This window comes from Nonomuraea guangzhouensis (assembly GCF_019396345.1).
Taxonomy (GTDB): Bacteria; Actinomycetota; Actinomycetes; order Streptosporangiales; family Streptosporangiaceae; genus Nonomuraea; species Nonomuraea guangzhouensis.
On sequence record NZ_JAHKRM010000007.1, the window covers coordinates 327,206 to 384,876 of the forward strand.

The window sequence follows — 57,671 nt, forward strand, 5'->3', positions numbered from 1 at the left end:
TGGCGACTCGGTCGCACTCACCCAGGAGCACGCCCGGCACCTCGGGCGCGGGCTCGGCGACGCGGTCACCCTGCGGCTGGGCGACGGCGCCGCGGTGCGGCTCAGGGTCGTCGCGCTGCTCGCGGACAGACCCGGCGGCGAGGTGATCCTGATGCCCGCCACGCTGCTCGCCGCCCACACGACCGCCGGGCTGCCGACCCAGATCCTCGTCCGCGCCGCCCGGGACGTCGACCAGCGCCGGCTGAGATCCGACCTGGCCGAAGCGACGGGCCCCACGGTACGGGTGAGCGACGCCGGCGGGCTGTCCACGACCCCGGCCGAGCAGCAGCGGACCCGGGCCTGGATCAACTACCTGTTCACCGGCGTGGTCATCATCTTCGCCGGCATCTCGGTGATCAGCGCCCAGGCGATGGGGGCCGCCTCGCGGCGCAGGGAGTTCGGGCTGCAGCGGCTGATCGGCTTCACCCGCGGGCAGATCCTGCGGATGGTGGGGATCGAGGCCATGGTGGTCGCTGCGGTCGGCGTCGTGCTCGGCACGGCGGCGGTCGCCCCCATCCTGATTCCGTTCGCCATAGCGGTCAACGGCTCGCCGATGCCCTACGGGCCGGCGTGGGTCTATCTCGCCGTGATCTGCTCCGCGACGCTCTCCGCCCTCGTGGCGACGCTCTCCCCGGTGTGGGCGATGATCCGGCCCCGCACAGGGGAGCGTGAGGGGTCCCCTAGGGGTCGGGCGGTCATGCGCGCATAGGTAGCGTCCCATTGACGCGATAAATCATTGGGAGGAATTGTCATGCGTGTTCTGTTCACTCAGCACGCGGCAAACGCGCACCTTTTTCTCATGGTCCCCATCGCATGGGCGATGAAAGCGGCCGGCCATGAAGTAATCGTCGCCGGCCAGCCGGACATCGTCGACGCGATTACCCAGACCGGCTTGACCGCTTTATCGGTCGGCGGCACGGCCGATATGGCCGAGCGGCTGGCGGAACTGCCCATGGATCGGCAGATCTACGGTTCCGGATTCGACATCGCGGAGGAACGGCCCGAGGTGCTCACGTATGAGTACGTCAGAGACTGCCTGGCCGCCTTCTGCTCGCCGCTCGCCCTGGACTTCATCACCGACGAGGCCATGTACGACGACCTGGTCGCGTTCTGCCGCGCCTGGCAGCCCGACCTGGTGGTCTGGGACGCCATCACCTTCCCGGGCCCCGTGGCCGCCCGGGCCTGCGGCGCGGCGCAGGTCCGGACGACTTTCGGCAGAGACCACTGGGCGCGGATGCGCTCGCTGTTCCTCCGGCTGCGCGGCCAGCAGCCGGGCGAGCCGCGCGAGGACCCGGTGGCCGACTGGATCACCCCGAAGCTGGCGAAGTACGGCTGCGACTTCGACGAGGAGGTGATCCTCGGCCAGGCCACGATCGACTCCATGCCGGCCTGGCTGCGCTTCCCCGTCGAGCACGACTACCTGCCCATCCGGTTCGTCCCCCACAACGGTCCCGCGACCTTCCCGGCCTGGCTCAAGGACGCCCCGGCACGGCGACGGATCTGCTTCACGCTAGGGGTGTCCGGCCGGGAGGTCTGGGGTGGACGCGGCAGCGTCAGGGCGAGCGAGCTGTTCGAGGCCGTGGCCGACCTGGACGTCGAGGTGGTCGCGACCCTGAACGCGAACCAGCTCGACGACACGAAGGTCCCGGACAATGTGCGGATCGTGGACTTCGTCCCGCTGAACTCCCTGCTGCCCGGCTGCTCGGCCGTCGTCCACCACGGCGGCACCGGGACCACGGGCACGGCCCTCGTACACGGCGTGCCGCAGCTCATCATCCCCGCCCAGCTCTACGACGAGGGCGGCATGGCCCAGCAGCTGGCCCGGCAGGGAGTGGGTCTGCTCATCGAGCCCGACGAGCTCTCGGCGGCGACGCTGCGCGCCGGGCTGCTGCGGCTGCTGGACGACCAGACCTTCCGGGAGAGCGCGACCCGGATCCAGCGGGACATGGCGCAGACGCCCACCCCGCACGACGGCGTACGTGATCTCGAAGAGCTGGTCGCCCGCCACCAGGCGGCGCGGGCGGCTTCCCCGACCCGGAGGTAGGCCGTGGACAACGAGACCAGGCTGCTCGAATACCTCAGGCGGGCGACCGCCGACCTGCGCGAGACCCGCCGCCGGTTGCGGCAGGCCGAGGACAGGAACGCCGAGCCCATCGCGATCATCGGGATGAGCTGCCGGTTCCCCGGCGAGGCCGGCACACCTGAGGAGTTGTGGCGGCTGCTGGCCGCCGGGACCGACGCGATCTCGCCGTTCCCCTCGGACCGGGGCTGGGACGCCGACCTCTACGACCCGAACCCGGACAGTCCCGGCAAGAGCTCCACGCAGTCGGGGGGATTCCTGCACGACGCCGCGCAGTTCGACCCGCACTTCTTCGGGATCAGCCCGCGGGAGGCCCTGGCGATGGATCCGCAGCAGCGCCTGCTGCTGGAGACCGCGTGGGAGGCGTTCGAGGGCGCGGGAATCGATCCGGCCGCCGCCCGGGGGAGTGCCACGGGCGTCTTCGCCGGCGTCATCTACCACGACTACGGATCCAGGCTCCGCACCGTGCCGCCGGACCTCGGCGGCTACATCGGCAACGGCAGCGACGGCAGCATCGCCTCCGGCCGGGTCTCCTACCTGCTGGGGCTGGAGGGGCCGGCCATCACGGTGGACACGGCGTGCTCGTCCTCCCTGGTGGCGCTGCACCTCGCGGTCCAGGCGCTGCGCCAGGACGAGTGCGCCATGGCGCTGGCCGGCGGGGTCACGGTGATGTCCACGCCGAGCACGTTCGTGGAGTTCAGCAGACAGCGCGGGCTGTCCCCGGACGGCCGGTGCAAGGCGTTCTCGGCGGACGCCGACGGGACGGGCTGGGGCGAGGGCGCGGGCATGCTGCTGCTGGAGCGGCTCTCCGACGCCGAACGCCACGATCACCCGGTGCTGGCCGTCGTCCGCGGCAGCGCGATCAACCAGGACGGCGCCAGCAGCGGACTGACCGTGCCCAACGGACCTTCCCAGCAGCGGGTGATCGGCCAGGCGCTGGCGGCGGCGGGCCTGACGTCCGCCGACATCGACGTGGTGGAGGCGCACGGCACCGGCACGACACTGGGCGACCCGATCGAGGCGCGAGCCCTGTTCGCCGCCTACGGGCAGGGGCGTCCAGAAGGCAGGCCCCTCTACCTGGGGTCGATCAAGTCGAACATCGGGCACACCCAGGCCGCCGCCGGCGTGGCCGGGGTGATCAAGATGGTGCTCGCGATGCGGCACGGCACGCTGCCGAAGACCCTGTACGCCGACGAGCCCTCCCCGAACGTGGACTGGTCCTCCGGCAGCATCGCCCTGCTGACCGAGAACGTGGCCTGGGACACGGCGGCGGACACGCCGCGGCGGGCGGGCATCTCCTCGTTCGGAGTCAGCGGCACCAACGCGCACGTCATCATCGAGGAACATCCGCGACCCGAGCCCGGCGACGTGGACGCGGCCCGGCTCGTCGTGCCGTGGGTGGTCTCGGCCAAGAGCGAGCAGGCACTGCGGGCCCAGGCCGGGCGACTGGCCGCCCGCGTCGAGCAGGACCCCCGGCTGTCGCCGCTCGACGTCGGCCACTCCCTGATCAGCTCGCGGACCGCCTTCCCCCACCGCGCCGTGGTGATCGGCGACGACCGCGACGCCCTCCTCGGGGGCCTGCGCGCCGTCGCGGACGCGGTCCCCGCGCCGAACCTCGTGTACGGCACCGCGACCGCCGACCCCCGAGTGGCCTTCGTCTTCCCCGGCCAGGCCGTCCTGTCCAAGGACATGACCCTCGGACTGCTCGACACCTCGCCGGCGTTCGCCGCCCGCCTGGCAGAGTGCGCGGACGCGCTGGAGAAGTTCGTGGACTGGAAGCTGATGGACGTGCTGCGCGGCGAGCCGGGCGCCTGGTCACTCGACCGGATGGACGTCAGCCAGCCCGCGGCGTGGGCGGTCATGGTCTCGCTGGCGCGGCTGTGGCGCTCCCACGGCGTGGAGCCCGAGGCCGTCGTGGGGCATTCGCAGGGCGAGATCGCCGCCGCCTGCGTGGCCGGGGCACTGTCGCTCGAAGACGCGGCCAAGGTCGTCGCCCTGCGCAGCCAGGCCATCACCGAGGACCTGTCCGGCCACGGCGGCATGCTGGCCGTCTCCCTCCCGCCCGACCAGGCGCTCGACCGGCTCGCCCCCTGGGCGGACCACCTGTCGATTGCGGCGGTGAACAGCCCGAACGCGGTGGTCGTCGCCGGCGCCTCAGCGGCCCTGAACGAACTGTTCGATCAACTGAAGGCCGAAGGCGTCCGGTCCAAGATGGTCCCGGTCGACTATCCCTCGCACACGGCCTTCGCCGAGCCGCTGCGTGATCGGCTGCTGACCGACCTGGCCGGGATCGACCCGTGGACGGCCGAGGTGGCGTTCTGCTCCACCGTGACCGGCGAGCTGATCGACACCGCGGAGCTCGACGCCGGTTACTGGTACACCAACCTGCGCAGGCCGGTGCGCTTCGACCAGGCGGTCCAGACCTTGATCCAGCAGGGCTACGGCATGTTCGTCGAGGTCAGCCCGCATCCGACGCTGACCGGCGCGGTACAGGAGACAGCCGAGGCCGCGGGCGGCACCGTAGTGGCCGTCGGCTCGCTGCGCCGCGACGAGGAGGAGACAGCCAGATTCGTCACCTCACTCGCGGAGGCCCACGCCCACGGCGCGCCGGTCGACTGGACGCCGATCCTCGCCCCGTCCCAGGCCCGGAGGGTGGACCTGCCCACGTACGCCTTCCAGCGCGAACGCTACTGGCTGGAGGCCACCGACACGGCCGACGTCGCCCACGCGGGCCTGACCGCGGCCGACCACCCCTTCCTCGGCGGCGCGCTGCCGCTGGCGGACTCGGACGAGGTCGCCTTCACCGGCCGGTTGTCGCTGCGCTCGCACCCATGGCTCGCCGGTCACGTCGTGTCCGGCACGGTGCTGTTCCCCGGTGCGGCGTTCGCCGAGCTGGCCGTCGGCGCGGGCCGCCAGGTCGGCTGCGCCCAGTTGGAGGAGCTGATCCTGGAGGCGCCGCTGGCGCTGCCCGAGCAGGGCGGCGTGCTGGTGCAGGTGCGGATCGACGCGCCCGACGAGACCGGGCGGCGGCCGCTCGCGATGCACGCGCGCTCCGAGGGCGAGCTGGACTGGACGCGGCACGCGACCGGCGCGCTGGCCGCCGCGCGTCCCGCCGCGGACTTCGACCTGTCCGCCTGGCCACCGCCCGGCGCCGAGGCCGTCGACGTGGCCGATCTCTACGACCGCCTCGCCGAGCGCGGTCTCGCCTACGACGGGCCATTCCGCGGGCTCAAGGCCGCCTGGCGGCTGGCGGACGAGGTGTTCGCCGAGGTCACCGTGCCGCACCGGGAAGCGGGGGCCTTCGGCCTGCATCCGGCCCTGCTGGACGCCGCGCTGCACGCGGAGTCCCTGCTGGACCCGGCCGCCCAGGAGGTGAGCCTGCCCTTCACCTGGTCCGGCCTCTCCCTGTACGCCGAAGGCGCTTCCACGGTGCGGGTCCGCCTGACCCGGACCGGTCCCGACGAGCTGTCGCTGCGGCTGGCCGACCCCTCCGGAGCTCCGGTGGCCGCGGTGGAGTCGCTCCTGTCCCGGCCGTTCTCGGCGTCGGCGCCGGACCCGCGCCGCGAGTCGATGTTCCGGATCGGCTGGATCCCCTCGCCGTACACCGGCGACTCGCCCGCGCCGAGCCGCCGCGCCGTGGTGGGCGCGGACGAGACGGGGCTCGCCGCCGCCCTGGGCGCCACCGCCTGTCCCGACCTGGCGTCCGTGCCGTCGGGTTCCGAGCTCGTGTTCGTGACCTTCGCGGGCGGCGGAGCCGTGCGGGGCGCGATCCATCGGGCCCTGGACACGGTACGGTCCTGGCTGGCCGACGACCGGTTCGACGATTCCACGTTCGTCCTGGTCACCAGGGGAGCGGTCGCCGTGGCCGGCGAGGACGTGACCGACCTGGCCGCCGCCGCGGTGCTCGGCCTGCTGCGGTCCGCGCAGTCGGAGCATCCCGGCCGGTTCGTGCTCCTGGACCTCGACGACTCCGAGATGCCGGTGCCCGCCGTGCTCGCGGCGCTCACCGAGCCGCAACTGGCCATACGCGCGGGCGCGGTGTTCGTGCCCAGGCTGGCGCGGGCGACGACCGGCGAGGCGCTGCTGCCGCCCTGGGGCCGCGAGACCTGGCGGCTCGACTCCACCGGCGACGGCACGCTGAACGGCCTGGCACTGGTGCCGTGCCCCGAGGCGAGCCGCCCGCTGGGACCGGGCGAGGTGCGGGTGTCGATCCGCGCGGCGGGGGTGAACTTCCGCGACGTCGTGGTGGCGCTGGGGATGGTCCCGGAGCGCGAGGTCCCGATCGGCGGCGAGGCCGCGGGTGTGGTGCTGGAGGTGGGCGCCGGGGTTGCCGATCTGGTGCCCGGTGATCGGGTGCTGGGGTTGCTGGACGGCGCGTTCGGTCCGGTGGGGGTGACGGATCGGCGGTTGCTGGCTCGGATGCCCGCCGGGTGGTCGTTCGCGGAGGCGGCGTCGGTCCCGGGCGTGTTCCTGACCGCCTATTACGGCCTGGTGGACGTGGCCGGGGTACGGCCGGGGGACAGGGTGCTCATCCACGCCGCCGCCGGCGGGGTGGGGATGGCTGCAGTACAGGTGGCCCGATGGCTGGGCGCGGAGGTATTCGGCACGGCGAGCCCGGGCAAGTGGGGAGCGCTCACCCTGGACGAGGACCATGTGGCCTCGTCGCGGACGCTGGACTTCGCGGAGAAGTTCGGCCAGGTGGATGTGGTGCTCAACTCGCTGGCTGGTGAGTTCGTTGACGCCTCGCTGGGGCTGCTGTCCGAGGGCGGCCGGTTCGTGGAGATGGGCAAGACGGACATCCGTTCCGCGGACACGATCGCGCCCGGGGTCCGCTACACCGCCTTCGACCTGATCGACGTGGGCCCGGACCGGCTGGGCGAGCTGCTGGCCGAGGTCCTGGCGCTGTTCGAGGAGGGCGTGTTCGAGGCGCTGCCCGTGCGCACGTGGGACGTGCGGCGGGCGCGGGAAGCGTTCCGGCTCATGTCGCAGGCCCGGCACGTCGGCAAGGTCGTCCTGACGATGCCGGTCGCGTTCGACGGGGACGGCACCGTGCTGGTGACGGGCGGCACGGGGATGCTGGGCGGGTTGGTGGCCCGGCACCTGGTGGCCGCGTACGGCGTCCGGGATCTGGTCCTGGTGGGACGCAGAGGCGCCGAGGCGCCCGGCGTGGAAGAGCTGCGCGCCGAGCTCGCGGGGTCGGGGGCGCGGGTCGAGATCGTGGCGTGTGACGTCGCCGACCGCGCCGCGCTGGCCGGGCTGCTGGACCGCGTACGTACGGATCGCCGGCTGTCCGCGGTGGTGCACGCGGCGGGGGCGCTGGACGACGGCATGGTGGAGTCGCTCACGGCTGAGCAGGTCGACGCGGTGGTGGGGGCGAAGGCCGAGGCGGCCTGGCAGCTGCACGAGCTGACCGAGGGCCTGGATCTGTCGGCGTTCGTGCTGTTCTCCTCGGCGGCGGGCGTCCTGGGAGAGGCGGGACAGGGCAACTACGCGGCGGCGAACGCCTTCCTGGACGCCCTGGCGACCCACCGCCGCGCGCACGGCCTCGCCGCGGTGTCGCTGGCCTGGGGCTTCTGGGAACAACGCAGCAGCATGACCGCGCACCTGGACGACACCGCCCTGGCCGGCATGGCGCGGTCCGGTCTGGCCGCGCTCTCCTCTGCCGACGGGCTGACCCTGTTCGACGCCGCCCAGACCGTGGACGAACCCGTCCTGCTGCCGATGCGGCTGGACCTCGCCGCCCTGCGGTCGAGCGCCACCCCGCTGCCGGCGCTGCTGCGCGGCCTGGTCCGCGCCCAGGCCCGCGCCCACGTACGGCAGGCCGCCCAGCCCGGCGTCAGCACGCTGAAAGACCGGCTCGACGGCCTGCCGGAGGACGAACGGAAGGCCGCGCTCGTCCGGCTCGTCCGCGCCGAGGCGGCAGGCGTGCTCGGGCACCCCGGCCCCGACTCGGTAGCACCGGACCGGGCCTTCAAGGACCTGGGCTTCGACTCGCTGACCGGGGTCGAGCTGCGCAACCGGCTCAGCGCCGCCACCGGCCTGCGCCTGCCCAGCACACTCGTCTTCGACCACCCCACGCCGGACGCCCTCGCCGACCGGGTGCGAGCCGCCTTCCTCCCGGCCGCCCAGGACGCCTCCGCCGCCGTGTACGCGGAGGTCGACCGGCTGGAGGCCGCGCTCGCCACGGTGACCGGTGACCGGGCCGGGATCACCGCCCGGCTGCGGTCACTGGTCCGCAAGTGGAACGACCCGCAGGGCGAGGCGACCGAGGCCGGGCAGTACGAGGCGGCCACGGACGACGAGCTCTTCACGATGCTCGACAACGAGCTCGGCTCCTCGCGACGGAGGTCTGAGACTGATGGCGAACGATGACAAGCTCCGCGAATACCTGAGGCTCGCGACCGCCGAACTGCGGTCGGTCCATCGGCGGATGGACGAGATGGAGGCCAGGCGGCACGAGCCCATCGCGATCGTGGCCATGAGCTGCCGCCTGCCCGGCGGAGTACGCGATCCCGAGCAGCTCTGGCGGCTGGTCGCCGAAGGGCGCGACGCGATGTCGGAGTTCCCCGCCGACCGGAGCTGGGACCTGGAGCGGCTCTACAACCCCGACCCCGAGCACGCCGGGACGTGTTACGTCAGCACGGGCGGATTCGTGCGCGACGTGGGGGACTTCGACGCGGGCTTCTTCGGCATGAGCCCGCGGGAGGCCCTGGCCACGGATCCGCAGCAGCGGCTGCTGCTGGAGACCTCCTGGGAACTGCTCGAACAGGCCGGCCTCGACCCCGCCACCCTGAAAGGCAGCGAAACAGGCGTCTTCGTCGGCGCCGCGTCCTCCGGGTACGGCGTCGGCCCGGCCGGGTTCCCCGACGGAGTCGAGGGCCATCTGCTGACCGGCGGCTCCACGGCCGTGATGTCCGGCCGCATCGCGTACGCACTCGGCCTGGAGGGGCCCGCCGTCACCTTGGACACGGCGTGCTCGTCGTCCCTGGTCGCGCTCCACCTGGCCTGCGAGTCGCTGCGCAGGGGCGAGTGCGCCCTGGCCATCAGCGGCGGCGCCACCATCATCTTCACCCCCGAGATCTTCGTGGAGTTCAGCAGGCAGCGGGGGCTGGCGCGGGACGGTCGGTGCAAGGCGTTCGCGGAGGCGGCGGATGGCACGGCCTTCGCCGAAGGCGTGGGTCTCGTGTTGCTGGAGCGGTTGTCGGACGCGCGGCGCCTTGGTCATCGGGTGCTGGCGGTGGTGCGGGGCAGCGCGGTCAATCAGGACGGTGCGAGCAACGGGCTGACCGCCCCGAACGGCCCCTCCCAGCAGCGGGTGATCCGCCAGGCGCTGATCGACGCCGAGCTGTCCCCCATCGACGTGGACGCCGTGGAAGCCCACGGCACCGGCACGATGCTGGGCGATCCGATCGAGGCGCAGGCGCTGCTGGCCACCTACGGACAGGATCGTCCGCAGGATCGGCCGCTGTGGCTGGGCACGGTCAAATCCAACATCGGCCACACCCAGGCCGCCGCCGGCGTCGCCGGGGTGATCAAGATGGTCATGGCGATGCGGCACGGCGTACTGCCGAAGACGCTGCACGTCGACACCCCGACCTCGCACGTGGACTGGTCCGCCGGGAACGTCCGGCTGCTGACCGAACCGGCCCCCTGGCCCGGCGGCGACCGTCCCCGCCGGGCGGGAGTGTCGTCGTTCGGCATCAGCGGAACCAACGCCCACGTCGTCCTGGAAGGGGTCGAGGAAGAGCCCGCGGAGCCACGGGAGCTCGCTCAGTCCCCCATGCCGATGCTGCTCTCCGGCCGGAGCCCGGCGGCGCTGCGCGCTCAGGCCGAGCGGCTGAAGTCCTACCTGGAAGAGCGGACGGACCTGGCCCTGCCGGATGTGGCCTACTCGCTGGCGACGACCCGGGCGGGCCTGGAACACCGCGCGGTGGTGACCGCGCCGGACCGCGCCGGACTGCTGGCGGGCCTGTCCCAGCCGGCCGACGGCGTGGTGAGCGGCGGAAAGCTGGCGTTCCTGTTCACCGGGCAGGGCAGCCAGCGGGTGGGGATGGGGCTGGAACTGGCCGCGACCTATCCGGTGTTCGCCGAACACCTGGCGGCGTCGTGCGCGCACCTGGATCCGCGGCTGGAGCATCCGCTGATGGAGGTGATGGCGGAGCGGCCCGACCTGCTGGACCAGACGGGATACACCCAGGCCGCCCTGTTCGCGGTGGAGGTGGCGCTGTACCGGCTGGTGGAGTCATGGGGCGTCGTGCCCGACTTCCTGCTCGGGCACTCGATCGGCGAACTGGCGGCGGCGCACGCGGCGGGCGTGCTGTCGCTGGAGGACGCGTGCGCGCTCGTGGCCGCCCGCGGCCGGCTCATGCAGGCGCTGCCGGCCGGTGGGGCGATGGTCGCGGTCCAGGCGGGGGAGGAGGAGGCCGGGCGGATCCTGGCCGAGACCCCGGACGCCGCCGGCGCGGTGGTGATCGCGGCCGTCAACGGGCCGGCGTCGGTGGTCCTGTCCGGTGACGAGCAGGCGGTCACGCGGGTGGCGGGCCGGTTCGCCAAGTCCCGCCGGTTGCCGGTCAGCCACGCCTTCCACTCCCCCCGGATGGAGCCGATGCTGGCTGCCTTCCGCGAGGTGGCCGAGAGCCTGTCGTACGGGAGCGCGTCGGTTCCGGTGGTGTCGAACCTGACCGGCGAGCCGGTACCGGAGTTCTCCGCCGAGTACTGGGTGCGGCACGTCCGCGAAGCGGTGCGATTCGCCGACGGCATCGCCTTCCTCCACGAGCGGGACGTACGGACCTTCGTCGAACTGGGCCCCGACGGGGTGCTGTCGGGCCTGGGACAGGAGTGCGTACCCGAGCCCCAGGACGGGCGCGGCCCGGTCTTCGTACCGTTGCTGCGCCGCGGCCGAGGCGAGGCCGAGCAGGTGGTGACGGCCGTCGGGCAGGCGCACGCCGGTGGCGCGGCCGTGGACTGGGAGAGGTTCTTCGCCGGTACCGGCGCCCGCCGGGTGGACCTGCCCACCTACGCCTTCCAGCACCGCCGCTACTGGCTGAACCCCGGACAGTCCGGCGGCGATCCCGCCTCGATCGGCCTCGACGCCCCGGACCATCCGCTGCTGGGCGCCGCCGTCGAACTACCCGACTCGGGCGGATTCCTGTTCACCGCCCAGCTCTCCCGCTCCGCGCACCCATGGCTCGCCGATCACACGATCGGCGAAGAGGTGATCTTCCCTGGCACCGGCCTGGTGGAACTCGCCATCAGGGCCGCCGACCAGGTCGGCTGCGGGAAGCTCGAGGAGCTGACCTTGGAGCAGCCGCTGCTCCTCCCCGAACGCGGCAGCGTCCGGCTGCAGATCGTGGTGTCCGATCCGGACGACTCCGGCACCCGGACGATCAAGATGTACTCGCAGTCCGGTGACGCGCCATGGGACCGGCACGCCACCGGCGCGCTCGCGCCGGCCGCCGCGCCCGTCGGATTCGAGGCCGCCTCGTGGCCACCGTCCGACGCGCAGCAGGTCGAGGTGGACGGACTGTACGACCGGCTCGCCGACCTGGGACTCCGCTACGGCCCGGCCTTCCGCGGCCTGCGGGCCGCCTGGACCCGTGGCGAGGAGGTCTTCGCCGAGGTAGAGCTGCCCGAGCACGCGGCGGCGGACGCGACCCGTTTCGGCCTGCATCCCGCCCTGCTGGACGCCGCGCTGCACGCCTTCGGCTTCAGCTCCGCCTCGGCCGAGCACACCGCGTTGCCGTTCACCTGGGCCGATGTGGAGCTGCACGCCGCCGGGGCGTCGAGCCTGCGCGTACGGGTGACGCCGACGGGCGAAGACTCCTTGCGCTTGGAGGCGGCCGACTCGCTCGGTCAGCCGGTGGTGTCGATCGGTTCGCTGGTGCTGCGTCAGATCACCCTCGACAAGCTCGCCGGTGCCCGCACCGGTGCTGAACGTTCCTTGTACCACCTGGACTGGACGCCGATCTCGGTCGAGCCGGCGTCCTCGACCCGGTGCTGGGCCATCGGCGGCGAGGTCGCCGGCGCGGAGCCGTACGACGACCTGTCCGTGCTGATCCGGGCCGTCGAGTCGGGGGCGAGCCCGCCCGAGGTCGTCATCGTGCACCCCGCCGTCACGGCCGGGGCCGACACCGTGACCGCCGCGGGCACCGGCGGCTCGGCGTCCGTGACGGCTACGGGCGACTCGGTGTCCGTGACGGAGACGGGCGGCTCGGTGTCCGTGACGGGTATGGGCGACCCGGTGTCCGTGACGGACACGAGTGACTCCGTGGCGGCTGCGGACACGGGCGACTCCGTGGCCGCCACGGTCCACACGGCGGTCCATCGGGCGCTCGACCTGGTGCAGGTCTGGCTGGCCGACCCACGGCTCGCCGAGTCTCGGCTGGTCTTCCTGACCAGGAAGGCGATCGCTCCCGGTGACGGGCGCGACCTCGCGGGGGCCGCGGTGTGGGGCCTGATCCGGTCCGCGCAGGCCGAGAACCCCGGCCAGTTCACCCTGCTCGACCTCGCTGACCACGCCCCCTCCGCCGACCTGGTCGCTGACCACGTGCCGTCCGCCGACCCGGTCGCTGACCGCGTCCCGTCCGCCGACCTGGTCGACGACCACCTCCCCTCCGCCGCCCTCATCGCCGCCGCGGCCCTCAGCGGCGAGCCGCAGCTCGTCCTGAAGGAGGGCGCGGTGCTCGCGGCCCGGCTCGCGCACGCGCCCGACACCGGCCTGACCCCGCCGCCGGACGCCGCCACCTGGCGGATGGACAGCCGCGCCAAAGGCACGCTGGACGGCCTGGCCTTCGTCGACGCGCCAGAGGCCGCCGCGCCCCTGAAGCCGGGAGAGATCAGGATCGCCCTGCGCGCGGCCGGCGTGAACTTCCGCGACGTGCTCAACGCCCTCGGCATGTACCCGGGCGAGAGCGGCGCGATGGGACTGGAGGGCGCGGGCGTGATCGCCGAGATCGGCCCCGGCGTCACCGGGTTCGCGCCAGGCGACCGCGTGCTGGGCCTGTTCGACGGCGGCGCGTTCGGCCCGCTGATCGTCACGGACCACCGGCAGGTGGCTCCCATGCCCGCCGGGTGGTCGTTCGCGGAGGCGGCGTCGGTCCCGGTGGCGTTCCTGACCGCCTACTACGGTCTGGTCGATCTGGCCGGGGTACAGCCGGGGGACAGGGTGCTCATCCACGCCGCCGCCGGCGGGGTGGGGATGGCTGCGGTGCAGCTCGCCCGCCGGCTCGGCGCGGAGGTGTTCGGTACGGCAAGTCCGGGCAAGTGGGCAGCGCTCACCCTGGACGAGGACCATGTGGCCTCCTCACGGACACTGGACTTCGCGGAGAAGTTCGGCCAGGTCGACGTGGTGCTCAACTCGCTGGCCGGCGAGTTCGTCGACGCTTCACTGGGGCTGCTGTCGGACGGCGGCCGGTTCGTGGAGATGGGCAAGACCGACCTCCGCGACACCATCGCTCCCGGGATCCGTTACACGCCCTTCGACCTCGTCGAAGCCGGTCCCGACCGGACCGGGCAGATGCTGCGCGAGATTCTCGACCTGTTCGAGCGAGGCGAGATCCAGCCGCTCCCCGTCACGTCCTGGGACCTCAGGCGGGCCCCGGAGGCGTTCCGGTTCATGTCGCAAGCCCGGCATATCGGGAAGGTCGTGCTGACGGTCCCGTCCCCCATCGACCTCGACGGGACCGTACTGGTGACCGGCGGTACCGGCGGCCTCGGCAAGCTCCTCGCCCGCCATCTCGTCGCCCGCCACGGCGTACGCGATCTGCTGCTGACCAGCCGTCGCGGCACCGCCGTCGAGGGCGCCGAGAAACTCCGCGCCGAGCTCGCGGAGCTCGGCGCGCGGGTCGAGATCGCGGCCTGTGACGTCGCCGACCGCGACGCGCTCGCCGCGCTGATCGCGGGCCGCCCGCTCACGGCCGTGGTGCACGCCGCGGGCGTACTGGACGACGGACCGATCACCTCGCTCACCCCCGAGCGACTGGACGGCGTGCTGCGGCCGAAGGCGGACGCGGCGCTGAACCTGCACGAGCTGACGCGCGGCCTCGACCTGTCGGCCTTCGTCATGTTCTCCTCGGCCGCCGGCACGATGGGCAGCGCGGGGCAGGGCAACTACGCGGCCGCCAACGCCTTCCTGGACGCGCTGGCCCACCGGCGACGGGCGCAGGGGCTCCCGGCGACCTCGCTGGCCTGGGGGCCGTGGACGGGAAGCGGGGGCATGCTCGACACCCTCGCCGACGCCGAGGTCACCCGGATGGCCCGCGACGGCATCATCCCGTTCACGCCGGAGACGGGTTTGTCGGTGTTCGACACCGCCCTGCTCCGGCCCGAGGCGGCCTTGGTGCCGATGCGCCTGGACACCAAGGCCATGAGCGCGCGCGGCGACTCCCTGCCGCCGATGCTCAGAGAGCTGGTACGAACCCGGCCGCGCCGCGCCGCCTCCACCGACCGCGGCACCGGCCCGAGCCTGAAGGACAGGCTGGCCGGGCTTCCCGAGCCGGACCGGCGGAAGATCCTGCTCGACCTCGTGCTCGACCAGGTCACCGCCGTGCTCGGCCACGCCTCCGCCGACGAGGTGGACCCGCACCGGCCGTTCGACGAGCTCGGGTTCGACTCGCTGACCGCGGTCGAGCTGCGCAACCGGCTGAACGCCGCGGTCGATCGGCGACTGCCCACGACGGTGGCTTTCGACCACGCGACGCCGATCGCGCTGGCGGAGTACCTGCTCACGGAGATCGCGCCGGCCGACAGGCCCACCGGCGAGCGGGCGCTGGAGGAACTGGACCGGCTGGGGCGGCTGCTCGGCGCGCTCACGCCCGACGAGGAGACGCGGTCGACGGTCACCGCGCGGCTGCGCGGCCTCCTGACGCAATGGCGCGGCGAACAGGCGGAGCCCGGCCGGGCCGTGGAGTCGGCGAGCGCCGACGAGCTGTTCGCGTTGATCGACAAGGGGCTCTGAGACTTCCGGAAGGTGGCATGACGTGGCGGACGAGCAGAAGCTCCTCGACTACCTCAGGCGGGTGACCGCCGATCTCCAGCAGACCAGGGAACGGCTCCGCGAGGCCGAGGCCCGCGAACACGAGCCGATCGCGGTGGTCGCCATGAGCTGCCGGTTCCCCGGGGACGTAAATGGTCCTGAGGACCTCTGGCGGCTCGTGGCGGACGGGCGCGACGGTGTGTCGTTGTTCCCCGACGACCGGGGTTGGGACCTCTCCGCCCTCTACGACCCGGAACTGACCCGCCCGGGCACCACCTACACCCGCGAGGGCGGGTTCCTGCACGACGCCGCCGCCTTCGACGCCGGATTCTTCGGCATCTCGCCCCGGGAGGCGCTGGCCGCCGACCCCCAGCAGCGCCTGATGCTGGAGGTGGCGCTGGAGGCGTTCGAGCGGGGCGGCATCGACCCGCGGTCGCTGAAGGACAGCCAGGTGGGCGTCTTCGTCGGCGCCTTCGCCGACGGGTACGGCGGCAGCCTGGGCATACCCGCGGAAGGCGCGGAGGGCCACCTGCTGACGGGGAACTCCACCGCGGTGATCTCGGGCCGGATCTCCTACGTGTTCGGGCTCAAGGGCCCCGCGGCCACCATCGACACGGCGTGCTCGTCGTCGCTGGTGGCGCTGCACTGGGCGTGCGAGTCGCTGCGCGGCGGGGAGAGCACGCTCGCGCTCGCCGGCGGGGTGACCGTCATGCCCACCCCCGACATCTTCGTGGAGTTCAGCCGCCAGCGTGGCCTGGCGCGCGACGGGCGGTGCAAGGCCTTCTCCGACGACGCCGACGGCACCGGGTGGGGTGAGGGCGCCGGCCTGCTGCTGCTGGAGCGGTTGTCCGACGCGCGGCGCAACGGTCATCCGGTCCTCGCGGTCGTACGCGGGTCCGCGATCAACCAGGACGGCGCCAGCAACGGCCTGTCCGCCCCGAGCGGGGTGTCCCAGCAGCGGGTCATCCGCCGCGCGCTGGCCGACGCCGGGCTCGCGGCCGCCGACGTGGACTTCGTCGAGGCGCACGGCACCGGCACCACCCTGGGCGATCCCATCGAGGCGCAGGCGCTGCTGGCCACCTACGGCGCCGACCGCCCCGCCGACCGGCCGCTGTGGCTGGGGTCGATCAAGTCCAACATCGGTCACACCCAGTCCGCCGCCGGTGTCGCCGGGGTGATCAAGGCGGTGCTGGCCATGCGGGCGGGCCTGCTGCCCAAGACGCTGCACGTGTCCGCGCCCTCGTCCCACGTGGACTGGTCCGCGGGCAACGTCCGCCTCCTGACGGAGACCGTCGACTGGCCGGACACCGGCGCCCCCCGGCGGGCCGGCGTGTCCGCCTTCGGCGTCAGCGGCACGAACGCACACGTGATCCTGGAACAGGCCACGGCAGCCGACACCGCCCCGACCGGGGCTGCGCCGTCGGCGGACGCTGCCGCCCCGGCCGGGGTCGCATCGCCAGCGGACGGCGCGGCGGTCGCGTGGGTGGTGTCGGCCAAGAGTGCCGCCGCGCTGCGGGCTCAGCTTGAGCGGCTTGGCGCGCATGTGGCGCGGCGCCCCGGTCAGCCCGTTGCCGATGTCGGGTTCTCCCTGGCGACGACGCGGACGGCGTACCGGCATCGCGCCGCGGTCGTCGGGCGGGACCGTGACGAGTTGCTGGCGGCCGTGCGCGGGATGGCCGCGGGTGAGCAGGTACCCGGCGCGGTCGGTGGTGTGGCCGGGGTGCCGGGCAAGACGGTGTTCGTCTTTCCGGGGCAGGGGTCGCAGTGGGCGGGCATGGCCACCCAACTGCTCGACGAGTCGCCGGTCTTCGCCGAGCACTTCGCCGCCTGCGAGCGTGCTCTCACCCCGTTCGTCGACTGGTCCCCGGCACCGGTGCTCCGCGGCGCGCCCGGCACGCCCCCGCTGGAGCGGGTGGACGTGGTCCAGCCGCTGCTGTGGGCGGTCATGGTGGCGCTGGCCGAGCTGTGGCGTTCGTACGGCGTGCGGCCCGACGCGGTGATCGGCCACTCCCAAGGCGAGATCGCCGCCGCCACGGTGGCGGGTGGCCTGTCCCTGGAGGACGGAGCCCGCGTGGTCGCCCTGCGCAGCCAGGCCATCGGCGCCGTGCTCGCCGGCCGGGGCGGCATGGCGTCCGTCGGGCTGCCCGTCGACGAGCTGACCGCGCGCCTTGGCCGGCGACCGGGTGACTACTCCCTGGCCGCGGTCAACGGAGCACGCTCGGCCGTGGTCTCCGGGTCGCCCGGCGCGCTCGGCGAACTGGTCGCGGAGCTCACCGCCGAAGGGATCCGGGCCAAGTTGATCCCGGTCGACTACGCCTCACACTCGGCCCAGGTCGACGAGCTGCGTGAGCGCCTGCTGCAGGATCTCGGGCCGATCAGGCCCGGCGCGGGCGAAGTGCCGATGATCTCGACGGTGACCGGCGACTGGATCGACACCACCGGGCTCGACGCCGCGTACTGGCACGCCAACCTGCGGCAGACCGTACGGTTCGACGCGGCCGTCCACGCGCTCGTCGCCCAGGGCCACGCGGTCTTCGTCGAGGCCAGCCCGCACCCGGTGCTCACCATGGGCGTCCAGGAGACCCTCGACGCCCTCGACCGTGACGCCGTGGTCATCGGCACGCTCCGCCGCGAGGACGGCGGCCGGGCCCGCATGCTCACCTCGCTCGCCGAGCTGCACGTACGCGGCGTCGGCGTGGACTGGTCCGCCGTCTACCCCGGCGCCCGCCGGGTGGACCTGCCGACCTACGCCTTCCAGCGCGAACGCTACTGGCTGGAGCCCGTGAGCGCCGTCATCTCCGGGGAGGCCCCGAGCGCCGACCCCGATGAAGCCGATTTCTGGGCGGCCGTGGACCGGGGGGACGTGCCACGGTTCGCCGAGGTGGATCCGGCCGCCCTGGCCGAGGTGCTGCCGGCCCTGTCGACATGGCGCCGGCAGCGGCGGCAGGCGGCGACGCTGGACTCCTGGCGCTACCGGGTGGCCTGGCGGCCGGTACGAGAGCCGGCCGACGCGACACTGACCGGAACATCCTGGATCGTCGCCCTGCCGGAGACCGACGGCGCCGACACACAAGCGGCTACTGCCACCGACGGTGCCGACATGTGGACGGCTTCGGTCGTCAGCGGGCTGGCCAAGGCGGGTGCCCACGTGGTGCCGATCCGGGTGGGGGACCAGGACCGGGCCGCGCTCGCGCGTACCCTGCGCGACGCCCTCCCCGAGGAGCCGCCGACCGGCGTGCTCTCCCTGCTGGCGCTCGACGACCGCGCCCACCCGGCCCACCCCGTACTCTCCAACGGCTCAGCCATGACCGTCACGCTGGTGCAGGCGCTCGGCGACGCGGAGGTCTCCGCGCCGCTATGGGCGCTCACCTCGGGCGCGGTGGCCGTGGAGCACCCGGCCGAACTCCGGTCCCCCTCCCAGGCGGTGGTGTGGGGCATCGGCACCGTCCTCGCCCTGGACCACCCCGACACCTGGGGCGGCCTGATCGACGTCCCCGCCGAACCGGACGAACGTACCGTCGCCCGCCTGTGCGGCGTCCTGTCCGGGCGGGACGGTGAGGATCAGTCGGCGGTACGGGCGGCGGGCGTCTTCGCCCGGCGGATGGAGCGCGCACCGCTGGACGGCGCGACTCCCGAGACCCTCTGGCGACCGCACGGCACGGTCCTCGTCACCGGCGGCACCGGCGGTGTCGGCGCCCAGGTCGCCCGCTGGCTGGCGGCCCGCGGCGCCGAGCACCTCGCGCTGGTCAGCCGCCGGGGGCGGGCCGTCGAGGGCGTCGCCGAGCTGGAGGCCGAGCTGACGGCGCTCGGCGCCAAGGTCACCGTGACCGCCTGCGACGTCGCCGACCGCGAAGGGCTGCGCCGCGTGCTCGACGCGCTGCCCGAGGGGCAGCCGCTGACCGCGATCGTGCACGCGGCCGGCGTCGTACGCGACGACACGCCGCTCGCCGGCAGCACGATCGCGGAGTTCGCCGAGACGGCCGAGGGCAAGATCGCGGGAGCGCTGCTCCTCGACGAGCTGTCGATCGGTCATCCGGTGGAGCGATTCGTGCTGTTCTCCTCCGGCTCCGCGGTGTGGGGCCAGGCGGGACAGGCCGCCTATGCCGGAGCCAACGCGTTCCTGGACGCGCTGGCCCACGCGCGCCGTGCCCGCGGGCTCCCGGCCACCTCGGTCGCCTGGGGCGCCTGGGGCGGCGGCGGCATGGTGGACGAGTCGGTCGGCGCGCGGCTGCGCCGGCTCGGCGTACGCGTCATGGAGCCCGGCGCGGCAGTCGCCGCGCTGGAGAAGGTCCTCGACCACGACGAGTCCCACCGCGTGGTGGCCGACATCGACTGGCGCCGGTTCGCCTCGGTGTTCACCCTCGCCAGGCCGCGGCCGCTGCTTCGCGCGCTGCCCGACGTACAGGCGGTCCTCGACGGCGAGGCGGCCGGTCAGGACGCCCACGAGCCGTCACTCGCGGCGGAGCTGGCCGGGCTGGCGGCGGACGAGCGCGTCGACCGGCTGCGCGACCTGGTGCGGGCGCACACCGCGAAGGTGCTCGGGCATTCCGGTCCCGACTCGATCGACCCCGACCAGAACTTCCTCGAAGCCGGATTCGACTCGCTGACCTCGGTCGAACTGCGTAACAGCCTCGCCGGCGCCACCGGACTGCGCATGCCGGCCACCGTGGTCTTCGACCACCCCAGCCCCGCCGCCCTGGCCCGGCACCTGTCGGACGAGTTCGGCGGCACGCGCGGCGGCGACCCGCACGCGGGCGACAGCCTCAGCGCGCTGTTCGGGGAGGCGGCCCGCGCGGGCAAGACGCACGAGGGCCTGGCCGTGCTGCGGGCCGTGGCCGAGCTGCGGCCGTCCTTCGACGCGCCGGACGAACTCGCCGCCATCCCACCGGCGCTCAAGCTGGCAACCGGTCCCGGCGAACCTGCCCTGTTCTGCTTCAGCACACCCATGGCGCTGGGGGGAGCCGCCCAGTTCGCCCGGCTCGCGGCGAACTTCCAGGGTCTGCGCGACCTCTTCGCCCTGCCCGTCCTCGGCTTCGCACCCGAAGAGAGCCTGCCCGGTACGGCCGAAGCCGCCGTACGCACGTGGGCGCGGAGCGTCCGCGACGCGGCGGACGGGAGACCGTTCGCGCTCCTCGGCTACTGCGCCGGCGGGATCTTCGCGCACGCCGCGGCCGGTCACCTGGAGGAGATGGGCGTCCCCCCGGCCGGCCTGATCCTGCTCGACACCTTCCTGGCCGAGAGCCAGGTGGTCGACGACCTCGGGCCGCAGATGGTCGAGGGCATGTTCGAGCGAGAAGACTCCTTCGGGCCCTTCACCAACGCGCGGCTGTCGGCGATGGGCCGCTACTACAAGCTGTTCCGCGAATGCGAGCTGGGAGAGGTGACGGCACCCATCCTGTTCGTCCATCCGGACACGCCATTGGCGCCCTCCCTCTCCGGGGAGTGGCGTGCCACCTGGCACACGAAGCACACCGCCCAGGAGGTGAAGGGCGACCACTTCACGATGCTGGAGGGCGAGGCGCCGTCCATGGCCCACACCATCGAGACCTGGCTCGAGTCCCTGTAGTCACGTGATCGGCTGGTACGGAAGCACCCGGTCGTACGCGATGAGAAGGTGACGCGGACCCCTCAAGGTGGAGCTGGGGCGGTAGGGCGGCGGGTCGGTGACCAGGCGGGGGTTCACCAGCCGGTGCGCGAGCTCACGGAGCGCGATCTGGGCCTCCAGGCGGGCCAGCGGAGCGCCGAAGCAGTGATGGACGCCGCCCCCGAAACCGAGGTGCTGGATGTAGGGGCGGTCGGGATCGAAGCGGTCGGGATCCCGCAGGTGCGCGGGGTCGCGGCTGCCCGAGGCGAGGGCGAGGACGATGGGCGAGCCCTTCGGGATGGTGACATCCGCGATCGTGATGTCGTCGAGGGCGACGCGCTGCGACAGGAAGTGCACGGGCGGCTCGTAGCGCAGCAGCTCCTCGACGGTGTGGATGATCAGGTCCGGCTCCTGGCGGAGCCGTTCGATCAGCCACGGGTTGCGCAGCAGGGTGAGCATCCCGTTGGTGATGAGGTTGACCGTGGTCTCGTGCCCGGCGATCAGCAACAGCGCGGCGGTCGAGATCACCTCGAGGTGCGACATCGACCCGTCGGGGCCGTCATCGGTGACCAGCCCGGACAGGAGGTCGTCGCCCGGGTTCTTGCGGTGGTCCTCGGCGAGTTCGCCCAGGTACTGGCCCAGCGTGACCACGGTGGCCTCGCGCCTCTTGAGCCGCTCCTCCCTGTCGTCCTCGCCGGGGCCGAGGGTCTCCACGATCTCGTCGGCCCACTGGTGGAAGCGGGGTTCGTCCTCCACGGGCACGCCGAGCAGGCGGCAGATCACCGTGACCGGGAACGGGTAGGCGACGTCGTCGACGATGTCGGCCTCCGTCCGGTCCGCGATGCCGTCGATCAGCCCCGTGACGATCTCGAGCAGCTCCCCGCGCAGGCTCTCCACCTTGCGCGGCGAATGGGGCGGCCCGAAATGACGCATGGCCAGCCGCCGGAGCCGGTCGTGCTCGGGCGGATCGGTGGTGATGAAGGAGGGCGGCAGCCCCTCGGAAGGGGGCGCGTCGGCGAGATTGCGGCGGTCCGAGCTGACCCGCGGATCGTGCAGCAGCGCGACGATCTCCTCGTACGTGCTGACGACGTAGCTGCCGTCCTCCTGCCGCGCCACGGGTGTTCTGCGCAGCTCGGCGTACAGCGAGTACGGGTCGGCCCGGTTGGCGAACTGCTGGATCTGCGCGAAGATGCTGGCCGGCTCCACGAGGCTGCCTCCGTTTGTCGAGATGGTCTTACCGTTGGGGGCGTACGAGCGCGACGCGGCGTTCGGCCGGATCGTGACCGGTCACCACCACGGTCGCGCCTTCGGCGGGCTTGATCCGCTGCGGGACCTCGGCCGGCACGGGCCGCAGCCCGTCGCGCCGGTCGACCGTGCGGAAGTCCGGCGGGAACGGCGCGGCCTGCTCGATCAGGCGCCGGTAGAAGTCCAGCCACATCGCCTGGTCGAAGGTGACCGCGGCGGTGATCCTGCCCCGGTAGCCGTAGACGGCGACGAACCGGCGCTCGGCCACCGAGCCCTGCGCGATCACCAGCTCGTCGGCGAAGCTCGGCACGCCGACCGACTTGATGTTGACCCCGAACTGGTTGGACCAGAACACCGGCAGCGACAGATGCGGCCAGCGATGAGCCTGGTCGCTGATCATGTTGTGCGCGGCGACCTCGGCCTGGGCGACGGCGTTGCCCCAGTGCTCCAGCGCGAGGAACTGGTACTGGAACACCGGATGCGGGAACCGCGCCACGTCACCGGCGGCGAACACGTTGTCGGTGACCAGGCCGTTGATGTCGAAGGCACGGCAGCCCGCGTCGGTGGCCACCCCCCACACACCGGCGGCCAGCCCCGAGCCCTCCAGCCATTCCACGTTGCGGATCGCGCCGAGCGCGACCACCGCCATGTCGGCCTCGACGGTGCTGCCGTCGGACAGCCGGGCCCCGACCAGCCGCCCGTCCGCGTCTCCGTCGAGCGAGGCGACCGTGACCCCGCAGCGCAGGTCCACACCGGCCGCGCGCTGCATGTCCGCCGCCGCCGCGCCGATCACCTTGCCCAGCGCGCCGTTCAGCGGAACGGGCCCGTGGTCGACGACGGTCACCGGCAGCCCGAGCTCGCGGCAGACCGAGGCCACCTCCGAGCCGGTGAATCCGGCCCCGATGATCAGCACCCGGTTGACCCCGGCGGCCAGCCGCTGCCGCATCCGGTGCGCCTCGTCCAGCGTGCGCAGGACGTACACACCGTCGAGCGCGGCCTCCTGCTCCTTCGGCCACGGCCTGGCACGCGCGCCGGTGGCGATCAGCAACTTGTCGAAGCCGAGCTCCCGGCCGTCGGCCAGCCGCACCTGCTGGGCGGACAGGTCCAGTCCGGTCGCCGTGGTGCCCGGCAGCCATTCGACGTCCGGTTCGCGAAGGTGGGGGAGCAGGGTGCGTTCGGCGGGCACCTTGCCGGACAGCACCTGCTTGGACAGCGGTGGCCGGTCGTACGGCTGGTGCGACTCGTCCCCGACCAGGGTCAGCGACCCCGTGAAGCCGTCTCTCCGCAGCACCCCCGCGGCCCGGCCGCCGGCCAGGGAGGCGCCGACGATGACGATGCGGCCGTTGCGCTTGAACTCCCCGTCACCACCCGTCGGGGCGGGGGCCATCTCGGGCCGCATGGTTCGGTGCTGGGTGGCCATCCGGCCGACGTGAATGGCCTGGACCGGGCAGGCCGCGGCCGCTCGCAGGACGTGCTCGCGCTGGTCGTCGTCCGGGCCGGTGTCGTACAGGAGCGCTTCCTGGCCGGGCATCGTGAACACGTCCGGCGCCAGGAAGACGCACTGCCCGTACCCCTGACAGCGCGTGAGATCAACGACAACTCTCACAGCAACACTCCCCGTCGAGCCGACCTGAAAGGCCCTTACCCAGCTCCTCGTGGCCGAGGGTCATGAGGTGGGCATCTTGCCGGAGATCATCCGGAACCGGCCGTGGGCGACGATCAGGTAGCAGCCGACGATCAGGACCCAGACCGGGAACACCAGCTCCGACCAGGCGACCCTGCTGACGACCAGGAGGAGCACCAGCCCGACGAGATAGCCGAGCCAGGACAGCCAGCGGGGCAGGAGGCCGAGCCGGGTGCCGATGGTCGTGGTCGTCAGGGTGAACACGGCGGCCATCCGCGGCGCGTACTCGGTGAGCAGGGACAGCGTGAGATGACGCCCGAAACGCCAGAACTCCGTGGGCTGGGGCGGGGTCCGCATCGCGTCGATCGTGGCCAGGAAGGCGGCCGCCGTCGCGCCGAAGACGAAGAGCATCGCCACGAAGAGCAGCCCGGCGCCGAAGAAGACCGTGGCGAAGAACCGGTCCTCCCGCACGCCGATGGAGTCCCGGATGGCGCCCATGAACCACAGGAAGAAGATCCCGCCGAACGGCAGCAGGATCAGCGCCACCCGCAGGGCGTTGTGGGCGGCGGTGTCGGCGAGATAGGCGGCCGCGTCGAGCGGACGGGCGGGCACCGCCTCGCGGACCAGGATCATGGCGGCGCCCAGCGGGAGGGCCGCGAGGATCCCCGCCGCGCCCGCGGCGCGCGGCGTCCGCAACGCCTTCGCCGGCGGTTCGGCAACGCCTGGCATGTGCCCCCTGCTTCCGGTCTTGTATGACGCTACGTGTCCACTGGATACGTTCGGTAATCATCGGGCGCTGTGTGGCGGAGGGGGGTGTTTCCGATGGTTAGGTATGTCCTGTGACCGTTGATCGTGGCTCCGAGATCGCCGATGTGCTCCGTACCATGGCCGGGAAGATCGCGGCCGGGGCGCCCGTGGCGTGGCGGCGGGCCGAGCTGCGGGGGTTCGCGACAGGCTCGGACGGGTCCGGCCACCGCGGCCTGAGATTCGAGCCGGACGGAGCCGACGCGGACGAGATCGACCTGCATCCGGAGCTGTGCGCCCTCTACACCCTGACCGGGGCGACGGGCGACCACCTCACCATCGAGTTGACGGTCGAGGCCCGGGGGCGGTTCGAGGCGGTGATCAGCGAGTCGCTGGACCGCATGGATCACGAAGAGCGCGGCTTCCTCTACGTCCTCGATCCGAAGATGCTGCCGGTCGAGCCCGCGGAGTTCCAGCAGGGCCGGTCGGATCGCCGGCCGGCGGGAGACCCGAAGGAGGCCGTCGCGCTGCTCGGGGCGTACTTACGCGAGCGCGAGCGGGTCCTGGGCGGTCCGAGCGGGGACAAGTACGCGCCGCCGCCCGCGCTCCCCGAAGCGCGCCGCGCCTGGCTCGAGGCCCAGCTCCGGGTCCGGTACGGCGTGACGCTCCCCGACGACCTGCGCGCCCTTTACGAGCTGGTCGACGGCGACGGCGGCGAGGGCCTCCTGGACCGGCACCCCTGGCTCGGCCTGGAACAGCTGGAGAGTCAGAGCCGTCCGGAGAACCGCTGGTGGGCCGGCGGGCGGAGCTGGCGCCATCATCTGGTCCAGCCGCTCATCACCGAGGTCGGTCCCCCGCTGGCGATGCGGCGGGCGTCCGACCACCCGTGCTGGATCCCGTTCGCCACCACCACCGGAGGCGACTTCCTGGCGGTGGACATGGCGCCCGGCCCGGCGGGCCGGCCGGGTCAGGTCATCCGCATGGGCCTGCACCACGACGGCGGCCCGGTCTACGTCTCCGACTCGGTGACCAGCCTGCTGCGGCGGCACGTCGCCGCTCTGGAGGCCGGCGCCTACTCGACCGAGCACGGCGAGCTGTGGATCGAGCTCGGCGACATGGCGAAGCCGAACCGGTACGCCTACGAGGAATCCCTCTCACTGACGGTCGCCGGTCCCGACGCGGCCTCCATCCGGGGCTGGCACCCGCGGATCCAGCGCCTGTCGGTGGTCAACGCCCCCTGGGTCGACTTCGGGGCCGTGCGCGGCGCGCCGGTGCTGTGGGAGGTGTCGGTGGACAACTGCCCGGGCGCCGACCTGACGCCGCTCCGCGACACCCCGGTTGAGCTGCTCGATCTGGCCATGGACGGGATCGACCTCGCGCCGCTGGAGGGCCACGCCGCGCTGCGGTCGCTGACGCTGCGCACCGAGCGGCCCGTGGACCTGGCGCCGCTGCTGTCCTGCCCTCGGCTGTACGCGCTGGACCTGTCCCGCGCAGCCGTACGCGACCTCGGCGTGCTCGGCGAGCTGAAGGGCCTGCTCTACCTGAACCTGCGCCGCGGGCAGTGGCAGGAGCTCTGGAAACGGGCCGGTCACCCGGCGGGGCTGGCGGCGGCCGGGCTGGCCGCCGAGCCGCGCCGGGAGAAGGCCTGGTGGTGGTCGGCCGACCGGGCCTACCACGCCCCCGAACCGTCACTGAAGACGGCGGTCCGATGGGCGGCCGATCTGCCCGGCGGGGCGGAGAACGTACGGGTCTTCACGGGCAGGTTCCCGCGACGCCGGCGCTTTCCGGGACACCGGCGCTGAGGCTCAGCCCCGGGTGGAGATCAACTGCAGGGCACGCTCGTGCTGCTGCTGCGACGGGGGCCGCGTCCAGGTGATGCCGGGCCGCTGCTCGGCGAGCATCCGCGCCAGGGCGGCGGACATGACGTCCACGGGCTGGGCGTGCGGCATGTGCGGGCGAGCCAGCTGATACTCGGCGAGCACCCGGCCGTAGTCGTACATCAGCGTGTTGGTGAACCGGCTCTGCTCGGCGTCGGCGCGATCGAGCCCCGCGACGAACTCGGGCTCCGGCTCCTCGATCACCGCCTTGTAGACGTCGAGGCGGTTGCGGATCTCACCGGGCGCGGCGTGGCTGTGCGCCTCGTCGTACATGCGCCGCACATGCTCAGGTACCTCGGTCAGCACGGTGAGCATGCCGTAGCCGGAGTCCTCGTTCCCATAGCCGCCGACGCCCCCGTCGACGCCCTGCGCGTGCGTGGCCATCCCCATCTCGCGGGTGAAGTCGTACTTGTCCATGCCGTCGACCGGCTCCTCGATCCAGTCGTCGTCGAGGTGCAGCACACCGGCGACCTCCGCCTGCGCGGCGCGTTCGAGCAGGTGCCGCACCGCACCCGCCGGATCCGCGAGCGCCCCCGGGCCCATCGCGGCGAACTGCTCGGTCAGCAGGAACAGCGAGACCATCATCGACGGGTGGTAGACGTGCAGCGCCCCCGCCTCCCGATGCGGGAAGACGGTGCTCTCGTCGTCGTACGCCTCGAGCCCGGTCATGAAGGCCCGCTCCTGCTCCTCGGTGAGCACGAGCTCCCAGGCCCACTTGCGCTCCACGTGGAACTTGTAGAAGTCCTCACCCCTGAGCGGGTCGCGGAACTTCCACCACAGCACGACCCCGACGATCAGCACGACGACCACGCCGAGTGCGATCAACATCCGGATTCCCCCAATCTCCTGACTAATCCCGTTTCATGGCGTCAAGCACAGAGCGGGAAGCCTAGCGGTGAGAGTCCGCGGGGGTGCGGGAAACGATCAGATCTCGGCGTGGGGCGCGTCCGTCTCAGACCCGGATGACCTCAGACCCGGATGACCCGGAGGCCGGCGTCCGCGAACTGGGCGGTCAGCTCGGCCGGGGCGGCGGAGTCCGTCACCAGGATGTTGATCTGGCTCAGCGGGCAGACCAGGGCGAACGCCCGGCGGCCCAGCTTCGAGCTGTCGGCCACCACGATCACCTGGCGGGCCTTCGCGGCCATCAGCCGGTTGACCGCCGCCTCGCCCTCCCCGTGGGCGCTGGCGCCGTGCTTCACGTCGAGCGCGTCGACACCGAGCACCGCCACGTCGAGCGCGACGTCCGCCAGCATGCCCGTCGCCACCGGGCCCACCAGCTCGTACGACTCGGCGCTGGCCGAGCCGCCCGTGGTGACCACGTGCAGATGCGGCCGCACGGCCAGCTCGTGGGCGATGTTCAGGGCGTTGGTGACCAAGGTGAAGGCCGGACCGCGGCGGCCCGAGGGCGGGTCGGGGCGGTTGGCCAGAACCCTGGCCACCTCCGTCGTCGTGGTGCCGCCGTTGAGCCCGATCGTGGCCCCCACCGGCACCAGGGCCGCCGCCGCCGAGGCGATGCGCTGGTTGTCCGGCGCGTGCTGGGCGACCTTGTAGCGCTGCGGCAGGTCGTACGAGACGCTGTGCGCGATGACGCCGCCCCTGGTCCTGCTCAGCAACTGCTGATCGGAGAGCTCGTCGAAGTCGCGTCTGATCGTGGCCGCGGACACGCCGAGCTTCCGCGCCGTCTCCGACACGTCGAGCCGGCCGGCCTCGGCGACGAGCTCTAACAACAGGTTCCAGCGTTCGTACCGGTTCACTGTTCAATCATGCCCGAAACCCGACGGAAGCTCTTATAGGACGGTTTTATGGGAAAATACTCGCCAAATGCTACGGACATCCTCGGTCGTGCTCCCCGTGTCCCCGCTGGGCCCGGAGAACCCGCTGCCGCCGCTGCGCACGCTGCCCGATCCACGCGGTGGGCTGAGGACGGCCGCGGCCGACGCCGAGATGGCGGCCCAGCTGGCTTACGGGCACGCCGACTCGCTCCTGCCGTACACCTTCCAGGACGGCTACGGCCGCGAGCGCGAGGAGCGGGAGCTGAAGACGGCGGTGCTGGAGAACTCGCTGCTGCGCGCGGAGTTCCTGCTGGAGTACGGTGGGCGGCTGCGCTCGCTGGTGCACCTGCCGACCGGCCGCGAACTCCTGCACAAGCCACCCCACCTGCAACTGGCCAACCTCGGGCTGCGTAACGCCTGGTTCGCCGGGGGAGTGGAGTGGAATCTCGGCACGTTCGGGCACACCGCCCTGGCCTGCGCGCCGGTCCACGCCGTCCGGGTGGACCGGCCCGACGGGGTGCCGGTGCTGCGGATGTACGAGTGGGAACGGATGCGGCGGCTGGTCTACCAGCTCGACGTCAGCCTGCCGCCCGAGTCACCGGTGCTCCTGGTACACGTCCGGATTTATAACCCTTCGGCGGTGGATGCCCCGGTCTACTGGTGGTCGAACGCGGCGGTGCCGCAGACGCCGGGCAGCCGGGTGCTGGCGCCCGCCTGTCAGGCGTACCACTTCTCCTACGACGGGATGCTGCGGCGCGTGCCGGTGCCGCGCTGGCGCGAGTCCGACCAGTCCTACCCGGCCCGCAACGAGCAGGCCGCCGACTTCTTCTACGAGCTGCCCCGCGCCGAACGCCGCTGGATCGCCGCCCTCGACCAGGACGGCGGCGGGCTCGCGCAGGTCTCCACCGACCTGCTGCGCGGTCGCAAGCACTTCCGCTGGGGCACCGGCGCGGCGGGCCGCAACTGGCAGGACTGGCTGTCCGGCCCCGACCGGCCGTACCTGGAGATCCAGGCCGGACTCACCCGCACCCAGCTGGAGCACGTACGGCTGCCCGCCCGTTCCGCCCTTGCCTGGACCGAGGCGTACGGCCTGCTCCAGGGCGACCCCGCCCAGGTCCACGGCCCCTGGCGTGACGCGCTCGGCCACGTGGGCCGGGCCGTGAACCGGCTGATCTCCCGCGACCGGCTCCAGGCGGCGCACGAGCAGGCCGTACAGCTGGCATCGGCCGTGCCGGTGGAGGTCCTGCACGTGGGCAGCGGCTGGGGCGCGCTGGAGCGCCGGGCCCTGGCCAAGCGGCGCAGCCGGGTGCTCAACCTGCCGGGCACGCCCTTCGCCGACTGGACGATCGGCCGCGACCAGCAGTCGTGGCTCGCCCTGGTACGCAAGGGCTCGATCCCCACCCCCGCGCCCGCCCTGCCCCCCTCCTCCTACACCGTCGGCCCCGAATGGCGCGCGCTGTTGGAGAAGTCGGTCGAGGAGTCGGGCGGCACCTGGTTCACCCTGCTCCACCTGGGCGTGAACCTCTTCCACGACGGCGACCACGCCGGGGCGCGGGCCGCCTGGGAACGTTCCCTTGCCTGCGCCGAGAACGCGTGGGCGCTGCGCAACCTGGCCGTGCTCGACCCCTCGCGGGCCGCGGACCTGTACGAGCGGGCCCACGCGCTGTCGCCCCGCTTGCGTCCTCTCACCATCGAGACCCTCGCCGCCCTCCTGGCCTCCGGCCGCCCGGACGCCGCCCTCGTCCTGATCGACAAGCTGGGCCCGAAGGACCGCTGGCACGGCCGGATTCGTCTGCTGGAATGCCGTGCGGCCCTGGACGCGGGGGATGTCGGACGGGCCGGGCGGGTGCTGGAGACGGGCCTGGTGGTGGACGACCTGCGGGAGGGGGAGGACACGTTGGACGAGCTCTGGTGGGATTACCACGAGCGGCTGAATCCGACGGGGCGGGCGCGGGTCAGGGCGGAGCATCCGTTGCCTTGCCGGTATGACTACAGCGTCAAGCAGTATTAGGGGCGAAGACGTCGTCGAGCGTCGTCGCGGTGGCTGCTCGGACGATCCACTCTTCCATTTGGTCGGGGTCTTTGCATTCGGTGATGCGGTCGTGGGCGTCCTGGGGGACGTTGATGCCGCGCGCTTTGAGGATCCTGATCACAGCGACGGCCTCGCCTTCGACCTTGCCTTTGTCGAAGAGCTGTTTGGTGAAGGGGCTGTATGCCGGCCATTCTCTAGATGACATGTGGTCCCTGAAATAGCGCCGGACCTCGGTTGAGGTCCGGCGGAAGCGTATGCGGTGTTAAGCGGTATGAAGCAGAGCTCATCTGAAGACGTCGTCCAGCGTCGTCGCGGTGGCGGCTCGGACGATCCACTCTTCCATTTGGTCGGGGTCTTTGCATTCGGTGATGCGGTCGTGGGCGTCCTGGGGGACGTTGATGCCGCGCGCTTTGAGGATCCTGAACAGAACGACGGCTTCGCCTTCGGCCATGCCTTTGCTGACGAGCCCTCGGAGGAAGGGGCTCTCTAGGGGCCAAGGGGCAAGCGACATGATCTCCTCCATAATGCGCCGGGTGGCGAGCGAAGCCAGTCTGTATGCGTATTCATAGTACTGCAGAGAGTCACCATCGGGGAGCTTGTCCAGGGCCGTCATGTAGGCCTCTGTCACGGTTCGCTGCTGGCCGTGCATCATCACGGACATGGCGGCGAGCTCGAGACAGTCTGCGGCTTGGACATGATCGGTGATAGCGGGGACTTGGTCCGGCCCGAAGGCTTGGGGCTGGAGGACGAAGCCGGGCAGGCTGGTGACGATCGGCTCCGCTGCCCACGCCGCGACGCGGGCGTCGGGACAGAGGGCCAGCACCACCACCGGACACTTCAGCTGCAGCCAAAGCGCCGCCGCATAGCGTGCCCAGGCCGTGCGTTTGTGGTCCTTGTCGTCCTGCTGGATCTCGACGATTACCCCGAAGATTGGATCCTGGCGCGGCCCCACGGTGATCACCGTGTCGGCCGCGAAGTCCAGGGAGAGGCGGTCGTTGAAGTCGTTTCCGGCGACCTCTATGAGAATGTCCGTGGGCAGGTCGACGTCGAAGGTATCCCGGAGGATCTCGACGGCGAGTGCCGGACGGTTGCGGAAGAGCGCATTGAGTGTGTCATGCGCAAGGGATGGCATGTCACGGAACGATATCAGTCATGTACTGTGCGTGATCAATTTTTGGTCAACTCGCGGAAAAGACCGCCTCGCCGCGCTTGCCGTACCAGGCGCTCCAGACCGCGATGAGCGCGAGGGTGCCGAGCAATAGGACCGTCGACAGGCCGGCCATCACGTCCACTGGCAGCAGATAAATGAGCGGGATCCGGACCACCGACTCGGCGAGGAAGGCCGCCGCCCAGGTCAGGGTCATGACGTAATACACGCGGCGGAACGCGGGCTCGGCGAGATAGAGGGCGTCCCAGCGGGCGGCGGTGGCGGCGTCTTCGGCGCCGAAGCGTTTGGCCAGGGGGAAGGCGGCGGGGCGGCCCGTCACGCAGGTGGTGGCGAGGACGGCGGCGATGACCGCCGTGGTGATCGACTTGACCGCCAGCATGAGGCGTTCGTCCCCGGTGACGAAGGACAGGACCAGGCCGAGGCCGAAGATCAGGCACATGAACGCCGCGTACCCGTCCAGGCGGCGTTCCCTGACGCCGACATAGGCGGTGCGCAGGAGGCCCACGGCTGTGGCCGAGAGCAAGGCGGCGTACTCGCTTACGTGGAGCGCGCGCAGCAGGTAGTAGGCGGCGACGCAGGGGAGTACGTCCCAGAGCGCCACCTTGAGTACGGAGCGGTTCATGTGAGGGTCCTTTCCAGCCAGTCGGAGACGCGGGCCAGGGCCGGTTCAGGCTCCTTAACGCGAAAAATCTCGCCTCAAGGTAACCACGGCTAGGGCTCTAACGCAAGAGAACTCGCGTTAGGGTGAGTGGCATGGAACCTGTACGCAGGCCGGGCGGCCGCAGCGCGAGAGTCCGTACGGCGGTGCATGAAGCCGTCCTCGACCTGCTGGGCATGGAGGACTGGGACAGCCTGAGCATCGCCCAGGTGGCCGAACGTTCCGGCGTGCACCAGGCGACCCTCTACCGGCGCTGGGGCACACTCGGCGCGCTCATCGACGACGTGGTGACCGAGCGGCTTTCGCAGGGTTCACCGGTGCCCGACACGGGCACGCTCCGCGGCGACCTGGAGGCCTACGCCGTCCAGGTCGCGGCGGACGTGGCGGGGCCGCTGGGGCCTCTATACGTCAGGGCCGCCCAGGTCGGCACCCGTGTCCACGACGACGACCAGCTGTACATGATGGACCGGGCCGTGCAGCTCCAGGGCATGCTGGAGCGGGCCGCGGCGCGCGGCGAGAGCCCGCCGACCCTGCTGGAGTTGATGGAAGTGGTGATCGCGCCGCTCTACTATCATGCGATCTTCTTCAACCGGCCGGTCGGCGCCGACCACGCCAGGACGCTGGTCGACCGGTTGCTCAGCCTGCCCCAGTGAAAGCAGGCCCCGGTGAGGGTCAGCGGTCGACGATCTCGTTCTTGCCGATGACCACGATCCCGCCCCTGGTCAGCGCGAAGCGGGTGCGGTCATAGTCCAGGTCGAAGCCGATCCGCGCGCCGTCGGGGATCACCACGTTCTTGTCGATGATCGCCTTGCGCACGATCGCGCCCCTGCCGACCTTGACGTTCTCCATCAGTACGGAGTCCTCGACCAGCGAGTGCGAGTGCAGCACGACCCTGGGCGACAGGATCGACCGGTTCGCCGTGCCACCGGACACGATCACGCCGGGTGACACGAGCGAGTCGAGCGCCCGGCCCACCCGGTCGCCGTCGTTGTGCACGAACTTGGCGGGCGGCAGCGGGTCGTGCCCGGTGTGGATCGGCCACTTGTCGTTGTAGAGGTTGAAGATCGGGTGCGCCGAGATGAGGTCCATGTGCGCCTCGTAGTAGGCGTCGAGCGTGCCCACGTCGCGCCAGTAGCCCCGGTCGCGCTCGCTCGAACCTGGCACCACGTTGTTCGCGAAGTCGTACACGTCCGCCCCGCCGGACTTAACGAGCATCGGGATGATATTTCCGCCCAGGTCGTGCTTGCTGGTGGGGTCGAGGGCGTCCTCCCGCAGCGCGTCGATCATCGACTGCGTCTTGAACACGTAGTTGCCCATCGAGGCGAACACCTCGTCGGGGGAGTCGGCGAGCCCCACCGCGTCCTTGGGCTTCTCCCGGAAGGCGACGATCCGCCGCCCCTGAGGGTCGGTCTCGATGACGCCGAACTGGTCGGCCATCGACAGCGGCTGCCGGATCGCCGCCACCGTCACGTCCGCGCCGGAGTCCTCGTGCTGCTCCACCATCTGCCGCGGGTCCATACGGTAGATGTGGTCGGCCCCGAACACGATGACGTGCTCGGGCATCTCGTCGTAGATCAGGTTCAGGTTCTGGAACAGCGCGTCGGCCGAGCCGGAGAACCATCGCGGGCCCAGCCGCTGCTGCGCGGGGACCGGCGTCACGTAGTTGCCGAGCATCGCCGTCAGCCGCCAGGTACGCGAGATGTGACGGTCGAGACTGTGATTCTTGTACTGGGTCAGCACGACGATCTGCAGGTATCCGCCGTTGGCCAGGTTCGACAGCACGAAATCGATGAGCCGATACATGCCACCGAACGGCACCGCCGGTTTGGCTCGATCCGCCGTGAGCGGCATGAGCCTCTTTCCCTCTCCACCTGCCAGTACGACCGCAAGAACCCTCCGGGACCTCATATCCGTGACGCTACCCTCAAAATGCCGATCTATCGACGAATCGCCCATCGAACACCGCACGTGCCTGAAACCTCCCGAGGATCGTAAGGTCGTGTCATGCGCGTTGATCTGCTGACCCGGGAGTATCCGCCAGAGGTGTACGGCGGTGCCGGGGTGCACATGGAATACCTGGCCAGAGAGCTGCGGCGGCTGGCCGACGTCCGGGTGCGGTGCTTCGGGGCCTCACGGGACGAGCCGGGCGTCTCCGCCTACCGCGTGCCCGCCGGGCTTCAGGAGGCCAACGCGGCCCTGCAGGTGCTCGGGGTGGACCTGGAGATGGCCGCCGCGTGCGAAGGCGCCGGGGTGGTGCACTCCCATACCTGGTACGCCAACTTTGCCGGACATGTCGCGAAGATGCTGCACGGCGTCCCGCATGTCATCACCACGCACAGCCTCGAACCGCTCCGGCCGTGGAAGGCCGAGCAACTGGGCGGCGGCTACACCATCTCCTCCTGGGCCGAACGGACCGCCCTGGCCGGTGCCGACGCGGTCATCGCGGTCTCGGAGGGGATGCGGCGCGACGTGCTCGCCGCCTATCCCGAGATCCCGCAGGAGCGGGTGAGCGTCATCCACAACGGCATCGACACCGCCGAATACGCCCCGGACCGGGGCGACGACGTCCTCAAGAAGCACGGCGTGGATCCGTCCAGGCCGTACGTCATCTTCGTCGGGCGCATCACCCGGCAGAAGGGGCTGGTCCACCTCCTGCACGCGGCGCGCTCCTTCGACGCCGGCGCGCAGATCGTGCTCTGCGCGGGCGCGCCCGACACGCCGGAGATCGAGGCCGAGGTGACGGGCCTGGTGCGCGAGCTCAGCCGGGAGCGCGACGGGGTGATCTGGATCTCCGAGATGCTGCCCAAGCCCGAGGTGATCCAGTTGCTCACGCACGCGTCGGTGTTCGTGTGCCCGTCGGTGTACGAGCCGATGGGGATCGTGAACCTGGAGGCGATGGCCTGCGAGACGGCCGTGGTGGCGACGGCGACCGGCGGCATTCCCGAGGTGGTGGCCGGCGGGGAGACGGGGCTGCTGGTGCCGATCGACCAGGGGGCCGACGGGACGCCGCACGATCCCGAGCGGTTCGCCGCCGACTTCGCCGAGCGGGTCAACGAACTGCTGGAGAATCCGGCGCGGGCCGCGAGGATGGGGGGGGCCGGGCGGGCCAGGGCCGTCGAGCACTTCTCCTGGGAACGCATCGCGCACCGGACCATGGACCTCTACACCTCGCTGCGCACCTGAGAGGGCGGGGTCAGCGGGTCCGCCAGAGCATGGCGCGGGCCAGGCCCTTGTCGGGGTGGGAGGAGCCGGCCGCGTAGACCTGGGTGGTGCCGGGGCGCTGGGCGAGGGCCTCGATCGTGCCGTCGAGGGTCTGCGACGTCCAGCGTCCGCCGGCGAGGTGCAGGACCCGCGACCCGGTCGAGTCGAGCACCCACATGCCGTCCTTGCCGTCCGGCTCGGCCTGGGTGAACGTGGAACCGAGCGCGCCCCACCGGCACCGCCACGTGCCGCCGTCCCAGTGCAGGGCGACCGGGCGGGAGCGCTCCAACGGCTCGTCGTTCTCGGAGAACTCACCGGGCACCAGCCACGACACCCCGCCGACCACCCACACGTCGGCCGGCCCGAGCACCACCACGTCGCTGAGCCGGATCCGCGGGGACTCCGACCTGGGCGGCAGGCCGAGCGCGGGCACGCCGACCCGCTGCCAGGCCGCGCCGTTCCAGCGGGCGGCCGGTCCCTGGTCGATCAGCGGCCCGCTGACCGTCCACACGTCGCCGCCGCGTTTGTCACCGCCGCTGTTGCCCGAGCCGCCACCGCTCCCGCTGCCGCCGCCCACCGCGCCCGCGGGGGCCGGGAGGTCGTACTGCTGCCAGGTGGAGCCGTTCCACCACAGCGCCGAGCGGCCACTGACCGCCCAGGCACCGCGCGCCGCCGTGCCGCCCGCGCCGAAGGTGTCGCCGAGCCGCCCGGTGAGCCGCAGGGCCTCCCACCTGTCGTGCTGGAACGCGCCGACGAGCCCGGACCTGCCGTCCGCCAGGCCGAACACCCAGGCGTTGGCCGCGGACGTCGCGCCGAGCGCGGTGACCTGGACGCCCGGCAGCGAGTACGACGTCCACCGCCTGCCGTCCCACCGCCGCAGGCCCGCGAAGGTCGTCTCCACGGACTCGGCCACCAGGCGCTGGGTGAGGTGGGTGGCCCAGACAGCGCCGTCCCGGCCGACCGCGAGATCATGGAGCGTGCCATAACCCCCGCCGCCGGATGCGTCGCCGGCCACGGCGCGCCAGCCGGGTTCGGTCCGCACCGCGCGGATGTCGTCGGTGCCGGCCGGTGGCTGGACGCAGGCGGCGGGCTTGGCGGGGAGCGCGGGCAGGTCACTGCCGATCATCGGCACCGGCGTCGTGCCGGGGGCCGAGCCCGGACTTGGGGAGGCCGTGCCGGGACGCGAGGTGGTGGCGGCGCCCGTGCCGAGGGGCGAGGCGGGAGCCGGAGGAGCGGCGGTGCAGGCGGCGACCGCCAGCACGGCCAGGCCCGCCGTACAGACACGTGCGACTCGGCTCACCCAGCCCGCCCCCTTCGCGTGACCCCGTGATCTCCGCAGGATAGGTCAGTCCGCGCCGCCGCGCCCCTAACGGCGACGGTCAGGTTCGCGATATGTGATGCAAGATCACGTTGTGTACGTGATGCGCCTTGTTGTCGCCGCGGAAGTCGACTTCGTACGTGTGCGTCCCGACGTGGATGGCGATCGCGCCCGAGGAGAAGAACCCGCCGGCGAACGACTTGTTGCTCACCACGCTCACCGCCGAGATCTTGCTGTAGGGGATGCTGGTGATCGCGACGCGCTTGCCCACGAACGACTTGTCCTGGACGATGACCCGCCGATCGGTCAGCCCCAGGAATCCCGTCCCCGCGCCGATGGCGTCGTACACCGCGATGATCCGCTCGCCCGGCAGCAGCCCGCTCTCGATCTGCCGGAGCTGTTCTTTTCTGTCATAGGGGATGTCAGCCATGCCTTGGCAACGACCTGGGGATATGAAGCGTTCCGGATGCGTAGATTGGGTCTTGTAGCCGATGGGGTTCTGGATCACCCTGAACGGCAGGAGGCCCTGACATGTCGCATCCACTCGGAGTAAGCCGCCCGGATCTCACTGTCACAGACCTGCCCACCCCGGAAGAGGTGTTCAAGGTCTCCAAGATCGGGACGAAGGAGCTCGTCAAGTACGCGATCGGGCCCAGTCTGATCGCTCTCGGCATCTCGATAGGCAGCGGCGAGTGGTTGCTCGGGCCGCTCAGCGTGGGGCAGTACGGCTTCGTCGGCGTCGGCTGGGTGATCACGGTCTCCGCCCTCCTTCAGACGTTCTACAACGTCGAGTGCGCTCGCTACGTCGTCGCCACCGGCGAGGTCCCCGTGGTCGGCTGGGGCCGGGTACCGCCGGGCTGGAAGCTCTGGATCCCGCTATCCGTATTCATCGTGATTTTTGCCTTCATCGCGGGCGGATGGGCCGCCTCGGCGGGCCAGGGCGTCTACGCGCTCGTCCACGGCACTGTCGCGCCCACGGGCGCGGAGGAACCGAGGCTGTGGGCCATAGCGCTGCTGGTGCTCGTCTTCCTGATCACCGCGCTCGCCAAGCGGATCAGCCGCGCGCTGGAGCTGGCCAACTGGATGATGGTCAGCGCCATCCTCCTCGCCCTGCTCGCCGTCGACCTGCTCATCGTGCCGTGGAGCCAGTGGTGGGACGGCATCCGCGGCTTCCTCACCCCGGCCGCCCCGCCCGCGGGCATCACGGCGACCCAGCTCGGCGGCCTGGCCGGGTTCACCGCCCTGGCCTCCGGTCTGAACTGGTACGTGATGGGTCATTACCGGGACAAGGGCTACGGCATGGGCTATCGCGCCGGGTTCCTCTCGGGGATGCGCGGCGGGCGGAGCGAACTCCTGGCCAGCGGCATCACCTTCCCCGACGACGGCCTCAACCGCGGGCTGTGGCGCAGGTGGTACCGGCTGCTGCTCACCGACATGTGGGGTGTGTTCTTCGTCGGCGCCATCCTCGGCATGCTGCTGCCGACGCTGCTCATGTCGCAGGCGGTCGCCATGTCGGGCCAGAAGCCCACGCGGGCGAACGTGCCGACGTTCGTGGCCGGGGTGCTCGGCGACGAGTACGGCCCGGCGCTGTTCTATGTGGCGCTGGTCGTGGGGGTGCTGATCCTGTTCTCCACCCAGTTGGGCATCTTCGAGGCCATGGTCAGGGTCGCCACGGACTCCGCGCACGCCACCAGCCCCCGGCTGCGCGCGCTGATCGAGGGCGACCCGCGCCGCTTCTACTACCCGTTCATGCTCGTGCTGTTGGTGATCATCTCGATCATCATCCACCTCACGCTGCCGGTCGGGCTGGTGGAGTGGTCGGCCAACATGTCGAACCTGGGCGCGCTGATCTACCCGTTCCTGCTGATCTACCTGAACAGCAGACTGCCCCGGCCCGCCCGTCCCCGGCCGTGGCACTACGTGATCCTGGTGCTGAACTTCCTGTTCTTCGGCTTCTTCTTCGTCAACTTCATCGCCGACTTCATCGGGGAGCCGTTGGTGACGTTCTAGAAGATCCAGCTTTTTTACGGCCGGCATGGGCCGGCCCCACCCGCCGACGCGCCTGAGCGGCCCTCCAGGGACACGCTCCTCCGGCTCGCCGCCGTTACGCGCGTCTCGTTGACCGTGGCTTCCGTGATGTGTGCCCTCAGGCGTCGAGGATCACCGGCTCGTGGTGGATGGGGAAGTTGGTGGAATTGGCGATGAAGCACAGCTTGTTGGCCTCGGCGTGCAGCTCCATGGCCTTGTCGTGCAGGGTCCGGGTGGTGATCATGACCGTGGGGTGCAGGGTGACCTCGGAGAAGCGGCCGCCGCCGCTGGAGTCCACGACCATGGTGCCCGTCGGCTCGTCGACGTAGGAGGTCACGATGATGCCGTTGAGCGAGCACAGGTGGAGATACCACAGCATGTGGCACTGCGACAGTGACGCCACCAGCAGCTCCTCCGGGTTCCAGCGTGCGGGGTCGCCCCGGAAGGCGGGATCGGCCGACCCGGGCAGGGCGGGCTTGCCCTCGGCCGACACCTCGTGCTCGCGGCCGAAGGAGCGGTAGCCGGAGGTGCCCTCGCCCCGGTTGCCGGTCCAGGTGACGGTGACGGCGTAGTGGTGTTCGCGGCTCATGCGCTCCATCATCGATCATGCCCCTTCCCGGCGCCCCACCCGCCCCGCCGTACGCGGACGGGGCGGTCACCGCGGTCAGGTGGTGATGGATTCGAGGACGACGATCGGGATCTTCCGATCGGTCTTCTGCTGGTAGTTGTCGTAGTCGGGCCAGGTGGCCGCCATCAACCGCCACAGTTCGGGCCGTTCCTCGTCCGTGGCCGTACGCGCGCGGGCCCTGAACCTGTCGGCCTTCACCTGCACCCCGACCTCGGGATCGGCCTGCAGGTTCTTGTACCAGTCGGGGTGGTCAGGATCGCCGCCCTTGGAGGCGACGACGATGTGGTCGCGTCCGTGCTGCTGGTAGATCAGCGGCGTCGTGTACGCCTTGCCGGACTTACGGCCCTTGGTGGTCAGAAGGAGGGTCGTGGTGTTGTTCCAGTCGTGTCCCTCGGCGCCGTCGGTCTCCTGATAGCGCTGGACGTGTTCCTTGCCAAAGAGCATGCCTGCCGCCTACCCCGCGTCGCCGTAACCTCACCGTTACCGGGCGGGGTCTGTACGAGAAGTTGACACGCCTGACACACTGCCTTTCTGTAAGCGCTTACATAGTTGGTTGTGGAAGCGCTTACAGAAAGAGGAGCAGCCTGGATGGACGTGACGATCTACGAGGTGGCGCGGCGGGCGGGCGTGTCGATCGCGACCGTGTCGCGGACCCTGCGCGGCACCGGGCCGGTGGCGCCCAAGACGCGGGAGAAGGTGCTGAAGGCGGTCGAGGAGCTCCGGTTCACGCCCAGCCGCCTCGGCGTCAGCCTGGCCGAGGGCCGCCACGCCGCCAACGGCATCGTCTTCCCCAACCTCGCCGGCCCTTACTACACCGAGGTGCTCCTCGGCTACGAGGAGGTGGCCTCCGAGCTGGGCCGGTCGGTGGTGATCCTGTCCACCAAGGGCCGCACCCGGGTGCACGACCTGGTCAAGGACCTCGCGGGGCGGGTGGACGGGCTCATGGTGTTCGGCCATACGGCTCCGGACGACCTGGTCGCCGAGCTGGTCCGGATGGGGATGCCGCTGGTGTTCGTCTCCCGCGAGCCGCTCGCCGGGGCCGACACACTGCGCAGCGAGAACACCGAGTCGGCCCGCGCCCTGGCCCGGCACCTCCTGGAGCACGGCTACCAGAGGTTCGCCTTCCTCGGCGCGCCGATCGCGACCGGAGACGACGTGGACGAGCGCTGGCAGGGCGTCAGGTCCGTCCTCGGCAGTGCGATCGAGGCGGTGCCGACGGAGCACTACACGGTCGAGTGCGGCTACCAGGCCGCCAGGACCCTGCTGCGCGCTTCGGGCCGGCCCCAGGCGATCGTCTGCTCCGATGACGAGGTGGCGCTGGGCGCCCTGCTCGCCGCGGAGGAGCTCGGACTCGCCGTACCCGACGAGCTGGCCGTGACCGGGTGGGACGACATCATGGCCGCCCGCCACGCCCGCCCGGCGCTGACCACCATCCGCCAGCCGATGCGCGAACTGGGCGCGCGCGCCGCGCGGGCGCTCGACGAGCTGATCACCGGCGCCCGCGACACCCCGAGACACCTCGTCCTGACCACCGAGCTGGTGCTGCGCGCCAGCTGCGGTCACCACCCCCAGGAGGAACCCCGTTGAACACCTCGACCCGGCGCTCCGCCGCCGGTCTGCTCACCCTCGCGATACTGGTCACCGGCTGCGGGCGCAGTGCCGAGAAGGCGCCGGAGAAGGCGCAGGACGTCAAGTCCGGCGCGGTCTCCGGCGAGATCACGGTCTGGGCGATCGGGGAGGAGGGCAAGGCGCTCGGCGCGTTCGCCAAGGACTTCGAGACGGCCAACCCGGGCGTCAAGGTGAACGTGACGCCCATGGGCTGGGACGTCGCCCACGACAAGATCACCTCGGCCATCGCGGGCAGTGCCACCCCCGACATCAGCATGATCGGCTCCACCTGGGCGGGCGAGCTGTCCAAGACCGGCGTGCTCGACCCCACGCCCGGCAACCTCATCGACAAGGCCGCCTTCTTCCCCGGCGCCTGGCAGACCGTGGACGTGAACGGCACCGCGTACGGAGTGCCGTGGTACGTCGAGACCCGCGTCCTGTACTACCGCACGGACCAGGCCGAGAAGGCGGGCGTCAAGCCGCCCACGACCTGGGCCGAGGTCAAGACGTTCGCCAAGGCGCTGAAGGACAAGGGCGGCGCCAAGAAGGGCTTCAACCAGAATTACACCGAGGGCTCCTGGCAGGAGCTGGTGCCGCTCATCTGGCAGGCCGGCGGCGAGATCGTCAAGGACGGCAAGTACACCTTCGACACCCCCGAGGCGGTGACCGCGCTCAAGCAGTACGCCTCGCTCTTCCAGGAGAAGCTGGCCCCGAACGACACCGCCAAGGGCGCCTTCCCGCAGAACTTCATCAAGGGCGAGGTCGGCGGCTTCTACTCGGGCCCGTGGATGATCGGCGTGCTGGACAACGACGGCGGCGCGGGCTTCAAGGACAAGTTCGACGTCGCGCCCTACCCGAAGGGCCCGGTCTCGGCCACCAGCTTCGTCGGCGGCTCCGACCTGGTCGTCTTCAAGAAGGCCAAGAACCGCGACGCCTCGTGGAAGTTCATCCAGTGGCTCACCGAGCCCAAGGTGCAGGCCAAGTGGTACACGACGGTGAAGGCCCTGCCCAGCGTCCAGTCGGCCTGGCAGGAGCCGGAGCTGGCCGCGGACCGGCAGCTGAAGGTCTTCGGCGAGCAGCTCAAGGACGCCAAGACGCCGCCGCCGTATCCGACCTGGGAGCAGGTGTCGAAGGTGTTCGAGACCGAGCTGGAGAAGCTGGCGCTGGGCAAGCAGACCCCGGAGCAGACGGCCAAGGCCATCCAGGCGCAGGCCGACACGATCGGCACCGGCCTTTAGTGATGGCGCTCCTTCGCAGGGGCGGGCTCGGCTGGGTGTTCGTGCTGCCGTTCGTCGTCATGTTCGTGGTGTTCTACCTCGGGCCGCTGCTGGCCGGGCTGGGCATGAGCTTCACCGACATGCGGAGCACGGACGTCGCCGACCCGCTGGCCGTCGACCTGGTCGGCGTCGAGAACTACCTCAGGCTGGCCGGCGACGAGGCGATGCGTAAGGCGGCGCTGAACACCGCGATCTTCGTGGTCACCGGGCTCCCGCTGACCATCGGACTCGGCCTGGCCGCCGCCGTGGCGCTGAACTCCGGCATCGCCCGGCTGCCCGCCGCGTTCTTCCGGCTCGGCTACTACCTGCCGCACATCACCAGCATCATCGGTGTCGCGGTCGCCTGGAAGTTCCTGCTGGAGCCGGAGGCGGGACTGGTCAACCGGCTGCTGGAGCTGGTCGGCCTCCCCGGGCCAGCCTGGCTCCAGGAGCAGGCCACCGCGCTGCCGGCGATCATCGTGATGACCGCCTGGCGCAGCTTCGGGTTCGACATGGTGGTCTTCCTCGCGGCGCTCCAGGGGATCCCGCGGGAGCTGTACGAGGCGGGGGAGGTGGACGGGGCCGGGCGGTGGGCGCGGTTCAGGTCGATCACGCTGCCGCAGCTGCGGCCGGTGATCCTGTTCTGCACCGTCTACAGCTCAGTCGGGTTCGTGCAGTTCCTGGAGGAGCCGCTGATCATGACCGGTGGCGGGCCGCTGAACTCCACGCTGTCGGCCTCGCTGGCGATCTTCAAGCAGTTCGGGGTGGGCAACTACGGCTACGCGGGTGCCGCGGCGAGCGTGCTGTTCATGGTGATCATCGCGCTGGCCGTACTGCAGCTCAGGATCGGGAGGGCGCGGTGAGGCGGACCCGCGGGCAGAAGCTGATCACCTATCTCGGCCTGAGTGTCGGGCTGCTGCTGGTCGTCGGGCCGTTCTTGTGGGCGGGGCTCAGCTCGGTCAAGCCGGAGGCGGAGATCCGGCGCGATCCGCCGACGTTCTGGCCCGAGACGTTCACGCTGGACAACTACACCGAGCTGCTGCACCGGGTGCACCTCGGGCAGGCGTTCGTGAACAGCGTGGTCGTCGCGCTGGTGATCGTCGCCGGGAACCTGCTGTTCTCCTCGATGGTCGGCTACGGCTTCGCCAAACTGCGCTTCCGCGGCCGGAACGCCGTCTTCGGGCTGGTGCTGGTGCAGATGGCGGTGCCGGCGATCGTGCTGATGATCCCGCAGTTCGTGCTGATCGCGAAGCTCGGCATGGTGAACACCTTCCTCGGCATCATCCTGCCGGGGCTGATCACGCCGCTGGGCGTGTTCATGATGCGGCAGTTCATCGCGGAGCTGCCCGACGAGCTCATCCACGCGGCACGGGTGGACGGGGCGGGGGAGTTCCGGATCTTCGCCAGGATCGTGCTGCCGCTCTGCAGGCCCGCGCTGGCCACGCTGGGCCTGATCACCTTTCTCGGCGCGTGGAACAACTTCCTCTGGCCGGCCGTGGTGGCGCAGTCGGAGGACGTCTACACGCTGCCCGTGGCCCTGAACATCCTCAACAGCCACGAAACCACCCACTACAACCTGCTCGTCGCCGGGGCGATGATCGTGGTCGCGCCGATCCTCGTCCTGTTCGTCTTCCTGCAGCGCTTCTTCATCCAAGGCATCGCAACCTCCGGCCTCAAGTAGAGGAGCACCCCCATGCGCAAGACCGCCTTGCTCGCCGGCCTGCTGGTGCTGGCCGCCGCCGTGCCCAGCCCGGCCAGCGCTTCTTCCGGAAATGACACGTTATTTCGGTACGCGAAGGACACGTGGCGGTCGATGGCCGCCATGGTCGACCCCGCCACCGGCATTCCGTCCGACAAGGTCACCGGCGACCTGAAGACCAGGGCCAAGGTCACCTCGCCCACCAACATCGGCACCTACGTGTGGAGCACGCTCACCGCCCGCGACCTGCGCCTCATCGGCTCCGACGAGGCCACGGCCCGCGTCGGCAAGGTGCTCGACGCGCTGGAGCGGATGGAGCGCAACACCCCGACGGGCCAGTACTACAACTGGTACGACCCGGCGACCCTCCAGCTCGTCCACACCTGGCCGGACAACGGCGACCCGGTGCGACTGTTCGCCTCCAGCGTGGACAACAGCTGGCTGGCCACGGCCCTCATGATGGTCCGCACCGCCGTGCCCCGCCTCTCCGCGCGGGCGGCGCGGCTGGTCACCTCCATGAACTTCGCCTCGTACTACGACCCGGTCGCCCGCCCCGACGCGGGCACCGGCCTGATCCGCGGCGGCTTCTGGCCGGAGAAGCCCGAGGGCTGCTCGGTCGAGAGCGACTACGCGGGCACCGGCACCAAGGTCTGGTCCACCTGCCACCACTACGGCGCGCCCGCCGAGACCCGCATCGCCCAGTACGTGGGCATCGCGCTCGGCCAGATCCCGCGCGAGAGCTACTTCGGCCCGTACCGGACCTTCCCCGACAACGGCTGTGACTTCGGCTGGCAGGAGCAGAAGCCGGTCGGCGCGTGGAAGACGTACCTGGGCGTCAACGTCTGGGAAGGCACGTACGGCTATCGCGGAATGCGATTCGTCCCCAACTGGGGAGGTTCGATGTTCGAGGCGCTGATGCCGGATCTGGTCGTCCCCGAGGCGGCGTGGGGGCCCCGGAGCTGGGGCCGCAACCATCCGGTGTTCGTCAAGGCGCAGATCGAGCACGGCCTGCGCGAGGCGAAGTACGGCTACTGGGGCTTCTCGCCGTCCAACGACCCGCACGGCGGCTACCGCGAGTACGGCGTGGACCCGCTCGGCATGGACACCCCCGGCTACACCTCCGACGAGGAGCGCACCAGCACCGATCCGGGCTACGAGGGCTGCCGCCCGGCCCAACCGGAACCCACCGCCTACGGTGACGGAGTGGTCACTCCGCACGCCAGTTTCCTGGCTCTGCCGTACGCGCGGGCCCAGGCGATGGATAACCTGGCCAAGATCCGCAAGAACTTCGACGCCTACGGGCCCGGCGGTTTCTACGACTCCGTCGCGGTCCGCTCGGGCGCCGTGTCGAAGTGGTACCTCGCGCTCGACCAGGGCATGGCCATGGCCGCCTTGGGCAACGTGCTCACCGGAGGCAACCTGCACCGTTACTTCGGCGGCGCCGGCGTCGAGGCGAAGCTCCGGCCGGTGATGCAAATCGAGGAGTGGGCCGTTCAAGGAGCCCCTCCCGCCAACTGACGCTCCAACAGATCGGGGAACCCCAGATGAGTACGGCTGATGCCGCACGCCGTGACTGGCAGGAACGCCTCCACCAGGCGTCGGGGGAGGCGGTCCCGGCCGCCGAGCTGACCCTTCAGGCGCCGGCCGGGCTGCGGGCCGTCCCCGGTGCGGGCCACGTGACGCTGACGTGGGAACCCGTGCCGGAGGCGATCGGCTACCTGGTGCACCGGGACGGCGTGCCGGTGTCGCAGCCCGACGTGGACGTGGCGGCCGTACCCGAGTGCCGCTACGTGGACACGGGACACGGCGCGGCGTCGTACACGGTCGCGGCCATCGCCACCATGGAGACCGTCGGCCCCGCCTCGGACGCGGTGCCGGCGGCTCCGCTGGGGAGCGGACCGGCGGCTTCGCTGGAGGGCGGCGCGGCGGCGGCTTCGGCGGCCGGCGGGTCGGCGGCGGTCGCCGTGCGGGTGGACGCCGCCGCGGTCACCCGCGAGCTGCCCCGGCCGTGGCGGTACATGATCGGCTCGGAGCACCTGTCGTACCTGCTGAGCGAGGACGAGACGGGCGGCCGGCCCATCGGCGCGGAGCTCACCGAGGCGCTGCGTATCGTACGCGAGGAGTTCGGCGTCGAGACCGTCCGCGCCCACGCGATCCTCGGTGACGACCTCGGCGTCTACAAGGAGGTCGACGGCCAGGCGGTCTACGACTTCGGCAAGGTCGACGAGGTCTACGACGCGATCATGGCGCTCGGCCTGCGGCCGATCGTCGAGCTCGGCTACATGCCGCGCGACCTGGCCGCCGACCCGTCCAGGACGGTGTTCGGCTACGAGGCGATCATCTCCCCGCCCAAGGACTTCGAGGCGTGGAGCGACCTGGTCAGGGCGCTGGTCGAGCATCTGGCCGAGAGGTACGGGATCCACGAGCTGATCGACAACTGGGCCTTCGAGGTGTGGAACGAGCCCAACCTCGCCGTCTTCTGGACGGGCACGCCCGAGGAGTACTTCCTGCTGTACGACGTCAGCGCCGCCGCCGTGAAGAACGTGCACCCCGAGCTGCGGGTCGGCGGGCCCGCCTCGGCGGCCAACGGCTGGGTGGAGGAGCTGCTGGCGCACATCGCCGAATCGGGCGCGGAGCTCGACTTCATCTCCACCCACACCTACGGCAACGCCCCGCTCGACTGGCGTCCCGCCCTGGCCCGGCACGGCCGGCCGGACACGCCCGTCTGGTGGACCGAGTGGGGGCCCACCCCGACCCACTTCCACGGCATCGGTGACGGGCCGTTCGGGGCGGCGTTCCTGCTGCACGGCATGAAGTCGGCGGCGGGCCGGCTGGCCGCCGTGTCGCACTGGGTGGCCTCGGACCACTTCGAGGAGTTGGGGCGGCCGCCGCGCCTCTTCCACGGCGGCTTCGGCCTGCTGACGGTCGGCAACCTGCGCAAGCCCCGCTTCCACGCGCTCACCCTGGCCGCCCGCCTCGGCGACGCCGAACTGGCGACCGTGGTCGAGGGCGACGCGGGCGGGGTCGAGGTCTGGGCGGCGCGGCACGCGGACGGGCGCGTCGGGGTGCTGGCCTGGAACAGCACCCTCAACCAGGCGCAGGCCGACGGGGCTGTCGAGCTGTCGCGCGCGGTCTCCCTGACCGTCGCCGGCCTCGACGGGGACTACACGGTCACCCATCACCGCATCGACGGGGAGCACTCCAACATCGAGGCGGCCTGGCGGTCGATGGGCGGCGGCGACTGGCCCGCCGACGGGCAGTGGGACAAGCTGCGCTCGGTCAACACCCTGGACGAACTGACCCCGGCCACCGTGCTCACGGCGACGGACGGCGCGCTGACGGTGGACTTCGACCTGCCGATGCCGGGCGTCTCCTTCGTCGAACTGACCCCGCCGCCGCACTGACGCCTGTACCTCTGACGCGTGTGCCCCTGGGGCCGGACGGTGTCAGAGGTAGGGGCGCGTCACCGTGACCAGGTCGGCGGCGGCGTCGCGGGTGTCGACGTAGACGGCGGTGTCGGGGGTGCGTTCCCGTACGTCGCGGTCGCGGATCGCGAACACGGCCGGCGCCGCCTCCACGTCGCCGTAGCGGGAGGTGACGGCGGCGCCGATCGCCCGGCGCACGTCGGCCACCACGTCGCGGGAGGTGTGCCCGGCCCCGGAGGCGGCCAGGTAGCCGAGCAGCGCCGCGAACCGCGGCTCGACCTCGGCCGCCGGCCGCTGCCGGGGCAGGACCGGGCGGTCGAGCCAGAACACCTTGCCCGCCAGGAACGCGGCGTAGCTCACCTCGTCATGGTCGAGCGTCCGCGCCGTCTCAGCCAGCAGCTCCCCGAACTCGGCCAGATCCGCCTCGGGCGGCAGGTCCGTGGTGACGAACAGGGGCACGATCAGCGAGTCGAGCATCTGGGTATCCCTCCGTGAGGAGCCTCATCGTAGGGTGCGCCACCGACAATCCCGCATGACACCACGGCGGTGTCGCGGAATCACCCGCCCAGGTTGCCGGCCAGCAGGTCGAGCAGCGGCTGCCGCCGTACGCACCGCTCCAGCGCGAAGGAGTCGGCCAGCTCGACCACGTCGTCGTCGGACAGCCCCCTGAACAGCTCGGCGTACTCGGGCAGCAGCGCCTGCGCGATCAGGATGTGCCTGATCAGGTCGTCGGTCTGGTAGCGCGCCCCCCACGGGTAGGGGGCCCAGCCGGGCGCCTCGGCGTCGAGCATCGCGTGCAGCGGCCCCAGCACGTCGGCCGACTCCTCCATAGTGGAGCCCCACCGGTCCGCGCCGAGCCGCCGCTTCTTGCCGATGAACGCCCCGAACCGGTCGAGGTACGGCCCGGCCGCGTGCACCAGCCCCTGCAACCCCACGTCCTTGTACGTCCACAGCGACCAACCGGCCCCATGGGCGTCGTAGATGGCGAGCTGGTCACGCAGGATCCGGTAACGCTGCTCGTCGACCTCGGGGTGACCGGTGTAGACGGGCCCGAACTCGCCCACCCACAGCGGCGTGCCCGTCTCGCGCTGGAACCGGGACCGCGCCCGGAAGGTCCGCTCCAGCTCGCCCCGGTCGCACCACTCGCCGCGGGTGTAGCCGGGGTACGGCCCGCCGTGCGCGAACCCGGCCAGGGCGTAGTCGTGACAGACGAACACCGTGTTCCCGTACACCTCACGGAAGATCGAGAAGTCCGTGGCGTAGGTGTTGCCGTCGAGGAACAGCACGTGCCGCGGATCGGCGGCGCGCATCGCCTTCACCAGCCGGTCGTAGAACGGCCCGATCACCTTGCCGCTCGGGTCGCCCGGCTCGTTGACCGGGTTGTACCCGGCCACCCACGGGTGCTCGCGGTAGCGGTCGGCGATGGCCTCCCACAGGTGGATGGCCCGGTCCTGGAAGTGGCGATGGTTCCAGAAGGCGGCGACGTGGGTGGGGTTGTCGGAGTGCCAGTGCTGGTTCTGCGCGCCGGGCAGGGCGTGCAGGCCGATGACGCTGTACACGCCGTACGAGCCGAGCAGGTCGACGACCCGGTCGAGGTGCCGGAAGCCGTGCTCGACGACCTCGAACGGCCGCTGGTCGGACTCGAGGTGGCGGTAGTTGACCGGGATCCGCACGCAGTTCACGCCCAGCCCGGCCAGCAGCGCCGCGTCCCGCTCGGTGAAGAACGAGGTCAGCAGCCGCTCGAAGAACAGCTCCGCCCGATCCTCGCCCAGCACCTCCCGTACGGCCTCGCGCATCGAGCTCTCGTTGGCGGGGTAGCCGGTGATGAAGTTCTCCATGTTCAGCCAGCCGCCCAGACCCACCCCGCGCAGGCGTACCGGAGTGGAGTCGGCGGTGACGAGCTGGGTTCCGGACACCTGCAGCATGTTCACCCTTTCGTGGCTCCTGCGGTGAGGCCACCGATCAGGTGGCGTTCGGCGACGGCGTAGAACCCGAGTGCGGGCACCATGGCCAGGACGAGGTAGGCGAGGATCCGGGCAGTGTCGGTGCTGTACTGGCCCTGGAACTGCTGGACGCCGAGCGGCAGCGTCCATCCCGACTCGTCGCTGAAGACGACCAGGGGCAGCATGAAGTTGTTCCAGCTCCCGACGATCGCCAGGACGGACACGGTGGCCAGCGCGGGCCGGGCCATCGGCAGCAGGATCCGCCAGAAGAAGCCGAAGGCGGTGCAGCCGTCGAGGATGGCCGCCTCCTCGATCTCGCCGGGGATGCTCCGGAAGAAGCCGCGCAGGATGAGGATCGTCAGCGGCAGCCCGAAGGCGCCCTGCGTCAGGATCACGCCGAGGGGGCTGTCGAGCAGGCCGAAGGTCCGCAGCAGCACGAAGATCGGCAGGATCGCCACCGCGAACGGGAACATCAGCCCCATCGTGAACAGCGTGAACAGCACCTCCCTGCCGCGGAAGGCGAACCTGGCGAAGACGAAGGCGGCCAGCGCCGACAGCGCGACCACGAGCACGGTCGAGGTCAGCGCGATGAACGTGCTGTTCCACAGCTGCCGCCAGAACGAGCCGGAGGCGAGCACGTCGGTGTAGTTCGACGGAACCCACGGATCGGGCAGGCCGAACGGGTTGGTGGACAGCTGGGCGGTGCTCTTGAAGCCGCCGAGCAGCGCGTAGACGACCGGGACGAGGATGAAGGCGCCGACGATCCACGCGATCGCGTGCAGGGGCAGGGCCGGCCGTCTCATCGGTGGTCTCCCATTCTGGTGGTCGCGCCCTCCAGATCGCGCCGCATCACGAAGCGCTGGTAGGCGAGGGCGAAGACGAGGCTGAGCGCGAACATCACCACGCTGATCGCGCTGGCGTAGCCGACCTGGGAGCGCTTGAACCCGAACTCCAGCATCGTGACGGCCATCGTCTCCGAGGAGTGCGAGGGCCCGCCCTGGGTGAGGATCCAGACCAGGTCGAACAGCTGGATCGTGTAGATGACCGACAGGAACACGCTGATCCGGATCGTCGGCCCCAGCAGCGGCAGCGTGACGTGCCAGAACACCTGCCTGGACGTGCCGCCGTCGATCTGCGCGGCCTCGATCAGCTCGTCGGGGATGTTCTGCCGCCCGGCCAGGTAGATCATCATGTGGAAGCCGAAGTACTTCCACGTCATGACCAGGAAGAGCGAGAGCATCACCGTGTCGGGGTCGGCGAGCCAGTCCGAGTTCAGCCCGACCACGCCCAGGATCCGGTTGGCCACCCCGGCCCCCGGCGAGAGGATCAGCGAGAACAGCACGCCGGTGATCACCTCGGAGAGCACGTACGGCGCGAAGAACACCAACCGGTACAGCGTCCGCCCGCGGATCCGCTGGTTGAGCAGCATGGCGATGCCCAGCGAGATGGGCAGCTGCACCACGACGGACAGGACGACGAGGACCACCAGGTGCCAGACGTCGTCCCGGAAGACCTCGGTGCCGAACAGCCGGGTGAAGTTGTCCAGCCCGATGAAGTTCTTCGGCAGCCCGCCGAAGCCGTTCCACTTGAAGACGCTCGCGTACAGGGCGATCAGGATCGGCGCCACGACGAGCAGCAGGAAGAGCACCAGCGCGGGCAGCAGGAACAGCCCGATGGTGACCCAGCCGCGCCGCCGCCCCCGGGAGGGGGGCACGGGGGCGGCGAGCGCGGGCGCCTGCGGCCCCCGGGTCAGCGTCGTCATTCGCTCTTGGCCACTTCCGTGATGGCGTCGACGACCTGCTGGGGCGTCTTGGTGCCGCCGATGAGCTGCGCCACGCTGTCGTTGACCTCCTGGCCGACCGCGGGCGGGTACGCCTGGTCGAGGAAGAGCTGGAAGCCGGTGGCGGAGGCCAGCGACTCGGCCACGACCTTCAGGTTGGCGTCCTTGACCGCGCTCTCCTCGCCCTTCAGCACGGGAAGCACCCCGCCGGACTCGACGGCCTTGGCGTGATTGCCCTTCTCTGTCATGAACTTCACGAACTCCACCGCCTCCGGCGGCGCGTCGGCGCCCACGGCGATCCCGCCACCGCCGCCGAACGCCTCGGTGATCGCGCCCTTGCCGCCGTCGACCGTCGGGAAGGGGAAGAAGCCCAGGTCGCCGCCGAGCCCCTTGCCCGATGAAGCCTGCACGGTCGGCGCCCACTGGCCCATCAGCTCCATCGCGGCCTTGCCGTTGGACATGGTCGCCGCCTGGCCGTCAGGGGTGCCGTAGCCGGCCCCGAGGAAGCCCTTCTGGAACGGCTGCAGGTCCACCAGCGCCTTGAGCTGCTGTCCGGCGGTGACGAAGTCGGGTTTGGTGAAGTCGTGGTCCACCCCGGCCTGCTGCAGGGCGGGCAGCCCGCCGATACGCATGGCCAGATAGGCCCAGTAGTAGTGGCCGGGCCACTTCTCCTTGCCGGCCAGCGCGATCGGGGTGGTCCCCGACGCCTTCAGCTTCTTGACGTCCTCCAGGAACTCCGCCCACGTGGCCGGCGGCGCGGTGATGCCCGCCTTGGCGAAGAGCCGCTTGTTGTACCAGAAACCGACCATCCCGATGTCGGTCGGCAGCGCGTACGTCTTCCCGTCGAACTGGTAGGCCGCCAGCGACGCCTTGGTGAAGTCGCCGAGCACCGGCGCGACGTCGTCGCTGATGTCCTTGACCAGGCCCGCGTCGAGCTCCTGCTTCAGAACCCCGCCGCCCCACGTGGCGAACAGGTCGGGCGCCTTGCCCGACTGCGTGAGCGTGGTCAGCTTGGCCTTGTACGCGTCGTTCTCCAGGACGGTGAGCTTCATGGTCACGTTGGGATGCGCGGCCTGGAACTCCTTGGCCCTGGTCGCCCAGAGCGTCTTCATCGGCTCAGTGGTCGACAGGTGCCACCATTCGAGCGTCACCTTCGCGGCTGAGGCCGGTCCGCCGCTCTGGGCGGGCTCCGCGGTCCCGCCGCCGCTGCAGCCGGCGAGGAGTACGGCCGTGGCGACCAGAACGAGACTGCGCCGCATAGGGGTTCCCTTCTCCGTTGTTGAAAGTTTCGTAAACCCCCCGATAATTTTCGTTGCCCGGAGCATAAGATTCCCCCTGTAATGCGTCAATAGCCGCCGTGGGAGCGATTCCAACTCATCGCCGAAAGTTTCGATAGACTCCGGCTCATGCCAGCGAAGAGGCGGGTGACGATCGCCCTGATAGCCGAGGAGGCCGGGGTCTCGATCCCCACGGTGTCCAAGGTCATCAACGGCCGGCCCGAGGTGGCCCCGGAGACGCGCCACCGGGTCGAGCGGTTGCTGCACGAGCACGGCTACCAGCGGCGCACCAGTCAGGACGACACGCCCTCGGGCCTGGTGGACCTGGTGTTCGCCGAGATCGAGTCGCCGTGGGCGATGGAGATCGTCCGCGGCGCCGAGTCGGCGGCCCGCGACGCGGGAGCCAGCGTCGTCATGTCGGTCCTGCACACCCACGCGGGTCCCGGCCGTGACTGGCTGGACCGCCTCGCCTCCCGGCGGACGGACGGCGTGGTCGTCGTGGCCTCCAAGCTCTCGACCGGCGTCCAGGCCCAGCTCAGCGCCCGCTCACTGCCGTTCGTCGTGGTGGATCCCGAAGGCGAGCCGGCACCCGGCGTGGTTTCGGTGGGCGCCACCAACTGGCACGGCGGCCTGGCCGCCACCCGCCACCTCCTGGAGCTGGGCCACCGCAGAGTCGCCATGATCAGCGGTCCCGCCGACATGCTCTGCAGCCAGGCGCGCGTCGACGGCTACCGGGCGGCGCTGGAGACCGCGGGCGTCGAGGTGGATCCCGCGCTGATCCGCAGAGGCACCTTCCTGGTCGACTCGGGCCACGACCAGGGCCACGCCCTGCTCTCCCTGCCCGACCCGCCGACGGCGATCTTCGCGGGCAGCGACCTCATGGCCTTCGGCGTCTTCGAGGCCGCCCGCCAGCGCGGCCTGCGCGTCCCGGAAGACCTGAGCGTCGTCGGCTTCGACGACCTGCCCCTGTCGAAGTCGGCCTGGCCCCCGCTGACCACGGTCCGCCAGCCGCTCCAGGAGATGGCCGCCCTGGCGACGCGTACGGTCCTGGCGATGAAGCGCGGCGAGGCCCCGGAGAGCAGGAGGGTGGAGCTGGCGACCGATCTCATAGTCCGGGAGAGCACCGCGGCGTTGGTCAAGCCCGAAGCCTGACCCTACCGGTCCGTCCAGTCGTCCTCGATGATCGAGTGGATGATCGAGTCACGCCAGCCCGACGGCGTCTGCACGTGGTGGCGGACCCGGCCCTCCTCGATCATCCCGGCGGTCAGCATCGCCAGCTGGGCGGGCAGATTGCCGGGTGCCCGCGCGCCCCAGATCCGGTGCAGCCCCAGCTCCTTGAAGCCGAACGACTGCACCAGGCGGATCAGGTCCGTGCCGATGCCGCGCCCCCACTGGTCGGGCCGGAGTCCGAGACCGATCTCGGCGCTGTGCGGGTGGTCGGCCTCGATGTGCAGCCGCGCGACCCCGACCACCTCGCGGGTCTCGGCGTCGGTCACCGCCAGCGCGTACAGCCGCCGCGGCTCGGCCGCGGCGGCCCGGATGGCGTCCTTGACGAGCGTGGCCACCTGCTCCAGCGTGCGCGGCGCGAACGGCATGTACGCCGTGGCCTCCGGATTGCCATAGACGGCGTGCAGGGCGGTCACGTCGGCCTCCGTGACGTCACGGAGGCCCAAACGCGCACCTTTCCACTGCACGCGGCGCATGCGGAGAAAGGTAACCCGACTTCAGTGATCTCTACAAGCCCTTGTCAAGTCGCGAGTTGACTTCCGTAAGCTCGCGCGACAAGTTCGGCCACCGCACTGTGCGCGCCGAGCGGTTCGGCGTAGCCCGCGCGGACCCCCGCGGCGGCCTGCTCGACGATCGACGCCGGGGCCTCGTGGCCGATCAGGCAGGGGGCGATGGCCAGGCGCTCGGCGCCGGCGGCCCGCAGCCGTTCGGCCGCGATCGGCACGCCCGGGTCGCTGTCGAGAGAGGCGGCGACCACGGGGAGCGTGAGCCGCGAGGCGAGCAGCACCGCCGTCGCCTGGACGGCGTGCACGGCCCGCTCGCCGCCGACCGTGCCCAGGATGATGGCGTCGACGGGGCTGGAGACGTTCAGCAGCCGGACCCGGTCGGCCCTGGCCAGGCCGCGCTCGGCCAGCCTGATGTGCAGCGCCTCGGCCAGCAGCGGGTGCGGGCCGAGCGCCTCGGTCACGACCGCGGGCGAACCCGCCGCCGCGACGGCCTTGCCGATGTCGGCGAGGACGATGGGATCGTCCCAGGTCAGCAGCGGCACCACGATCGCTTCGCGGCCCGCGGGCAGCGAATCGGCGAGGTCCGTGACGGTCGTGAGGCGTACCTCGATCTGGGGGTTGTCGACGCGTACCACGGCCGCGATCTCCGCTGCCACGCCCGAGGTGCTGCCCGGCACCGCGAGGACGAGGACAGGGGCGTCCGGCGGCAGGGACGTGGGCACGGGACGGCGGTGTCGACCGCCACCCGGCCGGGGGGAACGTTCACGTACAGGCAGGCTCACAGGCGCGCAGTTTATGCCCATAAAGGGGCTCACGTTCTGGGAAATGGCCGCGATTCAATTACAACGCTCCACCTGTGATCGAGATCACATCGTGATGGCCGCGAATCTTGACATATCTGGATAAAACGGCAGGCTCAGCAGCATCTAGAAACGTGTTCTAGAGCGACAGTCAGGCACCGTCCCACTAAGGACTGGTATGAAGCCGTTCTATGTCCGCGAGTTAAGTGTGTACCCCGTCGGTCGTCGTCGGGTCTGGCTCCTGGCGATAGCCGTGCTGGCGAGTCTGATCGCCAACTTCGAGACGACGATCGCCACCATCCTGCCGTTGCTGCAGCGCGACCTGCAGATGTCACTCGAGGTCTACGGGCTGATCGCGGCCGTGTCCGTGCTGGTGGGCGGGTTGTCGGCGGGGTTCGGCGGCATCCTGTCCGACCGGTGGGGCCGGGTCACGATCCTGGTGCCCACGCTGACCGTCACCGCCGCCTGCAACTTCCTGCTCGCCACCGTCGACTCGGTCAGCGGGCTGTTCGTGGTCCGCTGCCTGATGCTGTTCATCGAGGGCGCCGGGATCACGATCACCGCGTCGCTCGTCCGCGACTTCTCGCCGCGCCTGGGCCGGGCGCAGGCGTTCGCGTTCTGGACCTGGGGGCCGGTCGGCGCCTCGTTCCTGGCCTCGTTCATCGCCGGCTTCACGCTGCCGATGTTCGACAACGCCTGGCAGTCGCAGGCGATCATCATGGGCATCGTCTCGCTGCTGCTCTGCGGGGTGATCATCTGGCAGATCGCCGAGCCGTCGGCGGCCCTGCGGGCCCAGGTCATGCAGTACGAGCAGGCGGTGGTCTCCGAGGAGAAGATCGATCCGGGCAAGGTGAAGGAGCTGTTCCGGCACCCCCACCTCTGGGCCCACGTGCTCGGCAACACCGGCTGGCAGGTGCTCTACTGGACCTTCGCGATCTTCGGCCAGACGATCCTGGCCGGCAGCGCGTTCGGGATGGAGACCGCTGAGGCCAACCGCGTCGTCGCCCTGGGCATCCTGCTCAACGCGGTGGCCGTCATCGTGGTCGGCCGGATCTCCGACCGGTTGCGCCTGCGCAAGCCGTTCACGGCCGTGGGCATCGTGCTGACGATCGCGACGCTCGCCTACTTCATCAGCCTGGTCGGCACGGGCGCCACGGTCGGCCGCGTCACCTTGGTCTATGCGATCCTGTTCCTGGTCCTGGGCATCGCCTACGTCCCCTGGATGGCGAACTTCTCCGAGGACGCCGAAGACGTCGACCCCCGGCTCCAGGGTGCGGCGCTGGGCCTGTGGGGCATGGTCGTCCGGATCATGATCGTGGCCCTGCTGGTGATCTCACCGATGGTGGTGGCGGCCGGCGGATGGGGGACGTGGCTGTGGGTGGCACTGGTCGGCCAGGTGATCTTCCTGGCGTCGGTGGCCGCCTTCAAGGGCTCCTGGCGGCGCCCGCGCGCCGCCGACTCACCGAAGGTCCCGGCCTGACACCATCAGCCACAGGTACGGCACGGGCAAGGCGAACAGCCAGAACCGGTGCGCCTCGTCCCAATGACCGAACCCGCACGTCGGCGGCCACAGCCTGACCTCCGGCGGCAGCAGGATGGTGGCCAGCACCAGGGCGAGCTGGACGACCACGGCGGCCATGGCGGCCTGCCGCCCGGGAGCGTACCGGACGGCGGTCGCCGCGGCCGCCAGCCCGATCCCCAGGCAGACGCCCACCTCGATGAGCATGTCCCCCACGGGGAACAGCGCCCCGTCGGGCAGCCTCGACAGCACGTAGGCGAAGGCGCCCAGCCAGACGGCGACGGCCGCACCGCCGGCGAGCAGGCACCGCTCGGCCTGCCGCAGCCGGTGCGACACCGGCTGCGCGCCGCCGGACATGGCGTCGACCAGGGCGAAGGCGGCGGCGGACGCCAGCAGCGTCCCGGAGACCCGCAGCAGGACGAGCCCCATGCCGGCGGTCAGCGGCTGCCCGTAGTCGGCCAGCGTGACCAGGGCCGCGGTGAAGAGCGTGACCACCGCCAGCGGGGCCCAGCTGATGGCCCGCACGAGCGGGCGCAGGAGCAGGAGCGGCACGGTCAGCGGTGCCCTCCTTGGCGTGATCGTCCTCGGCGGGGTCGTCGCTACGACCCCGGATCCGGTTCGTTGCGCGGTCATCGGCATGGCGTCCCTTTCGGCTTGGACGTGGGGTAGCGCTGGGGGAGTCCGAGCAGGGGGAGCGCCTGCTCGACGGTGGTGGCCGGGCGCATGAGCGCGTCCCAGTTGGCCCAGACGCGTTCCCGGGCACCGGGCGACTGGAGCAGGAGCTTGGCGTAGCCGACCTCGGTGTCCCCGAAGTCGACGCCGGAGCGGGCGGCCATGCGCCCGTCCATGTACAGGTACCCCGGACGGCTGATCGTCGAGGACTGCCCCATCAGCCACAGGGCGACGACCACGCGTGCCTGGCCGTGGGCGGAGCACGCCTTGTCGAAGCCACCGATGTCGAACGCCAAGAACTGCGCCAGCAGCCTGCGCTGGTCGTCCGTTCCCCACGCCATGGGCGCGATGGCGACGCCGTCCTCGTACGTGTACGACCAGCTCGAGGTGTACTGCTTCACCACGGGGACGCGATCGCGGGCGCTCGGCGGCATCGCGCGGACTATGGGCGCCACCACTCCGGCCCACAACGGGATCCACGACGCGTAATCCGACAGGGCGCAGTAGCGAACACCTTCGCGCTGCTCGCACCGGTAGGCGTCCCGGCCGAAGTACCTCTCCCGTACGCGCGCGTCGACGTCGCCAAGGGTCAGCGTCTTTCCGGTCGGGAATTGGGCCGCTGGACGTACCGCCGCCGCGGTGGCCCCCGCGGGCACCGCGACGGCCAGCGCGACCACGGCCGCGACCATGGCGACCGGCCGGCGCCCATGCCGCAGCAGCGCGGCGAGTCCCGCCAGCACGGCCAGGGCCAGCACGTAGACGAGGTGGGGACCGGATGGCCGGTCGGGCCAGTCCATCCAGTGGGTCTGCATGACCGGCAGCCACCAGCTGCCGGGGTCGGTGTTGAACATGATGAGCAGCCCCAGCCCGCCCACGACCACCGGCCCCGCGATCAGCCACCTGGCCCACCGGCCCACGGCCACGCCGAGCGCGGCGCCCAGCGCGCCGACACCGAGCGCGGTCAGCGGCTCGAACACGTCCAGCCGCC

40 protein-coding genes (2 of these 40 running past the window's edge) are annotated in these 57,671 nt (G+C 71.2%); 18 read left to right on the forward strand and 22 right to left on the reverse strand.

Annotated features, from left to right (window positions below; genetic code table 11):
* The 5 genes in view from KME78_RS16580 to KME78_RS16600 are tightly spaced (at most 42 nt apart) and all read left to right on the forward strand, a layout consistent with a single transcriptional unit that may run on beyond the window.
* Window positions 1-748, forward strand: the end of a protein-coding gene (locus KME78_RS16580; RefSeq protein WP_219529777.1) for an ABC transporter permease. The gene continues 1,820 nt to the left of window position 1, outside the view; only the last 748 of its 2,568 coding nucleotides appear in the window; its start codon lies beyond the left edge, outside the window; the stop codon is at window positions 746-748.
* Window positions 749-790: 42 nt separating this feature from the next.
* Window positions 791-2,083 carry an activator-dependent family glycosyltransferase gene (locus tag KME78_RS16585; RefSeq protein ID WP_219529779.1) on the forward strand — a complete coding sequence of 431 codons (1,293 nt, stop codon included), beginning with the start codon at window positions 791-793 and terminating at the stop codon, window positions 2,081-2,083.
* A 3-nt stretch (window positions 2,084-2,086) separates the two neighbouring features.
* A complete protein-coding gene (locus KME78_RS16590; protein ID WP_219529781.1) occupies window positions 2,087-8,491 on the forward strand; it encodes a type I polyketide synthase in 6,405 nt (2,134 codons plus the stop codon).
* Window positions 8,478-15,074 (forward strand): type I polyketide synthase, encoded by a 6,597-nt coding sequence (locus KME78_RS16595; RefSeq protein WP_219529782.1) that lies wholly within the window; start codon window positions 8,478-8,480, stop codon window positions 15,072-15,074. The genes KME78_RS16590 and KME78_RS16595 overlap by 14 nt, the downstream gene beginning before the upstream one ends.
* Window positions 15,075-15,096: 22 nt before the next feature.
* The gene (locus tag KME78_RS16600) at window positions 15,097-20,658 is read left to right on the forward strand and encodes a type I polyketide synthase (RefSeq protein ID WP_219529783.1); all 5,562 of its coding nucleotides are present in this window, start codon (window positions 15,097-15,099) and stop codon (window positions 20,656-20,658) included.
* Here KME78_RS16600 and KME78_RS16605 read toward each other — a convergent pair whose 3' ends face one another.
* From KME78_RS16605 to KME78_RS16615, 3 genes are read right to left on the reverse strand one after another with little or no spacing between them, the layout of a single operon-like run.
* Window positions 20,659-21,882, reverse strand: coding sequence for a cytochrome P450 (locus KME78_RS16605; protein ID WP_219529784.1), 1,224 nt, complete (start codon window positions 21,880-21,882; stop codon window positions 20,659-20,661).
* A gap of 28 nt (window positions 21,883-21,910) precedes the next feature.
* Window positions 21,911-23,527, reverse strand: coding sequence for an FAD-dependent oxidoreductase (locus KME78_RS16610; protein ID WP_219529786.1), 1,617 nt, complete (start codon window positions 23,525-23,527; stop codon window positions 21,911-21,913).
* Window positions 23,528-23,587: 60 nt separating this feature from the next.
* Window positions 23,588-24,274, reverse strand: a complete 687-nt coding sequence (locus KME78_RS16615; RefSeq protein WP_219529787.1) for a hypothetical protein — start codon at window positions 24,272-24,274, stop codon at window positions 23,588-23,590.
* Between the two features lie 110 nt (window positions 24,275-24,384).
* Between KME78_RS16615 and KME78_RS16620 the strand changes: the two genes are divergently transcribed.
* Window positions 24,385-26,091, forward strand: a complete 1,707-nt coding sequence (locus KME78_RS16620; RefSeq protein WP_219529788.1) for an SMI1/KNR4 family protein — start codon at window positions 24,385-24,387, stop codon at window positions 26,089-26,091.
* A gap of 3 nt (window positions 26,092-26,094) precedes the next feature.
* Here the strand turns inward: KME78_RS16620 and KME78_RS16625 are convergent, their stop codons facing one another.
* On the reverse strand, window positions 26,095-26,994 hold the full coding sequence (locus KME78_RS16625; protein ID WP_219529790.1) for a hypothetical protein: 900 nt from the start codon (window positions 26,992-26,994) through the stop codon (window positions 26,095-26,097).
* A 140-nt stretch (window positions 26,995-27,134) separates the two neighbouring features.
* Window positions 27,135-27,920 (reverse strand): DeoR/GlpR family DNA-binding transcription regulator, encoded by a 786-nt coding sequence (locus KME78_RS16630; protein WP_219529792.1) that lies wholly within the window; start codon window positions 27,918-27,920, stop codon window positions 27,135-27,137.
* A 67-nt stretch (window positions 27,921-27,987) separates the two neighbouring features.
* Here KME78_RS16630 and KME78_RS16635 point away from each other — a divergent pair, with 67 nt between their 5' ends.
* Window positions 27,988-29,949 carry a DUF5107 domain-containing protein gene (locus KME78_RS16635; RefSeq protein ID WP_219529794.1) on the forward strand — a complete coding sequence of 654 codons (1,962 nt, stop codon included), beginning with the start codon at window positions 27,988-27,990 and terminating at the stop codon, window positions 29,947-29,949.
* Here KME78_RS16635 and KME78_RS16640 read toward each other — a convergent pair.
* From KME78_RS16640 to KME78_RS16650, 3 genes are all read right to left on the reverse strand, one after another.
* The gene (locus KME78_RS16640; RefSeq protein WP_219529795.1) at window positions 29,936-30,175 is read right to left on the reverse strand and encodes a hypothetical protein; all 240 of its coding nucleotides are present in this window, start codon (window positions 30,173-30,175) and stop codon (window positions 29,936-29,938) included. The two genes, KME78_RS16635 and KME78_RS16640, sit on opposite strands and share 14 nt — an antisense overlap.
* Window positions 30,176-30,253: 78 nt before the next feature.
* Window positions 30,254-31,102, reverse strand: a complete 849-nt coding sequence (locus KME78_RS16645) for a hypothetical protein (protein ID WP_219529796.1) — start codon at window positions 31,100-31,102, stop codon at window positions 30,254-30,256.
* Window positions 31,103-31,148: 46 nt separating this feature from the next.
* Window positions 31,149-31,760, reverse strand: a complete 612-nt coding sequence (locus tag KME78_RS16650; RefSeq protein ID WP_219529797.1) for a VC0807 family protein — start codon at window positions 31,758-31,760, stop codon at window positions 31,149-31,151.
* A 131-nt stretch (window positions 31,761-31,891) separates the two neighbouring features.
* Here KME78_RS16650 and KME78_RS16655 point away from each other — a divergent pair, with 131 nt between their 5' ends.
* Complete coding sequence (locus KME78_RS16655; RefSeq protein WP_219529798.1) at window positions 31,892-32,449, forward strand: TetR/AcrR family transcriptional regulator; 558 nt, start codon at window positions 31,892-31,894, stop codon at window positions 32,447-32,449.
* A gap of 19 nt (window positions 32,450-32,468) precedes the next feature.
* Here KME78_RS16655 and glgC read toward each other — a convergent pair whose 3' ends face one another.
* Complete coding sequence (gene glgC / locus KME78_RS16660; RefSeq protein ID WP_308126982.1) at window positions 32,469-33,752, reverse strand: glucose-1-phosphate adenylyltransferase; 1,284 nt, start codon at window positions 33,750-33,752, stop codon at window positions 32,469-32,471.
* A 48-nt stretch (window positions 33,753-33,800) separates the two neighbouring features.
* Here glgC and glgA point away from each other — a divergent pair, with 48 nt between their 5' ends.
* Window positions 33,801-34,979, forward strand: coding sequence for a glycogen synthase (gene glgA, locus KME78_RS16665; RefSeq protein ID WP_219529802.1), 1,179 nt, complete (start codon window positions 33,801-33,803; stop codon window positions 34,977-34,979).
* Between the two features lie 10 nt (window positions 34,980-34,989).
* Here the strand turns inward: glgA and KME78_RS16670 are convergent, their stop codons facing one another.
* Window positions 34,990-36,297, reverse strand: a complete 1,308-nt coding sequence (locus KME78_RS16670) for a hypothetical protein (protein WP_219529804.1) — start codon at window positions 36,295-36,297, stop codon at window positions 34,990-34,992.
* Between the two features lie 79 nt (window positions 36,298-36,376).
* The gene (locus tag KME78_RS16675) at window positions 36,377-36,745 is read right to left on the reverse strand and encodes a PH domain-containing protein (RefSeq protein WP_219529805.1); all 369 of its coding nucleotides are present in this window, start codon (window positions 36,743-36,745) and stop codon (window positions 36,377-36,379) included.
* A gap of 101 nt (window positions 36,746-36,846) precedes the next feature.
* Between KME78_RS16675 and KME78_RS16680 the strand changes: the two genes are divergently transcribed.
* Window positions 36,847-38,325: an Nramp family divalent metal transporter gene (locus KME78_RS16680; protein WP_219529807.1), complete on the forward strand. Its 1,479-nt coding sequence runs from the start codon at window positions 36,847-36,849 to the stop codon at window positions 38,323-38,325.
* Between the two features lie 136 nt (window positions 38,326-38,461).
* On the opposite strand, the gene KME78_RS16685 is transcribed toward KME78_RS16680, so the two are convergent.
* Window positions 38,462-38,932, reverse strand: coding sequence for an OsmC family protein (locus tag KME78_RS16685; RefSeq protein ID WP_219529809.1), 471 nt, complete (start codon window positions 38,930-38,932; stop codon window positions 38,462-38,464).
* Between the two features lie 75 nt (window positions 38,933-39,007).
* The gene (locus KME78_RS16690; RefSeq protein WP_219529810.1) at window positions 39,008-39,415 is read right to left on the reverse strand and encodes a nitroreductase family deazaflavin-dependent oxidoreductase; all 408 of its coding nucleotides are present in this window, start codon (window positions 39,413-39,415) and stop codon (window positions 39,008-39,010) included.
* Window positions 39,416-39,559: 144 nt separating this feature from the next.
* On the opposite strand from KME78_RS16690, the gene KME78_RS16695 reads away from it, so the two are divergent.
* Genes KME78_RS16695 through KME78_RS16720 form a run of 6 tightly spaced genes read left to right on the forward strand, consistent with a single transcriptional unit; the run spans window position 39,560 to window position 46,938 of the window.
* The gene (locus KME78_RS16695; protein WP_219529812.1) at window positions 39,560-40,558 is read left to right on the forward strand and encodes a LacI family DNA-binding transcriptional regulator; all 999 of its coding nucleotides are present in this window, start codon (window positions 39,560-39,562) and stop codon (window positions 40,556-40,558) included.
* On the forward strand, window positions 40,555-41,817 hold the full coding sequence (locus KME78_RS16700; RefSeq protein ID WP_219529814.1) for a sugar ABC transporter substrate-binding protein: 1,263 nt from the start codon (window positions 40,555-40,557) through the stop codon (window positions 41,815-41,817). The genes KME78_RS16695 and KME78_RS16700 overlap by 4 nt, the downstream gene beginning before the upstream one ends.
* Before the next feature lie 2 nt (window positions 41,818-41,819).
* The gene (locus tag KME78_RS16705) at window positions 41,820-42,698 is read left to right on the forward strand and encodes a carbohydrate ABC transporter permease (RefSeq protein WP_219529816.1); all 879 of its coding nucleotides are present in this window, start codon (window positions 41,820-41,822) and stop codon (window positions 42,696-42,698) included.
* Window positions 42,695-43,516: a carbohydrate ABC transporter permease gene (locus tag KME78_RS16710; protein ID WP_219529817.1), complete on the forward strand. Its 822-nt coding sequence runs from the start codon at window positions 42,695-42,697 to the stop codon at window positions 43,514-43,516. The genes KME78_RS16705 and KME78_RS16710 overlap by 4 nt, the downstream gene beginning before the upstream one ends.
* A gap of 12 nt (window positions 43,517-43,528) precedes the next feature.
* Window positions 43,529-45,052: a glucoamylase family protein gene (locus KME78_RS16715; protein WP_219529818.1), complete on the forward strand. Its 1,524-nt coding sequence runs from the start codon at window positions 43,529-43,531 to the stop codon at window positions 45,050-45,052.
* Window positions 45,053-45,078: 26 nt separating this feature from the next.
* Window positions 45,079-46,938 carry a GH39 family glycosyl hydrolase gene (locus tag KME78_RS16720; protein ID WP_219529820.1) on the forward strand — a complete coding sequence of 620 codons (1,860 nt, stop codon included), beginning with the start codon at window positions 45,079-45,081 and terminating at the stop codon, window positions 46,936-46,938.
* A 42-nt stretch (window positions 46,939-46,980) separates the two neighbouring features.
* Here KME78_RS16720 and KME78_RS16725 read toward each other — a convergent pair whose 3' ends face one another.
* The 5 genes from KME78_RS16725 to KME78_RS16745 all read right to left on the reverse strand — a co-directional run bounded on the left by KME78_RS16725 (window position 46,981) and on the right by KME78_RS16745 (window position 51,941).
* Window positions 46,981-47,436 (reverse strand): hypothetical protein, encoded by a 456-nt coding sequence (locus KME78_RS16725; RefSeq protein ID WP_219529822.1) that lies wholly within the window; start codon window positions 47,434-47,436, stop codon window positions 46,981-46,983.
* An 80-nt stretch (window positions 47,437-47,516) separates the two neighbouring features.
* The gene (locus KME78_RS16730) at window positions 47,517-48,884 is read right to left on the reverse strand and encodes a glycoside hydrolase family 5 protein (protein ID WP_219529981.1); all 1,368 of its coding nucleotides are present in this window, start codon (window positions 48,882-48,884) and stop codon (window positions 47,517-47,519) included.
* Between the two features lie 2 nt (window positions 48,885-48,886).
* Window positions 48,887-49,705: a carbohydrate ABC transporter permease gene (locus KME78_RS16735; protein WP_219529824.1), complete on the reverse strand. Its 819-nt coding sequence runs from the start codon at window positions 49,703-49,705 to the stop codon at window positions 48,887-48,889.
* Window positions 49,702-50,664, reverse strand: coding sequence for a carbohydrate ABC transporter permease (locus KME78_RS16740; RefSeq protein ID WP_219529825.1), 963 nt, complete (start codon window positions 50,662-50,664; stop codon window positions 49,702-49,704). The genes KME78_RS16735 and KME78_RS16740 overlap by 4 nt, the downstream gene beginning before the upstream one ends.
* Complete coding sequence (locus KME78_RS16745) at window positions 50,661-51,941, reverse strand: extracellular solute-binding protein (RefSeq protein ID WP_219529827.1); 1,281 nt, start codon at window positions 51,939-51,941, stop codon at window positions 50,661-50,663. Before KME78_RS16745 ends, KME78_RS16740 begins: the two co-directional genes overlap by 4 nt.
* Before the next feature lie 147 nt (window positions 51,942-52,088).
* Between KME78_RS16745 and KME78_RS16750 the strand changes: the two genes are divergently transcribed.
* The gene (locus KME78_RS16750; RefSeq protein WP_219529828.1) at window positions 52,089-53,111 is read left to right on the forward strand and encodes a LacI family DNA-binding transcriptional regulator; all 1,023 of its coding nucleotides are present in this window, start codon (window positions 52,089-52,091) and stop codon (window positions 53,109-53,111) included.
* 2 nt (window positions 53,112-53,113) lie between these two features.
* On the opposite strand, the gene KME78_RS16755 is transcribed toward KME78_RS16750, so the two are convergent.
* The gene (locus KME78_RS16755) at window positions 53,114-53,632 is read right to left on the reverse strand and encodes a GNAT family N-acetyltransferase (RefSeq protein ID WP_246651166.1); all 519 of its coding nucleotides are present in this window, start codon (window positions 53,630-53,632) and stop codon (window positions 53,114-53,116) included.
* Window positions 53,633-53,706: 74 nt separating this feature from the next.
* Window positions 53,707-54,414, reverse strand: a complete 708-nt coding sequence (locus KME78_RS16760) for a sirohydrochlorin chelatase (RefSeq protein ID WP_308126983.1) — start codon at window positions 54,412-54,414, stop codon at window positions 53,707-53,709.
* 256 nt (window positions 54,415-54,670) lie between these two features.
* Here KME78_RS16760 and KME78_RS16765 point away from each other — a divergent pair, with 256 nt between their 5' ends.
* Window positions 54,671-55,972, forward strand: coding sequence for an MFS transporter (locus KME78_RS16765; RefSeq protein WP_219529831.1), 1,302 nt, complete (start codon window positions 54,671-54,673; stop codon window positions 55,970-55,972).
* On the opposite strand, the gene KME78_RS16770 is transcribed toward KME78_RS16765, so the two are convergent.
* Window positions 55,952-56,563: a hypothetical protein gene (locus KME78_RS16770; RefSeq protein WP_219529833.1), complete on the reverse strand. Its 612-nt coding sequence runs from the start codon at window positions 56,561-56,563 to the stop codon at window positions 55,952-55,954. The two genes, KME78_RS16765 and KME78_RS16770, sit on opposite strands and share 21 nt — an antisense overlap.
* 77 nt (window positions 56,564-56,640) lie before the next feature.
* Window positions 56,641-57,671 carry the 3' portion of a hypothetical protein gene (locus KME78_RS16775; RefSeq protein ID WP_219529834.1) on the reverse strand. The gene runs 478 nt beyond the window's last position, so only the last 1,031 of its 1,509 coding nucleotides appear in the window; the start codon falls outside the window, past its right edge; it ends in the stop codon at window positions 56,641-56,643.

Excerpts from the sequence above, each read along its gene's own strand:
- KME78_RS16585 (WP_219529779.1), top strand. The coding sequence starts at position 791 with ATGCGTGTTCTGTTCACTCAGCACGCGGCAAACGCGCACCTTTTTCTC.
- KME78_RS16595 (WP_219529782.1), top strand. The coding sequence starts at position 8,478 with ATGGCGAACGATGACAAGCTCCGCGAATACCTGAGGCTCGCGACCGCC.
- KME78_RS16615 (WP_219529787.1), bottom strand. The coding sequence starts at position 24,274 with ATGCCAGGCGTTGCCGAACCGCCGGCGAAGGCGTTGCGGACGCCGCGC.
- KME78_RS16625 (WP_219529790.1), bottom strand. The coding sequence starts at position 26,994 with ATGTTGATCGCACTCGGCGTGGTCGTCGTGCTGATCGTCGGGGTCGTG.
- KME78_RS16635 (WP_219529794.1), top strand. The coding sequence starts at position 27,988 with ATGCTACGGACATCCTCGGTCGTGCTCCCCGTGTCCCCGCTGGGCCCG.
- KME78_RS16640 (WP_219529795.1), bottom strand. The coding sequence starts at position 30,175 with ATGTCATCTAGAGAATGGCCGGCATACAGCCCCTTCACCAAACAGCTC.
- KME78_RS16645 (WP_219529796.1), bottom strand. The coding sequence starts at position 31,102 with ATGCCATCCCTTGCGCATGACACACTCAATGCGCTCTTCCGCAACCGT.
- KME78_RS16650 (WP_219529797.1), bottom strand. The coding sequence starts at position 31,760 with ATGAACCGCTCCGTACTCAAGGTGGCGCTCTGGGACGTACTCCCCTGC.
- KME78_RS16655 (WP_219529798.1), top strand. The coding sequence starts at position 31,892 with ATGGAACCTGTACGCAGGCCGGGCGGCCGCAGCGCGAGAGTCCGTACG.
- glgC (WP_308126982.1), bottom strand. The coding sequence starts at position 33,752 with ATGGGCGATTCGTCGATAGATCGGCATTTTGAGGGTAGCGTCACGGAT.
- glgA (WP_219529802.1), top strand. The coding sequence starts at position 33,801 with ATGCGCGTTGATCTGCTGACCCGGGAGTATCCGCCAGAGGTGTACGGC.
- KME78_RS16675 (WP_219529805.1), bottom strand. The coding sequence starts at position 36,745 with ATGGCTGACATCCCCTATGACAGAAAAGAACAGCTCCGGCAGATCGAG.
- KME78_RS16680 (WP_219529807.1), top strand. The coding sequence starts at position 36,847 with ATGTCGCATCCACTCGGAGTAAGCCGCCCGGATCTCACTGTCACAGAC.
- KME78_RS16685 (WP_219529809.1), bottom strand. The coding sequence starts at position 38,932 with ATGAGCCGCGAACACCACTACGCCGTCACCGTCACCTGGACCGGCAAC.
- KME78_RS16690 (WP_219529810.1), bottom strand. The coding sequence starts at position 39,415 with ATGCTCTTTGGCAAGGAACACGTCCAGCGCTATCAGGAGACCGACGGC.
- KME78_RS16695 (WP_219529812.1), top strand. The coding sequence starts at position 39,560 with ATGGACGTGACGATCTACGAGGTGGCGCGGCGGGCGGGCGTGTCGATC.
- KME78_RS16705 (WP_219529816.1), top strand. The coding sequence starts at position 41,820 with ATGGCGCTCCTTCGCAGGGGCGGGCTCGGCTGGGTGTTCGTGCTGCCG.
- KME78_RS16715 (WP_219529818.1), top strand. The coding sequence starts at position 43,529 with ATGCGCAAGACCGCCTTGCTCGCCGGCCTGCTGGTGCTGGCCGCCGCC.
- KME78_RS16720 (WP_219529820.1), top strand. The coding sequence starts at position 45,079 with ATGAGTACGGCTGATGCCGCACGCCGTGACTGGCAGGAACGCCTCCAC.
- KME78_RS16725 (WP_219529822.1), bottom strand. The coding sequence starts at position 47,436 with ATGCTCGACTCGCTGATCGTGCCCCTGTTCGTCACCACGGACCTGCCG.
- KME78_RS16730 (WP_219529981.1), bottom strand. The coding sequence starts at position 48,884 with ATGCTGCAGGTGTCCGGAACCCAGCTCGTCACCGCCGACTCCACTCCG.
- KME78_RS16735 (WP_219529824.1), bottom strand. The coding sequence starts at position 49,705 with ATGAGACGGCCGGCCCTGCCCCTGCACGCGATCGCGTGGATCGTCGGC.
- KME78_RS16740 (WP_219529825.1), bottom strand. The coding sequence starts at position 50,664 with ATGACGACGCTGACCCGGGGGCCGCAGGCGCCCGCGCTCGCCGCCCCC.
- KME78_RS16745 (WP_219529827.1), bottom strand. The coding sequence starts at position 51,941 with ATGCGGCGCAGTCTCGTTCTGGTCGCCACGGCCGTACTCCTCGCCGGC.
- KME78_RS16750 (WP_219529828.1), top strand. The coding sequence starts at position 52,089 with ATGCCAGCGAAGAGGCGGGTGACGATCGCCCTGATAGCCGAGGAGGCC.
- KME78_RS16765 (WP_219529831.1), top strand. The coding sequence starts at position 54,671 with ATGAAGCCGTTCTATGTCCGCGAGTTAAGTGTGTACCCCGTCGGTCGT.